The organism is Pannus brasiliensis CCIBt3594 (assembly GCF_036688125.1).
Taxonomy (GTDB): domain Bacteria; phylum Cyanobacteriota; class Cyanobacteriia; order Cyanobacteriales; family Microcystaceae; genus Pannus; species Pannus brasiliensis.
In genome coordinates this window covers 1-57,671 of sequence record NZ_JBAFSM010000029.1, presented here as the reverse complement: position 1 = coordinate 57,671, position 57,671 = coordinate 1, and the positions used below count along the sequence as shown (strand labels likewise).

Sequence of the window (57,671 nt, the reverse complement as noted above, 5' to 3'; positions counted from 1 at the left end):
CGGGGTTTCGGGAGCGGTGGTTTCTTCTGCCATATTACTCGATCGACAATATAGAGGTAAAAAACGATTTTGTCCCCTATCCTATCCTATTTCGATCCCCGCGGGCGAGCCTCCTGTCTTGACGGGACATCCCGATCGAACGAGGGGGAATTCTCTTTCCCTATCTTTCGCGCGCGATCGAATTCGGGCGATCGCGGGTAGAAAAGCGATCGCCTTCCTATAATAAAAGTGGATTCCCCGCGTGACGGGCAGAGGTGGGGGAAGTGGAAAATTCGATCTCTACTGAAGGATTTATCCTATGACAGCCGTTACCGAGAGCGATTTGAAACGCTTAGAAGACCTGATCGTCAACGGACAGAAAGCGATCGAGAACCGATTAACCAACCTAGAAACCGGACAGAAAGCGATCGAGAACCGATTAACCAACCTAGAAACCGGACAGAAGGCGATCGAAACCCGATTAACCAACCTAGAAACCGGACAGAAGACTTTAGAGCTAGGGCAATCGGATATCAAAGGGGATATGAAAGCCCTAGACGCGAAAATTAGCGGGCTGAACGAGAGAATCAAGCCGATCGATAAAATTCCCGACCTCGCGGAAAAAGTCGGAGAATTTAAAATTTGGCGACAGGTCGTTATTATCGCCTTTACCGCCCTGGTCAGTGGCGTGGTTACTTGGATCGTTCGGAATTCGCTGTTGAATCCGTAGACATCTGCCCGGAATTCAAAAATTGTCGTGTGGTTCGGGAGTCAGGGGGCAGGAGGCAGGAGGGTAGGGAGTAGCGTTTTCTCGCCCTTTTTTGTGGGAAACAAAGTTTCTAGGTTTTTCCGATCCAGATCGACAGGATAACGCTCTCCCCACTCCCCATCTCCCTCACCTCCCTCATCCCCCCATCTCCCATCCCCCTGTTTCCGATCGCCCCCATCATTTTCCGCGACGGGGTTAAGATCCTATACAGTGAGGTAAGGGATAAATTATTTTAGAGAAAGAGCCGATATGCATCTAAGTGAAATCACCCATCCCAACCAGTTACATGGTTTATCACTCCGTCAATTAGAAGAAATCGCCCGTCAGATTCGAGAAAAACATTTACAAACGATCGCCGCGAGCGGGGGACATCTCGGCCCCGGATTGGGAGTGGTCGAACTCACCGTCGCCCTCTATCAAACTCTCGACCTCGATCGGGATAAAGTGATCTGGGACGTGGGACACCAGGCATATCCGCACAAACTTCTCACCGGACGCTATCAAAATTTCCACACCCTGCGCCAGAAAGATGGGGTCGCCGGTTATCTCAAACGGTGCGAGAGTAAATTCGACCACTTCGGCGCGGGCCACGCTTCCACCAGCATTTCCGCCGCGTTAGGCATGGCCCTCGCGCGCGACGCGAAAGGCGAGGATTTTAAAGTCGTGGCGATTATCGGTGACGGCGCTCTGACGGGAGGGATGGCCCTAGAAGCGATCAACCACGCGGGACACCTACCGAACACTAACGTGATGGTCGTTCTCAACGATAACGAGATGTCCATCTCCCCCAACGTCGGCGCGATCTCCCGCTATCTCAATAAAGTCCGTCTCAGCGATCCCGTCCAATTTATCACCGACAACCTCGAAGAACAATTCAAACACCTACCTTTCTTCGGTGACTCCCTCACCCCGGAAATGGAACGACTCAAAGAGGGGATGAAACGTCTCGCGGTTCCCAAAGTCGGCGCGGTGATCGAGGAATTGGGTTTTAAATATTTCGGCCCGATCGACGGTCACAACCTGCAAGAATTAATTACCACCTTCAAACAAGCGCACAAAGTTCACGGTCCCGTCTTCGTCCACGTCGCCACCGTCAAAGGCAAAGGCTACGAACACGCGGAGAAAGATCAGGTCGGCTACCACGCGCAGAATCCTTTTAACCTCGCCACCGGGAAACCCATCCCGTCTAATAAGCCCAAACCCCCCGCCTATTCCACGGTTTTCGGTCAAACTCTCACGAAACTGGCGGAAAATGACCCCAGGATCATCGGCATCACCGCCGCGATGGCCACGGGAACCGGGTTAGATAAATTTCAAGCGAAACTACCGAAACAATATATCGATGTCGGTATCGCCGAACAACACGCGGTAACACTGGCCGCGGGTCTCGCTTGCGAGGGAATGCGTCCGGTGGTGACGATTTACTCCACCTTCCTACAACGCGCCTTCGATCAGGTGGTTCACGATGTCTGTATTCAAAATCTCCCCGTTTTCTTCTGCATGGATCGCGCGGGAATCGTCGGCGCGGACGGCCCCACCCATCAGGGGATGTACGATATCGCGTACCTACGCTGTATTCCCAACCTGACGATCATGGCTCCCAAGGACGAGGCAGAATTACAGCGGATGCTCGTCACCGGGGTCAATCATACCACCGGCCCGATCGCCATGCGTTATCCCCGCGGTAACGGGTTAGGGGTTCCCCTCATGGAAGAGGGATGGGAAGAGATCCCCATCGGCAAAGGCGAGATCCTTCGCAACGGTGACGATGTTCTCCTGCTCGGTTACGGCACGATGGTCAATACCGCCATGCAGGTCGCGGGAATTCTCAGCGAACACGGAATCGAGGCTACAGTGGTAAACGCCCGTTTTGTCAAGCCCCTCGATACAGAACTTATCTTCCCCCTCGCCCGACGGATCGGTAAGGTGGTGACGCTAGAGGAAGGCTGTCTGATGGGTGGTTTCGGTTCCGCGGTAGTAGAAGCGCTCGCCGACGAGAATATTCTCGTTCCCGTCAAGCGCTTCGGGGTTCCCGATAAACTGGTGGATCACGCGAAACCGGAAGAATCCTTCGCCGATCTCGGTTTAACGAGTCCGCAGATCGCCGAACAGGTTCTAGGCGCGTTTTTCAGCCAGAAACAACCTAGCGCGGTAATTTAATCCGGGATTTTAGAAACACCGAGTCGGGGGGACATCTCCCCGACTTTTTCAATGGGCGCGATAGATTTTTGTGAATCGTGAAACGTTGCCGGCAGTCCGCACTTCGGTATATTTGAAGTTATGTAAAGGCTTTCGCGAGGTCGATCGATCCAACCGATAGAATTTATAATCGGGTCTCTTTACAGGGAGAAAATCAAGACCACATTTTCCCGAGAGATCGTATCCCGATCGATTCCCGAAATTATAAGAAAATGGTACAAGAACAAAAGCCTACGGTCATCATTACCGGTACGACTTCCGGTGTCGGTTTATACGCGGCCAAGGCCCTGTGCGATCGGGGTTGGTACGTGGTTCTAGCCTGTCGCGATATTCCGAAAATGGAACAGGTCTCGCGGGAATTAAATCTTCCTCGGGACAGCACGATTATTGAATATCTCGATCTCGGTTCCCTAGAATTGGTGCGGCGTTTCGTGAAAAATTTCCGGGCGATGGGTAGACCCCTAAACGCGCTAGTGTGCAATGCCGCGATTTATATGCCCCTACTCAAAGAACCCTTGAGAAGTCCGGAAGGGTACGAGTTGAGCATGGCGACCAACCATCTCGGCCATTTTCTGCTGTCGAATCTCCTCCTAGAAGATCTGAAAAATTCCCCCGCGGAAGACCGTCGTCTGGTGATCCTGGGAACCGTCACCCATAACCCGGACGAGTTGGGTGGAAAAATTCCCCCGCGTCCGGATTTGGGAAATCTGGAAGGGTTCGAGCAAGGGTTTAAAGAGCCGATTTCTATGGCCGACGGCAAGAAATTCGAGTCGGTGAAAGCTTATAAGGATAGTAAAGTCTGCAACGTGCTGACGATGCGCGAACTGCACCGACGCTATCACGACTCGACTGGCATCACGTTCACCTCTCTCTATCCCGGTTGCGTGGCCGATACTCCCCTCTTCCGCAACCATTACCCCCTGTTCCAAAAACTCTTCCCCCTGTTCCAGAAAAATATCACTGGGGGCTATGTTTCTCAAGAGTTAGCCGGGGAACGGGTGGCGATGGTCGTGGCCGATCCGGAATACCGTCAATCGGGGGTTTACTGGAGTTGGGGCAACCGTCAGAAGAAAGACGGGAAATCTTTCGCGCAACGGGTTTCCCCCCAAGCGCGCGACGACGCGAGAGCCGAGAAAATGTGGGATCTCAGCGAGAAATTAGTCGGATTGGCGTAAGTTGAGATCGTTTGGAGAGGTCGGGGATTTTCAGACGAGATCCCCGACTTTTTCGGGGGGATATTCGGCGCGTAAATTCTTGTTCTCGTTCGATCGCTCAAGGTCGATCGAAATTTTCCGGATAACGTTGTAATTGTTAGTTCATCTTCGCTTTCGAGATCAACTTACAGCTAATAGTTCATCGAGCTTGCTTTTCAGGTTCGGGGATGTCATGAGGGGATTGTAGACTTCTCCCGCGTAGGGTTGCCAGACATAACTAGGGCTAAAGGGTCGAAATAATGGCAATATTCCTAACTCTCGTTCGAGTGATTTGGCTAAAACCAGTCCGGGAATAGACAGGTTGGAGGATTCTTCGATAAGCTCGCTGTAAGTCCTGAATTCATCGACTTCAACACCAACTAGCGCGTAACGGAATGGGGGAGCAAATCGTAGAGACTGATAAAGTAAGATACCTAACTCTGTCATTAAGTAAGCGCTTTCAGGGCTGTCTATACCCACTTCACTAAGATTATCGGGCGAAATCCGACACCACCAGTTTTCTTCTAGGTCTTGAAATCTGTCCGCGCGGCACCGGTACGGTTGACTATTTGACAGTACCCATGATACTCCCTCAAAATGTTCGGCAAATTGATGGGCGTTGCCCTCGTCAGAACCACATTCTGCCGACAAACTAAATATCCATACCATTTTCATCGCCTCCTATTTCGTGTGTATCCCACTAATCAACCCTTTCCCAATATTTTTGAGTTTTTGCCAATGCTGTCTCGTACTTTTCTAGAGCCATTGTAACTCTTGGCATGATGCTAACGTGGGTTGAACTCAGAAGTGTTGAATCACTTAACAAAACTTAATACTAGAGAATATAGCAACTCTATCTATCCCGAATTTAGTTTGAAAACGCTAGTTTGTCAAACCAATGCACGAAACTTTTTTCCGATTTCATAAAACTCAAAAGACACCGAAGTTTGTCGAGAATTTTCTGTCCGACAAAACTCGCTACTTCTAACAATTGGAGAAAAAGATAAGCGATTAAACTTGCGTAAACTTGAAGCGTGATACCGTTGGTATTTTTCGTGATAATTCGGTCTAGCTTTAAGTGCATTTTTAAAAACTTCCAAAGAAGTTCTATTTGCCACCTCTGTCGATAAAGTTCTTTAACTTCTTCGTCGGTAAAACCGCTTTCTCCCGAACTTGGCAAATTCGTAACCAAACGATATTCTTTTCCTTTTTCGTCTCGAAAAACAATCACTCTTGCGAGAAGTTCTCCTTGTTTACCGATTTGATAAATGCCATTCTCTCGACTTTCTAAGGTCGTATTTAAATTCAATCTCATGAGAAAGTATCGTTCTTCCTCCCCGAGTAATTGCTCGATTCTCTCTAGCTTACAAAATCCTCTATCCATCATCAGGACTCGGTTCACGGGAGTTGCGTCTAAAGTTTCTTCCCCGTATTTACTATCGTGACCGTTTCCGAAATGAAGATGGACTCCACCCACTTCCGAGGTCAGTGAATCTAGCCCGGCGAACAATTTTAATTGATGGATTCCTAGTGTCCATAAAAGCTTGCTGGTTAGAGTAACTATCGTTGAATCGACCGGGAAAAAGCCGAGATTTTTATTGGGATTATTTCGCTTTAATTCTCGATTTAATTCTTCAAAAATTCTCTCTAGAATTTTCGGGTCTCGATGATTACTGGCTTTACTAAACGTACTAATGTCGATCTCGATTCCCTGTAAGTTCAGTTGTTGAAATAGTCCTCTCATGCTCTCGATACCGGGGTCGAGAACGTAATTTAACCAAATTGATGCGAATAGTCTCGTGGTTAATTTCGGATAATCGTCATCGGGTAGACGACCGAGAACTTTCTTGACAAGCGAGGGTAGGTTCGATAGCATTAAATCAGTATTTAATTGAAATATAGCCTCTATTATATCATCTTAGAGGCTTTTTTTTATCGCTTTGTTTCTATCGTTCAACACTTCTGATTAAAAGAGTCGAGAATTATTTATGGCAAGGACAGATAGATGAGGGTCTAGGAGAAATTTCGCGATGGTCAGGTAAGGAGGCGCGCAATTTTCGAGCTTACGTGCCAAAACATCGTTCGAGGATTCCCGATTATAGCTTGTATCAAGAATTAGGAATTTGTATCGGTTCGGGAAGTGTCGAGTCGGCGATTAAACAAATCGGCAACCGGATGAAAATCGTCGGGGCTCAGTGGAAAGCGGATAACATACCCCGGTATTTAAATTTACGTTGCGCCTATCTCAACGGAGAGATCCGCTAAGTTTTTATACTTAGCGCAAAAATGGGATGCTCCCCGCGATGGGAAAAGGGGAAAGGTATCCGGATCGGGCTTTCCCCTCACCCGTCTCCCCGCTAGAACCAAAGAAATCGGTACACGAAAGAGGATTTAGATTATGGCCGATACTTTGTACGATCGAGATTTACAATTATGGATCGATCGAACGATCGAACAGTTACAGCAACGGGATTTCGAGTCGCTAGATATCGAGCATCTGATCGAGGAGTTGGTGGATTCGGGAAAGTCCGAAAAAAACGGATTGACGAGTAACTTGAGAATTTTATTGTGTCATCTACTCAAGGTAAGAGTTCAGCGGGACGCACCGGAAACGATGACGGGAAGCTGGTATAGTTCGATATTAGAACACCGACAAAGAGTTCTCGATAATGTAAACAATACTCCCTCGCTAAAAAGTTTTTTATCGGAAGCGATCGAGATAGCCTATCCGGACGTGCGGAAACTGGCGATTAAAGAGGGAAAACTGGCGAGATTCGGCGTTCGGGTTCCCGCGGAAAGCGAGTATCCGTCCATCTGTCCCTTCTCGATCGATCGAATTCTCGACGAGGATTTTTTCGGCGTGTAAAATCGTCGGGAGACGATCGAATCGCGAGATCCCCCGATCGCCAAACTCGTGACTTTTAACGGAACCGTAACCCGAATCGTGTGACAAAAAAATATTGACAAGAATAATAATTCATGATAGGTGAGAAAAGAGATCGATCGAACCCGCTCGATCGGGAGAAGGCGATCGGGTTTTCTCTATCTTTAGATAGATCTGGTTTCCCGTTAAGTTCACTCTTGGAGATGTTTTTAAAAAAAGGCGCTACAGGGAGATCTAGGATAAGGAAAGAAGAGTTAGAGAGACCAGTATGATCGAGCTAATCGAGGCGATACTCACCAGCCCCGAAAAAAGCGATTTACAGCAGTTTTTGCACCAGCTACGCCAACAAGAGCAGAGATATTTACTGCATAACGATATCCTGAATACCTTTATTCAATACTGTATCGATCGGGCCAAATCCGAACGCTTCTGTCAATCTTCCCTACTCCAAAAACTCACCTACTACACCCAGGAAATCATTCTCGATAGCGAGACCTATTGCTGGGTCGTGCGTCCGAAAATCGGGCAACAGCAAGCGATTCTCTTAACCGACGATCTCTCCTACGAGATGATGTCGGTGCAGGATTTACTCGATCTCCGCGATCGGTTCGTGAACCATTATCACCCCGAATCCGGCGATCTCCTAGAAATCGATTTCCATCCCTTCTACGATTACTCCCCCGTGATCCGCGACCCGAAAAATATCGGTTCGGGGGTACAATTTCTCAATCGCTATCTATCGAGTCAACTGTTTCGATCGGACGGCAGATTACTCGAACTCGCCTTCGATTTTTTGAGATTGCATCACTATAACGGGGTGCAACTTCTCATTAACGATCGCGTCAACAACCAGCGTCAACTTTTCGATCGGGTCAAAAACGCCATCACCCTCCTGGAAACCTACGATCCCGAAACGCCCTACCAGGAATTCCGCTTTAAATTTCAAGAGATGGGATTCGAGCCGGGGTGGGGAAATACCGCCGAAAGGGTCAAAGAAACGCTAGAATTACTCGATCGACTCATAGATTCACCCGATCATCTCGCTCTCGAAGAATTTCTCTCCCGTATCCCGATGATCTTCCGGATCGTCCTCGTCACCCCTCACGGGTGGTTCGGTCAGGAGGGGGTGTTAGGCCGGCCGGATACCGGGGGTCAGGTGGTGTACGTGCTAGATCAGGCGAGAAATCTGGAGAAACAACTCAAAGAAGACATTATCAACGCCGGATTAGCCGGATTAAACATCGAACCCCAAATTATCATCCTCACCCGGTTAATCCCCAACAGCGACGGGACACGCTGTAACGAACGTCTGGAAAAAGTTTACGGGACGGAAAATGTCCACATCCTACGCGTTCCTTTCCGGGACTTCAACCCCAACGTTACCCGGAATTGGATCTCGCGCTTCGAGATCTGGCCGTATCTGGAAACCTTCGCCATCGATGCCGAGAAAGAATTACTCGCGCGATTGCGGGGAAGACCGGATCTGATCGTCGGCAACTATTCCGACGGGAATTTAGTGGCTTTCCTTCTGGCGCGGAAATTGAAAGTAACCCAGTGTATTATCGCCCACGCGCTCGAAAAATCGAAATATCTTTTTAGTAATCTTTATTGGCAGGAGTTGGAGAGCCAATATCATTTTTCCCTGCAATTTACCGCCGATCTAATCGTGATGAACGCGGCGAATTTCGTCATCAGCAGTAGTTATCAGGAGATCGTCGGCACGACCGATAGCGTGGGACAGTACGAATCCTACCAGTGTTTTACCATGCCGGATCTCTATCACGTCGTCAACGGGATCGAGCTATTTAGCCCGAAATTTAACGTCGTTCCGCCGGGAGTGAATGAAAGTTACTATTTCCCGCACACGAACTCGGAAAATCGCTTGTTAGGGGAAAGGGAACGCTTGGAAGAGCTTTTGTTTACCCTGGAGGATAGCGATCGGGTGTTCGGTAAACTGGAAGACCCCGAGAAACGGCCGATTTTCTCGATGGCCCGGCTCGATCGCATTAAAAACCTGACGGGATTGGCGGAATGTTTCGGCAAGAACCCGTTATTGCAGGAACGCTGTAATTTAATCCTGATCGCGGGAAAATTGAGAGTGGAGGACAGTACCGATCGCGAAGAGGCCGCCGAGATCGAGAAACTGTACCGTATTATCGATCAATACGACCTGTATAATAAGGTGCGCTGGTTAGGAATCATGCTCCCGAAAGCCGATAGCGGCGAGATCTACCGGGTAATCGCCGATCGTAAGGGAATTTTCGTTCAACCCGCGTTATTCGAGGCTTTCGGGTTAACGATCCTCGAAGCGATGATCACCGGTTTACCCACTTTCGCCACCCGTTTCGGGGGGCCGCTAGAGATTATCCGGGATCGGAAAAACGGTTTTCTAATTAATCCCACCCAACCGGACGAGATGGCCGAGATTATCCTCGATTTTCTCAATCTCTGCGATCGAGATCCGGGATACTGGGAGAAAATATCGCGGGCCGCGATCGATCGGGTGTACAGTAACTATACTTGGAAAATTCACACCGGTCGCCTCCTTTCCCTCGCCCGAATTTACGGCTTTTGGAATCACGCTTCCAAGGAAAACCGCGAGGAATTATTGCGCTACGTGGAAATGATTTTCTATCTCCTTTTTAAACCCAGAGCGGGACAGTTATTAGAAGAACACGCGCGGCGATAGACTAAAAAAGAGTCGGGATCGACCGAAAAATCTTGTCTCGTAGGTTGGATTGAATGATGCGAAACCCAACAACTGGGAGGGTCTTAAGCGGTCGCTCGACATGAATTTCCTGGTTAAGATAGGCAATAGGGTTATCAAAATGTGCAATGGATTTTGTTGAGGCAATTAAAATTATATCCGCCAGAAATTGCTAGATTTCTATCAACAACTGAACGCTGAAAAAAGGTTACTTGAATGAGTCAATATTTAATCGTTACCGATCTCGATCACACTTTAGTCGGCGATGAAGCCGCCACGCGCGAGTTCAATCGATGTATCCTCGATCGAAGGGAGGATTTTTATTTAGTCTACGCCACCGGTCGATCCTACGGTTCCGCGCGGGGATTACAGACGAGGGAAAATTTATTAGAACCGGATTACTGGATCGTTTCCGTGGGCAGTGAAATTTACCGGCGAGAGCGACGGGACGAGGATTGGGCGGAAATTTTATCGCGGGATTGGAATCGGCGAAAAGTCGAGGATATCGCGGGCGAATTTTCCTTTCTCACTCCCCAGCCGGAGGAAGAACAGAATACTTGGAAAGTGAGTTATTTTTTCTCCCCGTCAGCGGAACCGGAATCGATCGAACGCTTACAGGACGCGTTAACGCGCTCGGAAATTCCCGCGCGGGTGATTTTCAGTAGCGGCCGGGACGTGGATATCCTGCCGGTTTCGAGCGGTAAAGGCAACGCGACCGAATATGTCCGGGAACGTTTACGGGTTCCGCTCGATCGATCCCTCGTGTGCGGGGATTCGGGTAACGATATCGGTTTATTTGAAATCGGTAGTAAGGGGGCGATCGTCGCGAACGCGAGGCCGGAATTATCGCGGTGGTACGACGAGAGGGGTAGTGACGGACATTATCTCGCCCGATCGAAATACGCGGCGGGAATTTTGGAAGCCCTGCGATATTTCCGGTGGATTTGAGAGGTCCCGATGGAGGAAGGGAGAATCGATCGAGGAAGGAAGAATCGATCGTTGTAGCGTTCGATCGAAGTTCATCGCGGTTCCACTCGGATCGTCTCCGGCGGACGGGATGGACAGAACGGGTACGAGATTCCGAGAGCGGGGCGCGAGGAGCGGTTCCGGGGTTTCGATCGCGCGGGGAACAACGATGGAGCGAGAACGACGCGCGACCGCTGAAAACTTTCTGGCTACCGTCTCGGATTTCCTATCTCGTTTCGTCCACGTCCACCCGGAATCGTTCTACAGAAGCGAGCAGGTCGCGAGAGATAGCCACCAGTTTCTGAAGCGATCCCGCCACGCGTTGGGACTCCTGGGAGGTTTCCTGCGCGGTTAACTCCACCGATTGCATGACCCCGGCCACGTTTTTCGAGTTTTCCCGTTGTTTCACGGTATCCGCGGTGATCGATCGCACCAGGGTATCGATCCGGTTGGAAACTTGAATGATATCCTCCAGGGATTTTTTCGCGTGTTCCGAGCGCTCGGTCACGTCGATCACCTGCTGGATACCCTCCTCCATCGCCGTCATCACCGATCCCGTCTCCGATTGGATCTGTAAAACGATCTGCTCGATCTCCTTGAGCGATTTCGCCGAGCGATCGGCCAACTGACGCACCTCGTCGGCGACGATAGCGAAACCCCGTCCCGCCTCTCCCGCTCTGGCCGCTTGAATCGAAGCGTTCAGCGCGAGCAAATTGGTTCGAGAGGCGATCTGCGAGATCAGGGCGACGATTTTCGAGATTTCCTGCGAGGCTTCCGCTAACCGTTTCACTTTTCTCGCCGTTTCCGACACCGTATCGCGGATCTGTAAAATCCCCGCCACCGTTCGTTCGACCGATTCCCCGCCCTTGAGCGCGGTAATCGACGAGGTACGGGCGACCTCCTCGGCCTCGCGGGCGTTTTCGGCTACCCGTTGGATCGATTCGGTCATCATCTGCACCGAGTTCAACGTGACCGCCAACTCTTCCGCCATTCTCAACGCGTCGCGGGATTGGTTCCGGGCGAAAGCCTCACTATCGGTCGAACTCTGATTGACCTGTTTGGCGGCTTTTTTCACCTGCCGCACGATCTCCCGGAGCTTGGTAATCGTCAGGTTAAACGCGTCGGCCACCGCGCCGAGAATGTCCGCGCTCACCTCGGCCTCGACCGTTAGATCGCCGCGGGAAGCTCCCTCCACGTCATCGAGAAGCCGGATCACCTGGCGCTGTAAATCCTCCTGGGCCCGTTCGGTATCGGCGGCCCGGCGTTGGGCCTCGCTGGTGGTCTTGGAGATCACCCGCGTCATCTGGTTAAAACGGCTGGCTAATTGGCCGAGTTCGTCTTCCGAGTAGATCGTCGCCTTCACGTTAAAGTTGCCGTCGGCGATACTGTCGAACTGCGTTTGTAAATCGGTCAGGGTTTTTTTCATCTGGCCGATCGCCAACTGTCCGGCCAACCAGGTCAGGGCGAAAGTTCCCCCGCCCGCGAGAAACATCATCATCAGGATCGGTTGGCTGAAAGGAGAGATGGTCGCCGGTGTCGGGGATTTGGCGGCCGGAGTTTTCGGGGCCGGTTTTTTGGGAGTTTTACCGGTCACTTTCGCGGGAGCGTTCTCGCGAGGGGGGTGAGGGGACGCGATCCAGGCGATCGAGCTAACGGTGAAAATCGTGACGACCGGCACGATCCCGGCGAGCGCGGCCAGGAGTAACGATTTTCGTTTTAAGGGAGCGTTGACCAGAAACGCGAGTTTTCCCGGATCTACCTCGACAGTAGGTTTGAGCAGGCGCTCGGACGCGCCGGCCAGAACGGGATCTTTCCTCTCGCGAATGTCCGACGGTAGGGAGGTCGGGGCGGACATCCCGGTGAAGGATACATCGAGATCGCCGGAAAGACCCTCGCCGAGCAGATCGCCGGAGCGGGCGAAGAGAGCGGAATCGCTGAGAGAGCTAACGACATCGGCAAAATCGGACAATCCTTCGAGATCCTCGTCGTTAAAGCCGAATCCCTCCTCGTCCTCTAGGTTCTCTCGCGACTGGCTTCCCCTCGTCTTCAACAGCGATTCCGACCCGTTCACGAACGTGCTATCCCCGCTCCGATCGCCCCGGGAGAACCCGCTCCGATCGCCCGGATCGCCGTTCCCGTAGCCGCCGAGAGGATTTCCCCGGAGATCGGAAGAGACGACGAAGGTAGATTCCCCGGTATCGGCGAACGATCCGGTAAATTCGTCCTCGTCCGGGAGATCTTCTTCGTCGAGAAACGGAAACGGCGATTCCTCGTCCGGTTCGTTGTCCGACCAGTGCAGTGCGGTTTCTTGGGCGCGCTCCCGATTGGCCGGCGAGGGTTTGAGGGGGGTACGGCCGGGAGCTACCTGACCGACCGTGGGTTCGTCTACATCGTCGCCGCTAAAGAGGACGCTATCCCATTCGAGGCCGTCGTTCGACCAGTCGGCCTCCTCGCCGTCTTCCTCGGCCCATCGATCGTCGAATTCCGGCTCGTCCGAGTACGCGCCGGGGGTGGAAGCGCCCTCGCTGTAGGCGATTCCCTCGGTGGCGGCGAGCGCGAACTCCCGATCTTCCTGCGCTTGCCGGATCTGATCGATCCCCCGCCTGGCGTAGTCGAGGAGGTCGGTGTTCTCGGGAGTGTTCGCCACGCGGAGAACGACCTCGTAGCAGTCGCGGGCGAGAGGGTATTGTTGGAGTCTCAGATGGATATGACCCTGTAAGAGAATCACGTTCGGATCGTCGGGATACTTGGCGATCATCTCTCGGAGAATCGTAGCGGCCTCTTCTAAATCACCCTGACAATAGGCCGCGTTGGCCTGTCCGTAAAGTTTCGCGTATTCTGTCCCTGACGGCATTTGCCTACCTCCTAGTAGAAGTTCACAGTTAAAAGTTCGGAACGGGCGAATCGAGCGTGACGAGTCAGAAAAGGCGCGCGGGACAGTTCCCGGATAGTTGACGGGCGATCTCTCGCTTTTCAGGCCGCCCATCGGGCGGAGCGTAAGATAGCGACGTGATCGAGCAGTCTCAGGTGAGTCCGCGATTCTTGTTCGAGAACCCACTCTCCCTGGACGTAAGGAGCGATATGGTCGGGAATCCGGCTCGCGGTCTCCAGTCGATCGAGATCGAGCCATTCCATATTGCCGAGCCGATCGATGGCCAGACCGAGAATGGTTTCCTGCTCCTCGATGGCGATCACGGGAATTTCCGCCCGCTCGGTGTTCAGGCGCCCGCTATCCCCGAGAAATTGACCGAGATCGGCGACCCAGATCACCTGCCCCCGTAAATTGATCGTGCCGAGCAGTAAAGGGGACGCGTTGGGAATCGGGGTGATCCGATCGGGGGGTTGTTGCATGACCTCGCGAATACTGAAGGCGGGTAGGGCGAACTCGTCCTGACTCGGCAGATAGAAGCGCAGGTGAAGTTCCCCGACGGGGGTTTGTAATTCCCCCGGATCGGTGGCGAGGTTCTGACCGTTTCCGGCCAATAGGTCGGGATTGTTCATCATTCCAGTCCTTCAACCAAAAAGGGTACCGGACGCGCCGGGGGTTATCTTCTCAGCAGTTGCTTGATCGTCCCGATCAGTTCCACCGCGTCGAAAGGCTTGACAATGTAGGCATCCGCCCCGATCTTCATGCCCCAATAGCGATCGAACACCTCTCCCTTGGAAGAACACATGATCACGGGAACGTTTTTCGTTTTCGGGTCGGATTTCAAGCGACGACAGACCTCGTAACCGTTCATGCGCGGCATGACGATATCGAGAACCACCAGGTCGGGATTCGAGCGTTGAATGTGTTCGAGAGCCTCGATCCCGTCGGTAGCGATCGTGACCTTGATCCCGTTATTTCTCAGCAGATCGCAAATAATTTCCCGTTGTACTTGGCTATCTTCTACCAGCAAAATTTCGCTCATAACTCCCTACCTACGTGATGGACGGGGACGATCGCCGATAATCCCCGATAGCTCGCGCCGATCCTACGAGCGGTCATCGATCGCATAGTTCCCTCCCGGACAGTCTGATTTCATAACGGGTGATTTCCCTCTCGACAACAATTCGGTTGACCCTCGCGGGGGTCATCACTAGAGTTCCCAAATCTCGCGATAAAAACCACTATCGGGGCGCGAATTTTTCCGTCTCCCCGCTCGATCGATCGAGCGGGAGATGGCGGGCGAGCGACGAGAGGAATTCTTCTTTCCCGAAAGGTTCGTTCAGGGAATCGGTCGCCCCGACCATCCTCGCCCGCCGTCGATCGATCTCTTCGCCGATGCCGGCCACCAGGAGAATCGGGGTCGAGCGGAACGGTCTCGAACCGCGCAGGAGGCGACAGAGTTCGTAGCCGTCGAGGGGCGCGGCCGCGATCTCGCAAACGATCGCGGCGGGTTCGATCGCCACCAGGGAATTCCAGGCTTCCGGGGAACCGTTTAACTCGGTATGCCGACACCGAACTCCCGCTAACAGGGAACCGATTTTTTCGCCCAGGGTTTTCCCCATCGTGACGATACGCGGCACTTCCCCTCTCCCCGTCCCGATCGTCCCCCCGTCGCCCCCGACTACCGTTCCGTCCGGGGAATCGCTCAGGGATAACCAGCCTCTCTGGGCGTAGGGATAGAGATTCCGGGCGATCGTCGCCATATCTCGCCGTAAATACCGGGATAATTGCCGCAGGGTCGTTTTCTGACGCGCCCACCCCGCGAGGTTCCGATAGGCTTTCTCGGGCAAGGCCGCTTTTAATTCGCTGTCTCGGGAGATGCTGATAGACTGTTCGGCCTGCCGGATCAGGGGGGAGAAAGCTCGCCACTGTCGCGTTTGACGGGCGATTTCCGGTAGGAGCGGCGAGAGGGGTAAGGAGAGCAACGCGGGAGCGATCGCCGGCCCGCCTCGGAAAACGAAAGCTCCCCGCCGCAACCCGAAGAGATCGAATAGGGTTTCCCGGATCATCGCTTCCAGAATCGCGCGCGCTTGGAACGGAGAAAGCTCTTTTTCCGTGATTAACCACCATAAACGCGTGTATTCTAGCTCCGGGGAATCGCTCGACCCCTCCGGCCCCCGGCCCCCGTCTCGAATTTCTATCCCGGCCGGGTACAGGTAGTCCCGTAAGCGATCGAGAGGCCCGTCCGATCGCTCGACGGCGTAAGCGATCCGTCCGTTGATGAAAAAGAGAAACCACGATCGCGAAAGAGTTTCCCTCCCCGCTCGGTTCGGGTCGGCCTCGATATACAGTTCTCCCGTTCTTTGACCCAGTTCGATCAGCTGTAAAAGTTCCCGGATATCGATATCTTGGAAAGTTCCCTGCATGGTTCGCGCGTTTTTCCTCGCTTAGTCGCTCTCTTTCAGTCTAATCGAACCTTCCCCCTGTTCCGTTCGGGCAGGGAAACGTCGGGCGATAAGGGAGGTGAGGGAGCCGGGAGCCGGGAGCCAAGAGAATAAGGTACGGCCTTTTTCAGGGAGATGAGGTACGGGTTTTCGGGTTTTACCAAGAGGCAAGAGGCAAAAGGGTAATGTACCGAGGATTTTTGAGAAACGCTGTAAAGGGATAAAAAATACTTTTTCTCCTTTCTCCTTTCCCCTTTTCCGAAAAACTTCCTCACCTCTCCCATCTTCCCTATCTCCCTCACCCCTCCCTCTCCCCATCCTCTCACTTCCCTATCTTTTATCTTTTCTATCTTGGCAAGATATCCCTTCTCCGGCTATGCTGGAAACAATTTTCATCGTCGCGATCGGGATGTCCGATCGGGTTCGGGCGAGATTTCCCGCGAACTCTCGAACGGTGAAAGCCATTTCTAGCGATAACCCTATCAATTTTTCCCGGCGATCCGGGTACACTAAAAGCACGATCGGGCCGATCGGGGCGACGATCGCCAAACCCTGAAAACTTCGGTTCCGGTACTGTTATTGAGGACGATCCATCGTGTTATATCTCGCGGAAGTAAAAAAACAGACTAGGGGTTTTATCGGTGGCTTCAAGACCGAACTAAAACTGCTGGCCTGTCAACATAACGATCAGACCTGGAGTGCCATCCCGAACGACGAAACCTTGAGCTGTGATGACACGACCGCGATAGGCGAGGGAACGCTTCTTCTCGTGAACGTGGGAAATAACCGTCAGATTCAAGGTTCTCCCGAACCCGCGGGGGCGGAAATCGTGCGGCAATTGCAGAAAATTTCCCGTCTCATGGAACGGGGCAAGGAAGATCAAGAAAAAATCGAGCAGTGGAAGCAGTCTCTCACCTACCAGAGCGAGATCCTCAACCGTCAGAAAATGGAGATGGAAGCCCGCCTGGAACAGATCGAACAGATGGAAGCGGAGTTCGAGTATCTCGAACGCCAGCGCAAAGAACTCGAAACCCTGAAAAAACAACTGGAAGAGCAACAGCGTCTGGCCCGGGAACAGGAATCCCGCTTCGGATTACCCCAAAATCTCTCTCCCGCTCAAGCCGTCCTCGTCGAGTCCCTGATCGATCGCCTCACCGACAGTCCCGTTAACCCGCAGGATTCGATCTCCCGTCTTCTCGAAGCCGCTCGCCGACAACAGAAGTTACTGGAAACCCACTGGCACTCTTTAGAAGAACGGAGACGGGAATTGGCGCGTAGTCAGGAAGAGAGCGATCGCCTCTCGAATCTGCTCGAACAACGCTCGATCGAGGTTCGCTCGACGCGCGAATCGATCGAGACGGCGAGAGAGCAGTTAAAAATTCAAGAAACGATTCTCGCGGCGAAACAGGAATTACTCGGACGGATCGATCTAACCCTACAAACGATCGAGGAAGCGCGGGAGATGGCTACCCGTCTCGCGAGGGGCGAGGAACCCGAAGGCGAGGCCAAAATCGATATCGAAGCCCTAGAAAACCTTCCGATTCACGAACTGGAAGAAATTGTCAAGAAACTCAAGGAAGATCTCGATCGCCTGATGGCTTTCGTCAACGATCAAGAAGAAGAATTAACCATACAATGTCAAGCGGTCGAGGAATTAGAGGCGAAACTCGCTCGGGTCGCCCCCGCCGAGCGTTCCGCCCTGGAAACGGAAATCGCCGAGGAACAGGAACGCAAGCGGATGCTCGATGAAACCCTCGTCGGTCAGAGACGCAATCTTCGCGAGCGTCAAGCCATTCTCGCGCAACACCTCAAGGTCTTACGGCGCGCTCGGGGAGAGTGGGACACCGAGGGCGACGGACGGGTGAAAATCGAACCCCTACTCGTTCTGCTCACCGAACGCCGTCAAAACACGATCGAGGAGCGTCAGCGTCTCGAACGAGAGATCGAACTGCTCCAAGAAAATCTTCAACCCCTACGGGAAATGATCGAGAGCGGGTGGTCGGAACAGGAACGGAAAACCCGCGAACTAGAAGAACAGGAACGGCAATCGCGCTCGATCGAGCGCGAGGTCACGCGCCTGACCACCCTGGTGCAATTTTACGAATCCCTACTACAACCGATTCAAGATCGTCTCGATGAAATCCTCCGCGACCTACCGGAAATTTCTCGTTGGTTCATGCCGGTCGAAGAGAACGGCCACAATCTCCATCCCTTCCTTCCCAATTAATCGCGGGACGATTCCGCGAACCGAGCGGTTTCCGGGACTTTCCCGACGAGAATTTTATTTTTGCCGGAGGTCTAGTAACTCGATCCGGCCCCCGGTGGCCCGGGCGACGAGCCGGCCCCGTAACGTGGAAGTCTGCCCGAGGTTCGGCGCGTCGATCAAGTTCGTAACCGCCTCGATATCGTCGAAATCCGGCGAGGAGGGCAGGTAATCTTGAAGGAATTTCCGGATCACGCGACGTTGGAGGGCGAGGGGAACCGAACGTAATCGCGAGCGATCGAGCGATCGATCCCCCCGATCGATACTCTCCTCGAAAAGTCCGGAAGCGATCGTGTCGAGATATTCATCTTCCCCTTCCAAAATTTCGGCGGTTCGGGCCAGATGTCTCTCGATCTGGCGGTTCAAATGGTTTCGTAAATAGGGGACTAATTCCCGGCGGACGCGGTTGCGGGCGTACCGGAGATTCTCGTTCGCCCGATCGGACCGGATCGGTAAGTCCCGCGCCCGACAGAATTCCCCGGTTTCGGCGCGCGAGACATTCAACAGGGGACGGACGAGAAGCCGATCGCCGCCCAGGGGACGTTGCCAGGTCAGCGAAGAAAGTCCCTCGGCTCCCGCCCCGCGCGCGAGATGGTAGAGGAAGGTTTCCGCCCGATCGCTGAGGGTATGCCCGGTAACGATCCGGTCGAATCCCCCCGCGACCGCCATCGCGGTTAACGCCCCGTATCGCCATTCCCGCGCCCTCGCCTCCGTTTCCGGCCCCGGCGGCGCGTTTTCCAGAAAGAAAGGGAGCCGCCAACTCTCCGCCAGTTGACGGACGTGATCGGCTAGGCCGACATCGTGAGACCAGCGATGATCGCAGTGGCCGATCGCGATCTCCCATCGCCATTTCGGTTGTAAATCGAGCAGTAATCGGCCTAAACAGAGAGAATCTTGCCCTCCCGATACCGCGAGCAGTAAACGCGCCCCGCGGGGTAACAACGCTCTTTTTCGTAACGTTTCCTGTAAGCGAGCGTGGAGGGGAGTCCAAATCGGCGATGGATGACTCGACACGTTCCGTCACACCTCGACCTTGATCTCTTCCTCCTCCTTGGTTTCCTCGGCCGGGGGGACGATTAACGGGGGAGGTTCGGGGGTCTCCCCGATCGGGGTCGGCGCGATATCGACGTAATTGATCACCGCCCCCAGAACACAGACTCCCGCCTCGGTTAACTGGTCGGTCGCTTCCGTCAGCAGACTCGATCGGGTCAGTCCCGGCCGGGTCACGAAGATGATCCCGTCCGCCTGTTCCTCGAGGAGAATCGCGTCGTTACAGCGAGATAGGGAGGGCGTATCGATCACTACCATGTCGAAACGTCCCCGCGAATCCCGGATCAGCAGTCGTAACTCGCTCGATTCGAGAATCGCGGCGGCCTGTTTTTGCGGGCCCGGACTGGGGAGGATGGAAAGATTCTCGATCCCCGGCGCGAGACGGATTGACTTGCTTTTCGCGCCGTAGTAGAGAAGGGGTTCGCGAAACGAGAGGGGATCGGGAGTCACCGAGATCTCCTCCGCTTTGGAGGGACTCCGTAGATCTCCCTCCACCAACAGCGTGCGCCGTCCCGCGAGAGCCGAGGCGATCGCCAGATTATACGCGGTCACGCTTTTTCCTTCCTCCGCCGTAATACTGGTGACGATGACCACTTTGACCTCTTTCGAGGTGTCCCCTTTCGAGGTGCCCGGTTTCAAGGTTTCCCGATCGAGACGACGTAGGGTACTGCGGAAACGTTCGTAGTAGGCCAGATACAGGGCGAGGATACGGTCATCGACGAGGATCGGATCGGTTTCGTCTCCCTCCTCGTCTCGAATAATCGGTAATTGAGCGAGAACGGGAATATCGCGACCGATCAGGGACTCGCGTAACTCTTGCGGGGTATGTAGCCGATCGTCGATCACTGCCATCAGGAAGATCGTCCCCAATCCGGCCAGGGTTCCCAATCCGGCACCCGCCAAGAGAATCAACAGCGGATTTTTGCGAGCGATCACCTGTTCGAGCGCCTGGGCGACCGGGGGTTGGGCCACGGCTAAACTACCCACCGTCTCCGCCTCGGCGGCCTGAGCGTCTACCAGGGCGTTCAAGATGTTCTGGTAAATACTGCGTTGAAACTCGACCGATTGAACCAGGCGGGCCTGTTGCAGTTGTTTATCGGGGAAGCGCTCGTACTGCGATCGCAGTTGTCGTTCCTGTTGCGTCAGGGACTCTAACTGCTTGATCAATCCCTGACGCTGGGTTTGTAGGGTGACTAACTGGGTGGCCAGGGTACGTCGGGTCGGATCGAGATTGCTATCCTGCCGAATACGGCTACTGGGAAGCGAGGTTAACAGTCCGTCGCGCCCGATCACTTCCCCCGCTCGTTTTTGGAGGAGACTCTCGTTGACCTGTTGTTCTTTGCGGAGACGAACGATGGTCGGGTGTTCGGGACGTAAATCTTTTTCGAGACGATCGAGCTGGAGATCGGTCTCCAGAATCCGGGCCCGGATGTTGGCGATAATCGGGTCGGCGCTCAGGGCCGACGAGGTATAGGCTTGTTCGGGCGTTAAGCCGAGTTGCTTGGTCAGGCTATCGATCTGCCCCTGAATTCCCTGGAGTTGCAGGCGGAGTTCTCTCTGTTGCTGTTGATTGGTGCTGATCGCGCTGATCAGGCTCCCGTCTTGAATCGCCAGTAACTCCGAACCCTCCCGGCTGACATAGCGATAGAATTTCTCTTCGGCGGCGGTTAAATCTTTTTGTACCCCGTTGAGTCGATTGCCGAGAGCCTCGATTCTCGCCCGTAATTGCGAGGTGTTCAGCCAACGACTGTAATCGACCATCTCTTTCATCAACTCTTCGAGAATCAATTCCGTTCTCTCTTTCGAGTCGCCCTGTAATTCGAGAATGATCTCTTGGGATTGGGATTCGCTCGCGTTTTTATCCGGCTTGGGTTTGGTGGCCTGGCCCCCCGGTGGCGGGTCGTCCGGAAGCTTGATGGTCAAGTCCCGATCGCGAATTTTCAGGATCTGCTCCTGGCTCAGTTGAAGACGTTGGGCCACGTTCAAGAGAACTCGCGGGGAGAGGAGGAGTTCGCGATCGATCGTCCGTCCCCGCTCCTGGATCTGGGTTCCCGTATTGGTAAACGACGGCGGGGGAATTCGATAGGCTAACTGGCCCACCGCCCGATACAGCGAGGGAGGTTTCTCGGGATCGGGGAGAAGGGCGAAAACGACCGAGCCGCCCAAACAGAGCAAGAATACAAACAATCCCAAGAATTTATTCTGGTCTAACGAGATGAGAAATCGTTTGACGATCGGTGGAGCCATAGCCTTTTACTGTATTCCCAGATTCGGATCTATTGTAGCGGTCACGAGGGATTGTCGGGCGACGATCGGGATTTTCGGAAGTTTTGTGAAGAAATTTATCCGGTAGTCCCCTCGAATGGAGCGATCAGCGGAATTGATCGCCGAAATTGACGATCGTGTTCGTGAAAGACTGAACATCGCGGATCGGTTGCGTGATCACGTTAATAAAGGCAAAAATCTCGCCCAATAATGTCCGGCTGACAATAATCGCGTCCTGATCTTCGAGGGGGACATTCTGCGAGATGTCGCCCTTGATGGCCGCTTCCGGATCTAGCTTTTGGGTGATCACCCCGCCTTTCGCGCTATCGAAACGGAGTAGGGCGACCTCGTTGACGTTGACCCGCAGGCGATCGCTCGCCGGTAAAGAGGCGATCACGTCGAGAAAGGTACTACCGCTAGGAACCGTAATATTGCGTAGGGCGGCTCCCGAGGGAAGTAACGGGGCGAGAAGCCGTACCGTGATCGTGGGCTGGGTTAACGTGGTGCGGGCCACGAGGGTTCGATTGTACCCGGTTTCCCGCCCGACTTCTAATTTAGAAACGATCACCGCGTCTCCCCCTTGCAAACGCAGGTCGGGTAGACGATCTCCCTTGATCAGGGGCGTGTACAGGTCTAAGTTCTGTTCTAATACCGTTCCATCGACCAGAACGCGGCGGATGACGACCGCTCGCAGATCGGCTCTCGGGGTCCCCCCCCCGGCGGTCAGAAGCACTTGGGTGATGGGAGTGTTGGGAGGGACGCTATAAAATCCGGGACGGAGAACCTCACCGAGAACGGTCAATCGAACTTCCCGCGGCGTGGTCAGCACCGCGATCACCTCGGGTTCGCTCCGGAGGAATTTCCGCCCTAACTCGAAGCGGATCTTGGTCTGTACCTCGTCGAGCGTCAACCCGGCCACGGGAACCCGTCCCAGGATCGGCACGAGAAAATTCCCGTCGGGATCGATCGTCCCGGAGGCGTTGAATTCGGGAAAGTCCGGCACCGTGATGGCGATCGCGTCGCCGGCATCCAACCGATAGATTTGCAGTTGTCGCGAGCGGGTACCCTCCGGATCGTAGGGGGGGACACTATACCCGGTCGGGGGGATATCGTTCTCGCGGAACGTGGGGGCGATCGGTTGGGGGGGCAGGAATTCTAGGGGAGGCGGGGGGGAGGTTTCGGGGAGCCGCAGGGAACCTTGCGCTCGGACGGCACCCGGAACGATCGCCGGAACGAACCCGAGAACGGCGAATCCGCCGACGGTCAGCCGGAGAATCGGGGGACGGAGACCGGCTCGAAACAGCGAGCGCTTCTTTCGTTCAAACATAATCGATTCGGGTAACGGTTTGGGGGATTTCGCGAACGCGCGCGAGCGAGAAGAGGGCTTTTTTATTTCCGGGTCGGGACGGTTGACAATTTACTCAAGACGGTGGTTTCTAATTGTTCTTGCACTTGGCGGGCGAGATCTCGGGCGGTCGGGCGCATCGTTTCCACGCTCCGGGTCGGATCGAGGGGAATGTGAAGGGAGACGGCGATCCAGGGAACCCGGCGATTCTGTAAGCGGGCCTGTTGATCTAACCAGAACCAGACGGCCGTATCGTGGTGTCCACCCCCGAGCCAGGCGTACCATTGCACGACGGCGAAAGTGTTGCTTTGCCAGGCCCGGAAGAATCGGGCGGTCACGGTTCCTCCCGAGGGGGTGGAGAAGGTCAGATCGTTGGCCGGTTCGGTTTTCCAACGGGCGATCGAGTTAATATCCGACCATTCTACCTCGGGTTGCTTCTTGTAGTAGTCCTGGGGCTTTAACAGAACGGTGACGCGTTTGGCATCCGGCCCCTCGACGAGTTGCGCCGACCAGGTTCCCTCGCCGATGTTCACCTGACGGCGATCGATCGTTGTCCGGCCGGCAATTTCGATGCCCGATTCCTTTAACACGTTCATCTTTTGAATATTGCCGATTCTCGGCGCGTCTATCCAGGCGAAATTCCCGCGGGCCAGATCGCGGGCGATCGCCCCGATCGCGACCGACAGCAGGAGAATCGCTACCAGTACATAGTTAGCCGGAACGCGTACTTTCCGATCCCCGATCGAGAGCGTCATCTCGCCCGATATTTTTCCTTTATTCATCACCGCTATTCACCTCTACGGGGGAGATGGATCGGCGGGTAGCCTCGCGATACTGCACGATCTGGAAGACCAGCACGATGGTCAACAACATCATTACCGAGTATAAATCTCCCCCCCAACTATCGTGGAGCAACTCGAAGTTTTTATCCTGCCCGGTGCCGTGAAACCAGGCGAGTAGGGCGTTCCGCACGACATTCGCCCCGATACTGATCGCGAAGGCGCTCGCCAGGAGAAGGCGAACCTTGCGTCCGTCGCCGAGGGTATTCGTCCAGTGGAGTAACATCAAGGTGACGTACAGGCTGGTAAAGAGCATTTTCAAGCCCGCGCAGTAAGGGGCGACCTCGACCATCCTGCCCTCGACCGCCAGGTAAATCCCATCGACCGAGACGTTAAATCCCGCCTGTTGCAGGAGAAAGCCGGAGCAACCCGCGATAAAAACCTGTAGGGGGAGCGTGTAGGGGGTGATCAGGTAGGGGATCGGGTTCGGGGTGGCGAGCGCCGTTAAGAGGAGGGGAAACCCTTGTAACTTCAATCCCTCGCGACCCTTGAGCCAGAGACAGAGTCCGGTCAGAACGATCGGGAAAGAAAGATTGACCCAGAGCGAGGTTCCCGCGAGATAGAACACCGCCCCGAGGGCTAACAGGAACGCCCCGGCCGGGTGCGATCGATCGGGGAGACTCTGCCATTCGCGCCGGTTCAGCCAGACGATATAGGCCGCGTAGGGTAGGCCGATCAAGCCGTGACTGAAATATTCATGCTCGATGCCGACACTTTTGTTCAACCAGCCATCGTACCAATGAAAGAGAACCGGGCCGTAGAGAAGAGCGAGTAACGCCACGATCGTCCCGGACAGGAGATTTTTTTCGGAAGCGAGGAAAGACAACTGACTCGCGCGCATGATACAGATCGCTTTTATAACTATAAGGAATGCTGAGTTCATCTTAGCCGATGATCGAAGTAACGCGCTCGCTGACAAAATGAACCTGTTCTTCGGTCAGGCCCGGGTACATGGGCAGGGAAAGAATTTGTTCGCTCAGTAGTTCGGCGTTGGGAAAATCTCCGGCCCGATAACCGAGATAGTGATAGCCCGGTTGTAGGTGGCAGGGAAGGGGATAATGAATTCCCGTTTGCACGCCGGAATTGGCTAGTTCTTCCTGTAGTTGCCGTCGATCGACACGACAATCGGCGAGTACCCGGATCACGTATAGATGGTAGACGTGGCCGGTTTCGGTCTCGTCGCGTACCGGGACGATCCCTTTATCCGCGAGCGGCGCGAGAAGGCGATCGTAGAGACGGGCGATCCGATGGCGTTCCCGATTCCAAGCCGGGAGGTAGGGGAGTTTCACCCGTAAAATCGCCGCCTGTAGCGTGTCGAGACGGCTATTGGTGCCGATATCGACGTGATAATACTTGCTCGGCGCGCCGTAATTTCGCAGGGACCGGGCCTTGCGGGCGATCTCGGGATCGTCGCTCACCAAGATGCCGCCATTGCCGAACGCGCCCAGGTTTTTACTCGGGTAGAAACTAAAGGCCGCGGCGGAACCGATCGAGCCGGCCCGAGCGTTTTCCCGAACGGCTCCGTGCGCTTGAGCGGCATCCTCGAAAATCAGGAGATCGCGCGATCGGGCGAGGTCTTGTAAGCGTCCGGGAGATACCATCTGCCCGTAGAGATGAACCGGGACGATCGCTTTGGTTCGTGGCGAGATCGCCCGCTCGGCCGCGTCGAGATCGATCAGCGCGGTATCGAGATGACAATCGACGAACACGGGGGTCGCCCCGGCCTGGATCACCCCGATGGCGGTGGCGACGAAGGTATTGGCGGGGACTAGCACCTCGTCCCCGGGCCCGATGCCGCGGGCCTGTAGTCCGATGGCGATGGCGGCGGTTCCGGAGGCGACCCCGACCGCGTACTCGACCCCGCAAGCGCGCGCGAATTCGGTCTCGAAATCCGCGAGATCCCGCCCGAGAATGAAGTCCCCCCGCTCGATCACGGACTCGATCGCCCGGGCGATTCCCGTTTGTAGAGGTTGGTTTTGCGCGGCGAGATCGACGAAGGGAACTTGGCTAAAGGAAGATGTCATTAATTTAAATTTACGGTCGGTTGGATAAAGGAAGTTCGGTTACGAGAAATATAACCGTATATCATACTCGGTTCACGAACGCGCCGATATTTTCACGTATAATTTTCTACAACTTTGGTTAGAGATCGCGACGATCCCGATAACTTATGCAGAAACCGAAAGTCATTTTGCTCGACGCGGTGGGAACCCTGTTCGGCGTTAAAGGCGGGGTCGGCGAGATCTACGGCTCGATCGCCGCCCGTCACGGGGTACACCCGGAAACAAAGCCTCTCGATCGGGCGTTTTTCGCGTCTTTCGCCGACGCTTCCCCCCTGGCCTTTCCCGGCGTCGGGCGCGAGCGGATCGCCGAATTAGAGTTTCAATGGTGGTACTCGATCGCCCGTTCCACGTTCGAGAGAGCGGGGTATCTGGAACGATTCAGCGATTTCGAGGCGTTTTTCGACGATCTCTACGAGTATTTCGCCACGGCAGAACCCTGGTTCGTGTACGACGATGTTCGCCCGGCCTTACAACGCTGGCAAGATCTGGGCATCGAATTGGGGATCGTCTCGAATTTCGATAGCCGCATCGAGCGGGTACTGGAAAGCCTGGAACTCGATCGATTCTTCCGAACGATCACGATCTCGTCAATAACGGGAGCGGCCAAACCCGATCCGAAAATTTTCCGCGTCGCGTTGGAAAAACACGATTGTCCGGTCGATCGGGCCTGGCATATCGGCGACAGTCGCCGGGAAGACTACGAGGGAGCCGGGGCGATCGGCTTACGGGCTTTCCAGATCGATCGCTAGAATTTCCCGTTTAACGGGCGCAAAACTCGATATTACTGTAGGGCGTACTCGATTCAATATAGATATAATAGTCGCCCGAGCGGGGGATCGGGTAATCGATCTGATTGGGGGAAACCGGCCGGCCGTCAATCGTGCCGGTCGGCCCGTTGACATAGATATTGTATTGAGTTCCCCTGCCGATATTGCGGGTGGAGAGGATCTGTCCCCCGCGCAGACGGAGAACGAACTCTCTCCCCCGCGAGAAATTTCCCGAATAGGAACCGCAATAACTACCGCGGGCGAATTGGATACGGGTCGCGGCCGGCGTTTCCGTCGCGGGGAGAATCGCGAACGTTGTTAGAGCGATCGCCAATAAAGTCGTATTTTTCACGGTCGAACACCATAGTCTTTTTATGTATTTTCCCCGAAAAAATTCCCCGGGCGATCGATTTAGAGCGAGGACAGGGATGGTCGGGAAGATAAATAGCTGAAACCCTTTTCAGATCGGATTTTTACAGTTTATAGTCTCCGAAATCATCCATTCCGGGCTATGCAATCCTTCCTAAAAAAACACGATCGATAACACCTTTGTTCTACAGCCTTTTTCACATCCGTCCAGTACATTCTCGCTCCTAGAAACCTTGCCCAATAAGGGTTTTACCCTCAGATACGTGTTTTCATATCGCTCGAAAGGCTATAAGCCGTTCGTAATTTAAATCGCGTGTTTCGGGTGTTGAACCCCTTGTCAGGCAAGGATTACCCCTGGAAATCTAGATACCGAACAGTCGATCGTCACCGAGAGGTTAGAAAGAAGAAAAATTGCCTTTCGGACATCGATGGAGAGCGTCGGAAAAATCGGGTCTCGAACCGCGTCCTTCTCGCGCGGCAACAAGCCTCCTATCGGTGGATTTGCCAGGCTAATTCCGCCAACGCGTTAACGATCGCCACCGCGACCGCCGCGCTTCCTTTTCCTCCCTCGATCGAGATATAGGAAACGCCCGAATCTTTTACTCTCTCTTTCGCCATTTTGGCCTCGATCCATCCGGCGGGGGTGACGATCGCCAGCGCGGGTTGACAGTCCCCGGACTCGATCGCCTCGATCAAGGTCGTCAGCGCGGGTAGAGACTCGCCGATCGCGAAAATTCCCTCCGGGTAACGCCGGATCAGCGATCGGATATCCTGATCCGGGATGTCATCCCAACAACAATAAACGGGATTGACGAAGGTTTCCTGAAGAAAAGGGAGAATTCCCACCTTTACCATCTCGACATCGACGACGATCGGACTTCTAGCCGCTAAAGCCGCCGCCCCGCTCACGATCGCGCGGGGGGAAAAACCGATCAGCGATCGATAGTCAAAATCTCCCGTCGCCAGGATCACTTTCCGGGCGATCTCGTATTCGGCGGGCGGGAGGGGGCTAAGGCCGATCTGTCGATCGATCAGGGCGAGGCCGCGGGCTGTCGTTAGATCCATCAGGTTTTCGAGGCGGTAAGAGAGTTAAATCGGGGCGAGAGGTAAGCGACGAGAATTCCCAGCCCGAAACCGATAAAATTCCGGAAGAGGGGCAACCAATCCGAGGTACGGGTGACGACCGGGCCGATGCCGAAAGCGACGAACAGGATAAACCAGAGAGGGGAAACGATTAAAACCCACTGCCACGCGAACACCTGACCCTCTTTTCGGGGAATCGCGGCGAAACCGAAGACTAAACCGCCGACGATCGAGGTAACGAGGGTCAAAACCCATTGTTCTCTCGGTAATCCGGGAACGACGGCACAACCCCCCTTCACGAGACAGCCTTTCACCGTGTCCAGCGCTTCCACGATCGCGTTATTCTCGCCATTCTCGCGCACGAAATACATATTACCGAATCGGGCTTGCAGTTCGATCCAGAAAGTGCGGGGAAGTAGTTCGTATACCGCGTCGCCAATACTGAAAGCGAGTAAATTACCGCCGCGACCGTCCGCTACCAGGAGAATACTTTTATCATCCAGCCCCCAAAAATCGATCACCGCGCGTCCCGGACTGCGATCGTACTGGGTGAGAACTCGCATTTTCCACCCCGTTTCCGTCTGAAAGCTCTCGATATCTTTAATTAACGACTCTTCCTGCTTGTTAGGAAGGTAATTCGCCAGATCGACGACCGGCGTTTCTCGATCGGGCAATAGTTCGGGATTGTTGACGGCGAGGGCGTTACCGGGAGAGATCACCCAAGTCAGGAAACCGATCAGGCTTACCGCTAGAACGATCGAGATTCGCTGGAAACAACGATTCAGCATGGTGTTTTCGGAAATAATGGCGAGATATTATCTACAAATGATGAAACCGTTTTCAGTTTCGTTACACTTGTTTACTTTAACTTAAGAAAATTATAAACAGGAATGCTCGATCGAGGGAAGATCGAGCGGGAGATGGGGTGTCGGGTGTCGGGAGAGGTGAGAGAGATGAGGGAGTTTTTTTTGGGAAAAAAGCCCTGGAAAAAGGGAAAAGACTACTTTTAAGCCCTTCACCTCTACCCTTTACCCTCTACCCTTTACCCTTTACCCTTTACCCTACACCCTACTCCCCGACCTCGCCCGATCGATTCCAGGTATTCCAGGCGGCTTTGAAACCGATCAGGGCGCGACGGGTTCCGCGATCGAGGCGATCGATCCCCTCGCGCGCGCTACCGAGACTTCGATCGACCTGTTGGATCGCGCCGGACGCGCTTTTTACCCCATCGTCGATCTCTTCGGTTAATTGGGTGATTTCCATCCCCGTCAGCCGGATCGCTTCCAGGGTGGGGGGAAATTCCCGATGGAGGGTATCGAATAACTTTTCCGCGCTACGGGCCGCTCTCGCTAACTCCTGTAGGGCCGGTAACGCGGCGACGAGAACCGCCGTCAAACTGATGGCGACGAGAAATAATGAGCATCCTAGCCAGAAAATCGGTTCGGTCACGGGTTTGGGGGTTTAAAGGTGATTATCGATCGAATTAGGTGCTTCGGTGCGGTCGCGATCGCTCTCGATCGAGGCGAGTTGACTGGCCTCGATGCCCGCGGCCACCGCCTCTTTCAGTCTACCCAGCGTGTCCTCCCAATTGCGTCGCGCCGAATCCGACAGTCGATCGGCCTGTAATTGAAAGCTAGTCGAGAGATCTTCCGCCAATTCCGGTAAAGCGCGCGCGGATTTCTGCAAAATACGGCGAGTTTCCTTACCCGATCGGGGCGCCGCTAACAATCCCGCCACCGTCCCGATCGCTCCCCCGACCAAAACTCCGACCACGAACAAACCACCCGAATTTTTTTCAGCCATGAGATCGCCTCGTTCATCTATCCCCAATTTACCGCGGAAATTTAAATTAATTGTGCGGTTTTTCCAGCGCGCGATCGTCTGTCCCTATACTGATAACGGTAGATTATCGATCGCCGAGTGGGTAGACAGAACGATATAGCGAGCGAGATCGGGAATATTTCTACAATTTTACCTCCTGAAGACCGACTCCTGATTCCCCCACTCCATTTTTCCTATAGTTACACCCAACGATTCAACCTTATGGGACGTTTAGCGCTATTGAGCGTGACCGATAAAACCGGACTGGTGGACTTCGCCCGTCAGCTAGTCGAACAATTCGAGTTTGAAATCATTAGTAGTGGAGGAACCGCGAAAACGCTACAGGCCGCGGGACTGCCGGTGATTAAAGTGAGCGAGTACACCGGCTCGCCGGAAATTCTCGGCGGCCGCGTGAAAACCCTGCATCCCCGCGTTCACGGGGGGATTCTCGGCCGTCGCGATGTCCCTACCGACGTGGAGGAAATGGCGGCCAATCAGATCCGTCCCCTCGATCTGGTGGTGGTGAATCTGTATCCTTTTGAAAAAACGATCGCCAATCCCGACGTTACCACGGCCGAGGCGATCGAGCAGATCGACATCGGCGGCCCGGCCATGTTACGCGCGGCCGCGAAAAATTTCGCCCATCTAACCGTTATCAGTAACCCGAAATATTACGACGCGTATCTAGAGGAATTACGCCAGAATAACGGGGAAACTTCCCTCAAATTCCGGCAGAAAATGGCGGGAGAGACGTTCGCGCTAACGAATGCCTACGACGGCGCGATCGCGGCGTATTTCGCCAGTCTCGACACCGATGCCCTACCGACGCGTTTCACCCTCGCGGGAACCGAGATCCAAACCCTCCGCTACGGCGAAAATCCCCACCAAAGCGCGGCGTGGTATCGGACGGGAACTGCGGCTACAGGATGGGCCGGGGCGAATCTACTTCAGGGAAAAGAACTCAGTTACAACAATCTCGTCGATCTCGAAGCGGCGCGGCGGTTAATCGCGGAATTCGGGACGGAAGAACCCGCGACGGCGATTTTAAAGCATACCAATCCCTGCGGGGTGGCGATCGGATCGAGTTTGGTGGAAGCGTACACGAAAGCCTTCCAAGCCGATTCTACCTCGGCTTTCGGCGGGATCGTCGCGCTGAATCAATCGATCGACGCGGACACGGCGAGAGAATTAACGAAAACCTTCCTCGAATGCGTGGTCGCGCCCGATTGTAGTCCGGAAGCGCGGGATATTCTCGGGAAAAAATCGAAAGTACGCGTGTTAACCCTCGCGGATTTGGGCGCGGGTGAAAAACAGACGGTGAAGGTGATCGCGGGCGGATTTCTCGTGCAAGCGAGCGATGACGTGGTAGAAACCCCGGAAAATTGGCGCGTGGTGACGCGAGAACAACCCACCGCGGAACAGTTAGCGGAATTACTCTTCGCGTGGAAAGTCGCCAAACACGTTAAATCCAACGCCATCGTCGTCACCAAGGATAAAACCACCCTCGGAGTCGGCGCGGGACAGATGAATCGCGTCGGATCGGTGAAAATTGCCTTAGAACAGGCAGGAGAGAAGGCGAAAGGGGGTTATCTGGCTAGTGATGGCTTTTTCCCCTTCGATGACTCGGTACGCACCGCGGCCGCGGCCGGTATCACGGCGATCGTTCAGCCCGGCGGTTCGTTAAAAGACGAGGATTCGATTAAAGCCGCCGACGAGCTAGGTTTAGTGATGGTTCTAACCGGAATCCGCCATTTCCTCCATTAGAAGGCAGGAGGCGGTCGGCAGGAGGCAATATACGGCACTTTACCGATATATATGCCTTCTGCCTTTTTGGTGTCGAAACGGCTCAAATCTTCCCCGACGATAAATACTTGAGCTAGGATCGAGGGTAAAACCAAAAATCTACCGCGAGGGGGACGACAGCCGATGCAGATCGAGATCGAGGGACGGGACGCGAGAGAATTTACCGAAGAGATTTTAGCGATCGAAGGAATCGAAGGCAGTTACGAGATTGTAGAAGAAATCGAGAGAGAGGGAACTCTAGCGACGATCGCCACGATTATCGGCATCGTCGGCGGAACGTTCACCATCGCCGAACAATTATACAAATTAAAGCGAAAAATACTCGATTCTCCCGAACCCGCGAAGATCGAACGGGTGTTGATCGTGGGCAAAAATGGCGATCGCATTCTACTGAAAGATGTTTCGATCGAACAACTCCAAAAATTGTTAGACGAGGAGAAAAAATGAAAATTCTTCACGTCGATTTACACGAGAACGGGATCGATCGGGTCGATTTCCGCTACTTTTGGGACAATCCCAACGAGATAAAAAGTTATACTCGTTCTCTCTCGCGAATTCAACAACGGACGAAAAAAGCGGACACCGATTATTACACCCGAATTCCCGTAGACTTCCGCGAGACGGGAAAATCGCTGTACGACTGGCTGGACGGTAGCGATCGAATTCTAGACGGCGAACTGAACAAACACCGACGCGAGGGAATTATTCTCGCCATTTCCACCAGTCAAGGATTAGCCCGTCTACCGTGGGAACTTCTCCACGATGGCCGGAATTTCCTGATCGCGGGAATGCCTCCGATTATCCCCGTTCGTTGGGTGAAAACGGAAGGCGAAAAACAGTTACATTTTATGAATAATCCCGTCAATCGAGCCTTGAATGTGCTATTTATGGCGAGTTCCGCGCGGGATGTGTTGCCGGAGTTGGATTTCGAGGCCGAGGAAGCCAAGATACTGGAAGCGACGCGGGGGAAACCGTTATCGCTAGTCGTGGAAGAGAGCGGTTGTCTGGCGGAATTGTGCGAGTGGGTGAAAGCGAAAGAACGCGACTATTTCGACGTGATTCACCTAACCGGACACGCGGAATTGAAAAACGGAAAACCCTATTTCATCACCGAGACGGAATACGGGGACAGACAGGACACTAGCGCGGAGGATATCGCGGAAGGATTAGCTTTTAATCTACCGAAATTGCTGTTTCTCTCCGGGTGTAAAACGGGGTATGCCGATGATGATGAAGTTCTCTCGCTGGCCGAGGAATTATTGAAGTTGGGCGCGACCGCGGTGTTAGGATGGGGAAAACCGGTCAGGGACTGGGAAGCGTCCGACGCGGCCGCGGTTTTCTATCAGGAGTTGGCGACGGGAAGCGCTGTAACGGAAGCTTTAAGTAAAACCTATCGGGCATTATTGCAAAATCAGGCGAGAGATTGGCACGGATTGCGGTTGTACGTGACGGGAAATGTTCCAGGGGAATTGGTGACGAGGGGACAGAGAAGACCGTTACCGGTTGTCTCTACAGTAGAGGAATTTATCGATCCGGATACCCGACATTTACGGGTAGCACCGCGGGAAATGTTTGTCGGTCGTCGTCGGGAACTACAGGAATGTTTACGGGTTTTAAAAACCGCAATAACTAGACAAACGGGTGTTTTCATTCAAGGAATGGGAGGCAATGGAAAAAGCACGATCGCCGCGCGTCTATGCGATCGACTTCCCGATCACGATAAAATCGTCTGGTGGCGACAGGTAGACGAAACGGCACTGGTCGATCGGTTAGGTGATCAGTTACGAAATCGGGAACAGAGAAGTGCGCTGAGAGATGCGAGTGAAGACCTGAAATTTCGCCTACGGGATCTGTTTGAAACTCTAGAAAAGCCTTTTCTCTTTGTCTTCGATGATTTCGAGTGGAATCTGGAATATCGGAAGAATCGCTATCTTCTCAAAACCGAAGTAGCGGAAGTGATGAACGCGTTGATTTGGGCGATCGAACAGACGAATTATTACCACGGTATCATCATTACCTGTCGCTATGATTTCGAGTGGAAGTATTTAGGCTCTTTCTATGGGTTGCGAGGATTGCGATCGCTCACCAAAGCGGACTTACAGAAAAAACTGCGCCGTTTAGAAAATTTCAATAACCCTAACCTCGATGAAAGTTATTTCCAGAGAGCGTTACAATTAGCCGATGGGAATCCCCGCTTATTGGAATGGCTAAACGATGATGTTCTCTCTCGCGAGGATATAGATAGTCAGTTAAGCCATTATGAAAATAGTCCCGATGGATGGCGGGATCGAGTGATCTGGCGATTGGAAAATCAACCGAAACTAGAAATCGATGAGACGCTAGAAAAAGTAATCGGTCATTGTCTAATTTATGAAATTCCCGTACCGTGGACGGCTCTAGAAGCGGTCTGTGAATCGATTCCGAATTACCGAGAAAAGTTACAACAGGCGAAACAACGGGGATTGATCGAGGAAAGTATCGATAATCGGGAAGAAAAACTATATCGCGCCTCCCATCTCCCCTGTATCGATCTCCCGCAAGAGGAACAAGAATTATTCGCGCTCTCTCGCATTGCGGCGGAAACATTAGATAGAATCTGGGGGAATCGAAAGAATCAAGACGAGGAAAAATGGTGCGAGATTTTCCGTTTGTCTTTCCTCGATACAGAGAATCCGCGGCGATTTCGGGAAGGGTTCTCGAAAATGCTCTCGTTTTATTATAATCCCCAGTCAGATAATGCTTTTGAAAAGGAACTCCGACGGACGAAAAATTGTCTATCAAAAAATCGTGTATTCGAGAATCTAGAAAGGTATTTACTGGAGAAAAACTGGAGAAAAGCTGACGAGGAAACCGCATGGATATGCTATCAAATAATGGTGATAGATGATTATAAAGATTTTCACAAGCTTTTTAGAGAAGTTTCTAAAGAATTTATTGAAAAAATTGATATTTTGTGGAGTGAAAGCAGTCAAGGAGAATTTGGCCTTAAAATTCAAGCAAAACTCTATCAAAAGATTGGAGGTACAGAGAAATATGATAATAAAATCTGGAACGATTTCGTCGATCTTGTCGGCTATGGCACTTTTAACACTACGATCAAGACGGGTAATTTACCGGAACTCATGTATCATTTTTATAGTGTTAGGTGGGGGGATAGCCCGTACAGGCTAGGAGGGGATTTCGCAATCAATGGTTTTCGGGCTTTATGGGTGTCTATCTTCTCTCGCGTCAAGACTTGAGGGATTGTAGCCTATAGGTTTACAGCATTTTGTGAGGGTTTATAACGGGCGTTTTTTTCACGAAGCCATGCGGGTTCTGGGTTTCCGATACCTGACACCGAGGCATCGTAGGGCGCGAACCGCGACAGCGTAACGCACCACAGCACCCCCGAATTGTTATCCTTTTTCTTTCGGTTTGTTCTCGCGATGGCGATCGATGGTGGGGGGATTACGCTTTTTGGAAATGATTATACTAACGTAGAGATCGAAACGCGCTAGTATCAAGAAGTACCTTCTTCGCTTACTCTTACGTGGATTTCAAGATCGTTGGCGATATTACAAATGAGGTGATTGCCACGGGTACAGGAATTCGCGATCGGGCGCGCTTACAGAAATCGATTTTACCCGATCGAGGGGCCGAAACCTGTAGAAGAGGTTTTGTTATACGGTGGCGGGAGTGAAGCGCTGTTGTCAGCAGATCGATCGATAAGTCCGTATAATATCCCTAGGGGCGTGTTATTCCGAAAGTGGCTATCTATCATCTCGATCGAGGTGTCATACGGAATTAATAATTACAAACATCTCTATAGAGTTATTATATGGATGAATTTTTTATAATACTCCACACGATCGATAATTAGAACACTTAGGCTATTTATCAGGACGTAGTTATCAAATTATCGGTAGAGCGTTCAGCATCTGTAAGAACACGTACCTGATATTTACTCGCCACATTATAGATATAATGAATTTGATATTTAATAAGCGGGGTCGGGATAGCGCGTGATAACTCTCCAAAAGCTGAAGCAACAAGCCAAGCGGTTAAAAACCGAGTTATACGCGCTCTATTTGGCGTATCGCGATCCTCGTGTACCTTGGTACGCGCGAGCTTTCGCGGCCTGTGTCGTTGCCTACGCTTTTAGCCCTATTGACCTAATCCCCGATCCCATACCAATTTTGGGCTATCTTGATGATTTAATCCTTGTTCCGCTCGGCATTAAGCTCGCGCTCAAGATGATTCCTCCCAAGGTAATGGCAGAATGTCGAGTACGGGCGCGGTCTACCACACCAAGCAACAAGCCAAAGAATTGGTTCGCGGCAGGAATAATCGTGATTCTTTGGGTTTCGCTCGCGGTGTTCGCACTTCGTTTCGCGCTCCACTTTCTCGACAAATAAGCGCGGGCGATGAGTTTGCCGGTCGCGTTGACGGATGTTACTCGACAAGTTCCTATAAAATTCACGAGATACGTGTTCTGTTTCGTGTCTCGATCCAACTTACAATTAATGGGCTAGAACGGGTCGATCGCTTTGACGAGAGAAAATTCAACCTTCCTTACCCGATGAAGCCTTACACCGCGATAGCATATACACGGAAAATCTTTGAAAATACCTACGGTAGAGTAAGATAGGAAAAACAGCCGTATAATCTAGATCGATTTCGATGAGCGTTGAAAATCTAGAAAAGATAAGCGATATTTTTTCCATTTTTCATGATGGAAAAATTGTTTTCTGTCACTTGGAAAATTCTTCCCTACTCATGGAAGTAGAAATCCGGTATCTAGCCGAGAGAATCGATCCCGCCTTCCGAAAGTTTATAATTCGCTTGTACGATGTGAAAGATCTATATTTTTTCCCTTGGCCGAGCGATCGATCGTCTGAACCGGACGTGTTGAGAGAGATCGACACTATTTTCAAACCGGAGCTTGAAATTCTGGACGCGAATTGTGAAGAAGATCAGATCAAAGTGATCTGTACCCAGCATTCCCTAGAACTTGACTACTTCGGTGGAGAACTATCTTTGTCCGCTACATCCGCCGAAGTTCTTGATGAGGCCGGGAAAAATTACTCGATCGAAGAGCTTGATACACTGTGTAAGAGCTATTGGGATGAATGGGCGAATCAACACAAGGCATGAGTGGTCGGGCAAAATAAATTCCCTAGTTGAGATAGGCAATAGGATTATCAAAATGTGTAATTAATCTTGTCGAGGTAATGAACGATCGCGCGCACCGGGACAGCAAAAAGCGGCGCGATCTTCGGTATTTTCGATCGATTCTCCCCTCTTGGAAAGGGGAGATCGAAACGAGCGATCGAGCCTTAAACCTTCTAACTCACAACTTAGTTTACAAACTATCGAGAAAAGCTTCGTCAAGGTCGTAACCGAAGAGTTGGGCGAAGGATTTCACGCGCGATCGGGGAGAGATGCCGTTTTTTTTCAGCCAATCGGCGAGAACGAACACTTTCTGCATGACGAAAATCTCTAACGCTTCGGGGTTGTACTGGATGCCCTCGGTGCGGTGGAACCGGTGGGGAACTAACATCGCGGCGTAACGGGCGATCTCTCCCGATTTCGGATCGAGAAGGAAGGGAATCCAGGGGTAAACGGAGTCTAAACGCACGAACCAGAGTCTTACCTCGGGAATTTCCGATAATTCGCGGGGATCGTCCTCGGAACGGGGATAGTCGATCGAGAATTTCAGCGCTCCCTCGATCGATAGTAATTCTCTAGGTTCCCTCTCGATCGACGCGCGTACCGGAGAAAGGTCGAGACGGGTTAATTGGTCGGGGTTCACATCGATCGAGATAGTCATACATTTATCGTCAACAACTGGCTCCCCCCATTGTCTCACCCGTTAGCGGGAGTGGAAAACCGCTCGATTCGCGCGAGAAACCCGCGCTATCCGCGACCGGGAAAACTCGCGAAGATAAGAGTACAGATTCGAGAGAGAACAACAGATGAGACTTATCACCGAAGCGTTCTACCGTTGGTTGAGAAACGGCATCCGTCATCCGAAATACCGCTGGGCGATCGTTCTCGCGAGCGCATTGTACCTGATCAGCCCGATCGACATCTCCACCGATCTGATCCCCGTTGTCGGTTGGCTCGATGACGGTATCATCGTGACGATCCTAGCCTCCGAACTGACGGGATGGGCGATCGAGTCTCGGAAACAGCGTCAGAATTTAGCGAAAACCGAAGTCCCCGACGGGAAGGTTGTCGAGGTTAGCGCCCGATAGTAAGAGAATTCAAGGGAAACTAGGGTAAGAGGAGAAGATTCACCGTCTTTTCCTCGTTTTTTTTGGGAGACAGAAGGCGGGAGGGAACCGGCGAGTTCTCGCGTTCGATAAGAAAAAGTTATATAACACATCCAAAATTTCCCGTCAACACATCTTTACAATTCGTAAAAATATTGTTACATTATTAAACATAGAGCAAGCAACACCGAACGGAGGCAAACAAGATGTATACCACCAGTGATGACCGCGGCATTCTCAACAACTACGCCAGCGAACCCGAACTCTACTACGCGACCTACCCCTCCCCCGAACAACAACGGCAGTACGCGCTACAGGGAGCGATCGCCACGTTAGTCGTCACCGCCTTCGTTCTCGTCTCCCTAGCGGTTAGCTAAAAGATTTTTCTCACAGATTTCGCCGATTAAACCTAGAGCAACAAATACCGAACGGAGGCCGACAAGATGTATACCACCAGTGATGACCGCGGGATTCTCAACAACTACGCCAGCGAACCCGAACTCTACTACGCTACCTATCCCGGACCCGAACAACAACGGCAGTACGCGCTACAGGGAGCGATCGCCACGTTAGTCGTCACCGCCTTCGTTCTCGTCTCCCTAGCGGTTAGCTAAAGCATTTTCTCTCCAGCATTTCGCCAAAAACATTGGATTTCTCCTAAAACATGACCTCGGTAGAGCGACCGAGGTTTTTTCACGGGCGATCGATCGGGAACAAGAATCTACGCGCCGAATATCCCCGCAAAAAAGTCGCGGATCTCGTCTGAAAATCCCCGACCTCTACGAACAATTTCACTCTAGGCTAATCCCACTAACTCGGTGCCGAGATCCCGCATTTTCTCGGCTCTCTTGTCGATCGCGTGGATGAATGTTATCCACCATTTCCCGTAACGAGGAGAGAAAATCGATTGGGAAGGATCGATCGAGGGATTGTAAAGTTTGAGTGCGCGGGTCGATTTTTTCGATCGGGACAGGGTTGGGATATTATTAAAGGGTTGGAACCTAGGCTCCGTAATGCCGTATTGGTGACAGGCATCAAATCATGAGTGAGACCTACTTGGCAGATTTTAATTCGTGGGTTACTCAAACAACTCGGTTGTTGCGGGAGAGTCGCTGGCACGAAATTGACGTAACGCACCTGATTGAAGAGGTTGAGAATTTTGGTAAGAGCGAACGGCGAGCGATCGCCAGTCAATTAACTCGTCTTCTACGGCATTTGCTCAAGTGGCAATATCAACCTCAGCGTCGCTCGGATAGTTGGCTAGATTCCATCACCGACGCGCGTACCCAAATTGAATTAGTTATTGAAGATAGTCCCAGTCTGAGAAGTTATCCCGCGGAGCAACTGGAAGAGAGTTATCAACGCGCGCGTCGCCAAGCGGCTAGTCAAACCGGGATGGAAATCTCGGTATTTCCAGATGTCTGTCCGTATTCTCCAGAGTTAGTATTGGCGGAAGATTGGTTGCTGGAGATCTAACTTGATTGTTATACCGAAAATACGAGTCTATTAAGGTTGTCTGTTTGTAGCCGAGATCCGGCGATCGAAAAGGGTCGCTTTCGTTGTTGAGTTCGGAAAGGTGAGCGGCGCTCGCGTGGACGAATATTATCCAAAATTGCCCGTAACGAGGAGAAAAGGTCGATCGCTCGGGATCGATCAAGGGGCTTCGCGGTTACGGTTGGCGTATCGGTGGATAAGTCCGTATAATATCCCTAGGGGCGTATTATGCGGAAAATTTCTAACTATTATCTCGATCGAGTGTGAGATCTGGAAAAAATCTTTAAAAATACCTCTGTAAGGTTATTATGCGGATAAAATCCATATAATATATAGCTATGCAACCTAGTTCCTGGGTTCCTGGTAGGGGGCGTAACTGAAAGTGAAACTTATATACAAAGCTAAAGGTTGAATATATTGCTTGAAGAAATTGTGAGCTTAGGGAAGTGGTGGCGGGAGCATCCCGAAATCGCGATAAGTATAAACACTCAAAAGGTAAACGAGGGAAAAAGGAGGATAATGGAATAGTTACACGACCGATTTACTCCGATGAACCCTGAAGACAAAGAAAGCTTAGAAAAGCATCTCCGAGAAATCGCCGCGATCCTACTGAAAAATACGCCCCCCTCAAGTCTCGAAGACTTTGAAAGTATCGAGGTAACGGTGAGAGACCATATATTAACCGAGGTCGGGCCGTTCATCGGGAGTTTTTTTGTGAGGCGGCAAGCGGAACCCGAGGGGGAAAAAAGCGAAAAAGCCAAAGTATTATCGGGCGAGTGAGCGTGAGCGAAGGACGGGCGGAAAAACTAGGATGTCCGAAAAATCGTCGTTTCAGTCCCTTCGTAGAAAAGTGTTGTCTCCGCCTAGTGGCGAACGAATCCTTCTCTAGAGCCGCCGAAGATATAGAGATGATGACCGGGGTAAAAGTATCGGCGAGTAGCCAGCATAGATTAGTAGCGAAAACTCGGTTCGAGTCGGTCGAAATAGAAGGAAAAATCGAGGCGTTGAGTCTCGATGGAGGTAAAGTCCGGGTGAGAACTCCTAACGGTCAGGCGAGCGAGTGGAAAGATTATAAAGCTATCAGTTTACACGGACAAGCTACGGCCGCGTTCTATCAAGAGCATGAAAAATTAATCGGATGGGTAAACGCTTTATCTAGAGAGCGAGTGATTACTTGTGTGGGGGACGGTCATGACGGTATCTGGAATCTGATCGAGCGAATCGGGGAAAGCTACGAGAGACGAGAGGTTTTAGATTGGTATCATTTAAGCGAGAATTTATATCGAATAGGAGGTTCTCTTAAAGTTCTTAAAAGAGTCGAGAATTATTTATGGCAAGGACAGATAGATGAGGGTCTAGGAGAAATTTCGCGATGGTCAGGTAAGGAGGCGCGCAATTTTCGAGCTTACGTGCCAAAACATCGTTCGAGGATTCCCGATTATAGCTTGTATCAAGAATTAGGAATTTGTATCGGTTCGGGAAGTGTCGAGTCGGCGATTAAACAAATCGGCAACCGGATGAAAATCGTCGGGGCTCAGTGGAAAGCGGATAACATACCCCGGTATTTAAATTTACGTTGCGCCTATCTCAACGGAGAGATCCGCTAAGTTTTTATACTTAGCGCAAAAATGGGATGCTCCCCCATCGCGGGCAATCCCGTCCCATTTATTTGACATCCCGGATTCCTACTCGTTCATATTGCGATAGGTGGCGACCGCGGAGGGAGAAATCCGGTTGAGATAGCGGAAAATCCAATATTTCAAAACCGTATCGAGAATCACCGGGAAGGTAGCGATGAAGAGAAAATTAAAATCCCGATTTTCCGGTAAACCGAAATGGCGCCCGAGGTTTTCTAGAATCACTTCCCAACCGTGGGGGGAGTGGAAACCGACGAACATATCGGTAAAAAGAATAATCAGAAAAGCTTTCGCCGAATCGCTGAGATTGTAGAGAATTCCATCGAGAAAGCCCTTAACGATCTCGATCTCGCGGCGACTGAAGGCGATCACGAACCCGAAGGCTATAAAGGAAAAAATATCGGAAAAAATATTGGAGATCCCGTCTAATCCCCGAAGCCGATATTCTTGGCTTAACTCCCCGGCTTTTTCCTTGACACGCTCCTCAATTTCTTCCGGATTTAATTTCTCCGATAAGCCGATCAATCCGCGGAAATGTAAGGCTTCCTCGTATCTTTTTAAATCCGCGAACGCTTCTTCTTCCAGATCCCGATTAATAAAAACAAACTCTTGGTTTTCGGCGAAATATTTATGAACCAGAGGAGTGATTAAAAAAGTTTTACTTAACTGATGGGTGAGGAGAGGGACGATAATGAGGAGAAGAATAAACTTGATAGAGATGGCCGTTTTATACCGAGAATTTCTAAATTTTCTCAGAACCGCCTCTTCCGATTCTTCCGATTGGGGATCGATTTCCTGTTTGATCCGGTTGAGCGTGTTGACGAACGATCGAGGTAAAACTCCCGGTCTCTCCGTCGCCTTTTGTAATTTACTCGATCGATCGAGTCTTTCCTCTGCCTCGAATCTCGGATCGAGAAAAGATCCCCGTGTCGATCGGTTTTTTGTCTTGTTTTCCCGCTCTCTCACCGGCACGATCGCCGAATCTTTTGCCAGGGCTATTTCCTCGTTCGTCTCGAATCGATCGCTCTCTTGATATTTGATGACAATACTATCGATAATATTTAATTTTTCCAACCAGATATCGTTAGGAATCGTGACCGTTCCCTCGCTCCCGGTCGAGAGGGGTTGACGGGGGCCGAACGTATCGACGATCGCGCGACTGGCGCGGAACTCGATCAGCCGAACCCTGACCTTTTGGAGATGTCGTTTCACTTCCGAGATAAAATAGGAATTGACCGTACCGCCGTAGTTCGAGAACTCGCCCGATACTTTCCGACCTTGAAAGTGCTTATCCTCGATATCCTTGATCTTTAACGCCGCGCGATACGCGGAATCGAGAGAGCGATCGGGGGTTTTCAATAGCCATTGATTCGCGGTTTGTAGAATCCGATTGAAGTTCATAACCTAAAGGGGAATATAGCGGGAGTCGAGGGGAAAAAATCGCCGCGCGATATAGCTTAATAGACTCAAGGACGTACCCGATCCAAGAAAGAACCGCTATCGATACGGCTAAAACGGACGGGAGAGCGACAAACCCTCCCAAAAATCGAGCTTCGATCTTACCAAATTCTATCGAGAGAAAACGATGTCAAACGTACCGATCTGGATCGAGGGAACGACGCGAGCGGGAAAAACGACCCGTCTGGTGGAGGAGTTTCGCCGTTGGGTGCCGCGCCGACGCGACCCTAACGACCCATTGTATCCCACCGATCTCCCGCCGGCGGTTCTCGTTCTCGCCGCTAACGATGATAACAAACGCGAACTGGCCGATCGATCGGCCCTCGCGGTACGCGGCGGTTATCCCGTCCTCTGTAAAACTCCCCTCGGCTTCATCACCGACGAGGTTTTGCTGTTCTGGCCGTTAATTTTCGAGGCGCTGAATCTAAAAGCCAGATTTCCCCTGCGACTCCGGCCGGAAACCGAACAGGAACTCGCCACCGATCTCTGGCGCGAGCGGATTCGCGAATCCTTCGATCTGACCGGGATCGGCGAGTATCGTTTCGTGCGCCAGACTCTCGACCTATTACAACTAGCCGGAGCGAGCGGAATAGAGGCCGAAGAGATACCGAAGCGATTAGAGACGGGATTCAGCCCGAGCGAGCGGAAACCGATTTTAGCGATCGACGAGGAAGAAAAGCCCGTCCTGCTCGGTGAATTAATCCTCCAATGGCGCGATTGGTGTCTGGAGAGGGGACTCCTCAGTTACGGCATCATATACGAACTCTACTGGCGTTATCTCCTCCCCGATTCCCGTTACCGAGAACAACTGTTACGCCGCTATCAAGCCGTCTTCGCCGACGACGTGGACGATTACCCGGCGATCGCCCGCGATTTACTGGAATTTTTCCTCGATAACGACCGTTTCGGCGTTTTTACTTACAATCCCCACGGACAGATCCGCCTCGGATTAACCGCCGACCCCGACTATCTGCAAGGTTTAGCCGGCCGTTGTTCCCGCGTCGATCTCGCGGAACCGTCGGGGCTGGCGGCGAAGGAGGGAGAAACCATCGTCGAGTTAATCCAAGAGGGAACCTATTTCGCGAATCTATCCGACGCGTTTATCTCCCTGCAAACCATGTCCCGCGCGGAATTACTACGGAAAGTGGGGCGAACCATTATCGGGGCGATCGAGCGGAAAGAGATAGATCCGGAGGATATCGTCGTGATCGCCCCCGGTTTGGACGAGATCGCCCGTTACAGCCTGATGGAAATTCTCACCGGCGCCGGGATTCCCGTCCAACCGATCAACGAACAGCGACCCCTGATCGGATATCCTCTGATTCGGGCGTTATTGACCCTTCTCGCCCTCGTTTACCCCGGAAACGGTCGTTTCGCCCAAGCGGACGCGGTGGCGGAAATGCTGGTGATTTTCAGCGCGCGCGGGGACGGGAAAACGGTGCCCGATATCGATCCGGCGCGGGCCGGATTACTGGCGGATCATTGCTATCAGGTCGATCCGGACTATCCGCGGTTACTGGCGATCGAGACTTTTCCCCGTTGGGATCGCCTCGGTCACAAAGCCACCCTCGCCTACGAAACTATCCGCGACTGGATCGAGAAAACGCGAAAAAGACGGGAGGAAGCGGAAATCCCGCCCGCGGTGGTCCTGGATGCGGCGATCGAACAATTGCTACACCGGGGCGAACATTTGCCCCACGATCGACTCGCGGCACTGCGGGAATTAATGGAAACGGTACAGCATTTCTGGGAGGTCGATCGTCGTCTCCGGCAGTGCGAACCGCGGTTACAATCTTCCCTCGACACGGTGACGCGATTTATCCAACTTTTGCGCCGGGGAACGATTACCGCGAATCCCTATCCCGTCCGTACTTTAACTCGTTCGATCGGCGCGGTTAGTTTAGGAAATATCTTTCAATACCGTTCCCTACGCGGTTGCCACCGTTGGCATTTTTGGTTAGATTGTTCCTCTCCGTTGTGGGAAAAAGGAGGGGCGGCCACGTTATTCGGCGCGCCATTTTTCTCGCGAGAATGGGATGGGGAAACCTGGACGGCGGAAACGGAATTAGAGAGCGATCGATCTCGTTTGGAACGGGTTTTACGGGATCTTTCCGGTCGGGCTACCGAGCGAATTTTTCTCTGTCACAGCGATCTCGGTGTGACCGGAACCGAACAAATCGGCCCCCTATTATCTCTCGTTCAAGGCGCGCGAGAATGGTCGTTGTAGCATCACAGGAGCGATCGGGGTGGCGATTGGGCCATTCCACGGAAACCTTCTGTATAACCTCCTCGGATGGGGTATTCTACGGAACGATCCTTAAAAAAGTCTGTATATGGGGTTTTATATGAAAAATTTTTGTATAATTTATAGTTAGCTTTCAATCTTATTTCGGTTTAATTTCAAATTCCATACAGGAAAAATAAAGTATGTGGCCTGTAGACTTTTTCGAGTTTGCTTTTATCCCCAATCTAGATACAAGTCTTCAAGATTTGGCTCAAGAAGCTGAAGCGGAGGATTGGAATTATCAGAATACACCTAGCGATCGCCCTCTGCCAATTCTTTACAACTACATTCGATACACCTACAGAAAGGTTGCTGAAGAAGGAAAAATAGCTCTCTCTGAAGATGGTCAATATAGTTGCTTTAATACAGGACTTGTCTCCACTAACCAAGAAGCTATTTATGCCTCATTCGAGGTTAACCGTAGAACGGATGTACAGCCTTGGTATTTTAAAAACTGGTTTCGTCGAGGACGTTGGGAGTTAAACAGCTTTCCTGAACTTCCTGATCTAGTTCACTATTTTGATGATCCTGCCTCACTTGTTTTTGATACTCGAAAAGATTTAAGAGTCAATGTAGATCACATAATCGCAGAGAACAAAGAGCGTTTTCCCGAGCCATATCAATCTATGGAAAATTATGCGCTTCAAACCTTTTTAAAAGGTGCAATAGATAACGCTAAGGAGAGAGTTCGCAGAAACTACAAGACGGCAATCCCTCAATACTATAGAGGGCAAATACAGTTGCTTCTTCCATTGTGTTTAGGAAATCCTCAACGTGCGGATCTTGCTTTAGTTGTCGAAAGACATACAACCTTTTACCGAGCTTCAACCTGTCTTACTCTTGACATGGCATATAATAATGCTCGTCAAATTACCAAGCCAGATCGAGATTGGTTACAGCCGTAAGAAATTGTACCGAAGATTGAGGGGTTCTTTAATGAGTTCTTAGTGCTAGTCCTTAACCAGAATAAAGGAAATACATTAATTATTAATGTAGTTTGAATGGAATCCTGAAAAAGCAAAGTTGAATTTCCAAAAACATGGCATTTCATTTAATGAATCGGCTACCGTTTTTAACGATCCTTTATCGGTTACATTTCCTGACCCCGATCACTCCTTTGGTGAAGAGCGTTACGTTATTATTGGATTATCTAGTGCTGATCGCATCTTGGTGGTATTCCATACCGATCGAGCCGATCAAGTCCGAATTATTAGTGCGAGAGAGGCAACCCGACAGGAGTGGAGATTTTATGAAGATGGAGAATAATCCCGAATTAGAAGACGATTTAAGACCCGAATATGACTTTAGCCGGATGAAAGGCGGAGTCAGAGGGAAATATGTCGATCGCTATCGTGCCGGAACTAACCTTGTACTGCTCGATCCTGACGTGGCGGAAGCGTTTCCAACCGGTGAATCGGTTAACGAGGCTCTTCGATCGCTCATGCGGGGCGAGAAGAAAGGCTAAAATCTAACAACAATGTACGACAATACCTGTAAATTCCTCGCCGCCAACTTCTCCAAAGACCTAACCGCGTGGTTATTAGGGAGATCGATCGAGTTAACCGTCCTCGAACCCACCGAACTCTTTGTCGAACCCATCCGCGCCGATAGCCTCATCTTCCTGCAATCCGATGATCTCATCGTTCACATCGAATTTCAAACCGACCCCGATCCGGATATCCCCTGACCCATGGCCGATTACTATCTGAGAATCGCCAAACGCTTTCCGGGGAAAGAGATCTATCAGGTGGTCATTTATCTGAGAAAAACCAACTCGGCACTAGCCCGACAGACCACCTTTGAACTTCCCCAAATGCGACACGGGTTCAACGTCATCCGTCTTTGGGAAGTACCCACCGAACAGTTATTAGAATCCACGGGATTACTACCCTTCGCCGTTTTATCCAGGACGGAAAATCCTACGGGAGTGCTAGAGAGAGTGGCGAGGAAAATCGAGGCGATCGAGGGGGAAAGCGAGCAAAACAACGTGGCCGCATCAACCGCCGTCATCGCGGGCTTACTTTTGGATAGAATGACAATTAAAAGGGTATTAAGGAGAGACATCATGAGAGAATCCGTAATTTATCAGGATATTCTGGCTGAAGGGGAAGCTAAGGGAGAGGTGAAGCTAATTCTACGTCAGCTTACTCGAAGATTTGGCGAGATCCCCCAAGATATGACGGAGAAAATCCGAGAACTTCAAGTAGAAGAGATAGAGAGCCTAGGTGATTCCCTACTCGATTTCCAGAGCTTATCCGATCTTGTCAATTGGTTAGAGCGTTAAATTCGGGAAAATCCGTGAATGTACGACAATACCTGTAAATTCCTCGCCGCCAACTTCTCCAGAGACCTAACCGCGTGGTTATTAGGGAGATCGATCGAGTTAACCGTCCTCGAACCCACCGAACTCTTTGTCGAACCCATCCGCGCCGATAGCCTCATCTTCCTGCAATCCGATGATCTCATCGTTCACATCGAATTTCAAACCGACCCCGATCCGGATATCCCCTGACCCATGGCCGATTACTATCTGAGAATCGCCAAACGCTTTCCGGGGAAAGAGATCTATCAGGTGGTCATTTATCTGAGAAAAACCAACTCGGCACTAGCCCGACAGACCACCTTTGAACTTCCCCAAATGCGACACGGGTTCAACGTCATCCGTCTTTGGGAAGTACCCACCGAACAGTTATTAGAATCCACGGGATTACTACCCTTCGCCGTTTTATCGCGGACGGAAAATCCTACGGGAGTGTTAGAAAGAGTGGCGAGGAAAATCGAGGAAATTGAGAATGAAAGCGAGCAAAACAACGTGGCCGCCTCCACCGCCGTCATCGCCGGCTTACTTTTGGATAGAATGACGATCGAGAGGTTATTGAGGAAGGAAATTATGAGAGAATCCGTGATCTATCAAGATATCCTAGCCGAGGGAGAAGCTAGAGGAGAAGCCAAGGGAGAAGTGAAGCTAGTTCTACGCCTACTTACCCGAAAATTTGGCGAGATCCCCCCGGATCTGACCGACAAAATTCGAGAACTTCCGGTAGAAGAGATCGAGAGTCTAGGTGATGCCCTGCTCGATTTCCGGAACTTATCGGATCTAATCGACTGGCTAGAGCGCTAAATCCCCGAAAATGCGTTAGTTATGCCTCCTACTACCTAGGAGCTCCCGTAGCTACTAACGGCGGGTGAGTTCGATCGCTCTAACGATCGACGATCGCCCCCGAATGACCAAGAGCGAGTCGAATCTTGTGACGATGAGATAGCCCGAAGATATCAGCTATCAGGTTGGAATTTTCGGGAATCGATGAGCGATGAGCTATGATTTTCCGAAAGCTGACGGCTGATAGCTGAAAGCTTAATTTAACGCACCTGTTTGAGCGTGTCCACCTGCTTGTTAAACAGATCGGTAAACAGACTCAAAACCGTGCGATTCTCGTTAACCTTAATATTCACGCTAACCGACATCCCCGACTGGAGATCGAGCGCCGATTTGTCCCGCAGGACGAGATCCTGACTCTTTAAACTCACCTTGACGGGGAAACGATAGAAACGGTGGGTTTCGTCCGGGGGGAGCGCGTCGGAACCGATCGAAAGCACCTCTCCTTTAATGTCCCCGTACTCGCTATAGGGGAAAGAATCGACCCGGATATCCGCCTTCTGTCCCACTCGGACGAAACCGATATCCTCGTTAGTAACATCCACTTCCGCGACCAGACATCCCTTGTCGGCATCTTTCACCGTGTCCGGGCAACCGTCGGGAACGATTTTTAACAGCGCTTCCGCTTGCGAGGGTTGGGGGACGAAACCGGGACGCGCCTTGAGATCGAACACGATCCCGTCGCTCGGGGCGGTGATTTTTTGATATTTTAAAGTTTGTTGTGCCTGACTGATCTGACCGTCTAATTCGGCGATCCGTTTCTCGTTATCGACGATTATTCGTCCGAGTTGACTATCGATATCGGCGATTTTTTTCTGGTTATCCGCCATTTTATCGCGGACATCTTTCTCGGTGATCACGTTAGTATTGATCAGCTTCTCCCGCGCTTGCTCGATCAAAACGGTATACCGTTTCTCCTCCTGTTCCAGACGGGCGATATCGGCCAGACGGGTTTGCACTTCTTTCGCCTGTTTCTCGTGGTCGATCTTACCGTCGGCCTGTTGTTTGAGTAGCTCGTTATAGCGATCGGTCACGGCCTGTTTCTGTTTGTTGATCTGGTAGCGGGCGATCGCTCCCTGCTCTCCCAACGGCTCGATATCGCCGAGGATCTGACGCTCGATTTTCAAACTTTCCTCGCCTTCCTTGAGGGTTTTCTCGTTGCGCGCTTTGATCTCCGCGAGGACGAGGCGATCGGCGACTAATTGTTTCCTCGCGTCGGCTAACTGTACCCGCGTCTGGGCCAGTTGTTTTTCTAACTGCTCGACCTCCAGACGCGCGGCGGCCGATCGAGAGTCCGATTCCCGACGCGCCGCTCCTAAACGGGCGATTTCATCGATTCCCAAATTCGTTTTCGAGTTACCATCCCCCACTTGAACCCGATAGAGTTGATTCTCTCCCACTAACGCCGCTCTACTTCTCGCGAGGGCGGCGATCTCTTTCGGCAGTTTCAAGCGGGCGATCGATGCCTCCACCTCGGCCACGCTTAAACTCTCATCCATCAGCAGGCGATAGAATTGGTTTTCCTGTTTGGCGCTCTCCCGGATTTTCTCGTAGGATTCTAACTGCGCTTTCGAGGCGGTAGAGTCCATAAAAATGAGGGTTTGACCTTTTTTCACCCGATCGCCGTCTTTGACCCGCACTTCTTTCACCACCCCGTTGGTGGGCGATTGCACCTCCTGCACTTTCCCCTGGGGCTTTAACTGTCCCTTCGCGCCCACCACCTGCTCGAGCTTGGCGATCGCGGCCCACAACAGGCCCGCGCTCGTCACCCCCATCAAAGTCCAGATGATCGCCCGCGACCAGGTAGGCGATTGTTTGAGGACGACCGACTGTTCGGGAAGGGTGAAAATCGCCGGGGCCGGGGCGCTCGATCGGGTGGTCGTGGACACTTTCTGACCCGCGACGGTAATATCGGCATTTTTGCCGTTGCCGTTGCCGTTGCCATTGCCGCTCTGTCCGTTCCCGTTGTTTCCGTTCTTAGAATGTCCGTTCATCGTTACTTCTCCCGCTCTTGATCTTTAACGTTATTGAAAGGATGACAGCCTTTTTCTTAAAAAATGAGGCACCGGTTTCCGGGGGGGGTAAGAGGCAAGGGTCAAGAGGCAAAAGGGCAAGAGGCAAAAGGATTATGTTTCGCGGATTTTTGAGAAACGCTGTAAAAAGGGAATTTTAGAGGTAACAGAGGAGAAATTTATTTTTTTCTCCTGCCTCCTGCCTCCTGACTCCTGCCTCCTGCCTCCTGACTCCTGCCTCCTGCCTCCTGACTCCTGCCTCCTGCCTCCCACCTCCGATCGCCATTCCCCTACAATCGCGAATCCTGCTGTTGGTACAGGTGATAGTAACGACCGCGGAGCGCCATTAACTCCTCGTGCGTTCCCGTCTCCACGACCGTCCCCTTATCCATCATGACGATGATATCCGCCGATTTAATCGAGGCCAGACGGTGGGTGATGAAAAAGACGGTATTATTTTGAAACGTCTCGCCGAGATTGAGACAGACCTGTTGTTCGGTGGTGTAATCGAGCGCGCTGGTGGCTTCATCGAGGATCAGAATCCGCGGTCTCTGTAAAACCGATCGGGCGATGGCGATCCTCTGCCGTTGTCCCCCGGAGAGCGCGGAACCCCGTTCTCCCACACGCGTATTGTACCCATTCGGCAGGGTCATGATAAACTCGTGCGCCGCCGCGACTTTCGCGGCCTCGATAATCTCTTCCGTACTCGCGTCCGGATTGGTTAGGGCGATGTTTTCCTGTACCGTCCCGTCGAATAACAGCGTATCCTGCGGCACGAACCCGATCTGACGGCGGAGGGAATACAGTTCCACCTTATTAATGTCGTAACCGTCGATCAGGATACGTCCCGATTCCGGTTCGTACAGCCGCGCTAACAGTTTCGTCAGCGTACTTTTGCCCGCGCCACTCTCGCCGACGATCGCCACGAAGGTTCCCGCGGGAAAGTGCAGGTTCACGTTATACACCTGTAACGGCCCGTGCGGGTTGAAGCGGAAGGCGAGGTTTTCATAGGTCACCGAGCCTTTCATGAGCGGCATGGGAATATTCTGACGATCCTGTTCCGATTCTTGGGGATTATCGACGATATCGGCCAATCGTTCTAAAGATAATCCCGTTTCTTGGAAATTCTGCCAGAGTTGGGTCAGACGCAGGATCGGCGAGGTCACGTAACTGGCGATAATCCGGAAGGCGATCAACTGCCCCAGCGATAAATCTCCCTTCAACACGAGCGACGCGCCCACCCAGAGGACTAATAGCCCCGACAGTTGGTTAAAGAAGTGACTGAAGGAACCCGCGAGTGTCGAGGTCATCACCGTGTTAAAGCCCTCGGACACGTATTTAGCGTACCGTTCCTGCCACTGCCAACGGGAGCGCAGTTCGATGTTCTGGGCTTTGACCGTTTGAATCCCCGTCATGACCTCCACCAGATAGGACTGGGTTTCGGCGTTGCGTTCCGCTTTCGATCGCAGTTGACGGCGGACGATCGGCGCGAAAATGGCGGTCGAGAGGACGAGTACCGGCACCACCCCCAACGCCCAGAAGGTCAGTACGGGGCTGTAGATCAACATCACCACGATGTAAATCACCGAGAAAATCGCGTCTAACACCACCGTTAACGCGGTTCCCGTCAAAAATTGGCGGATATTCTCTAATTCATTAATTCGAGTCGAGATTTCCCCCACCGGGCGACGCTCGAAATATTTCAGGGGTAAACGCAGGAGGTGATCGATAATTTCCGAACCGAGCGCCATATCGATGCGGTTGGTGGTATCGACGAAGAGAGAGGTTCGCACGAAGGTTAAAATTCCCTCGAAAATGGCGATCACCAACAGGAAAACGCCTAATGTGTTCAACGTGTCCGGACTATTCTGCACGATCACCTTATCGATGATCACCTGGATCATCAGGGGATTGGCGAGGGCGAATAACTGTACGAAGAAAGACGCGACAAAAACTTCTACTAAAATTCGGCGATACTTCTTGACGGATGGCAAGAACCATGATATACCGAAGCGCTGTTGCGGGGTGGTTTTCGTGGCTTTAACCAGGATCACCTCGCCCTCGGCCCCCCAGGATTCGAGAAAATCGACGGTTCGACGTTTGACGATGCCGCGTTCGGGAACGGCGATCGTCACTTCCTTGGAATTAATCTCGTAGAGGAGCGCCAGACCGTCCTGCCAGCGGATCAGGGCGGGAGGGTTAATATTGACGAGGGAGGAAGAGGATAGCTTGACCGCTTGGCTGTTGAGTCCGATCAGTTCGGCGATCGCCCCGCACAGGGGAAGGGAGAGACTCCCGGTTCTCCGCAGTTGCTCGTCGAGAACCCGACGGATCACGTCCTTGCGGAAAGGCATCCCGAAATACTTACAGAGCATCTGGAAACAGGCGGTCGCGACATCGATCTCGCCCCGGCCGCCGAAGAAAGGATACGATCGCCCGGAGGATTTCGAGGCCCGTTCGATCGGGGGAGCGATTTTGTCGATATGTCCCTCCGGAATATCTTCAATAACCGCCACCGGGCGTTCTTCCGGCGGTAATACTCTCGTTTCCACGAATTCGATCGTCTCGTCCTCTTCGACGACCGGTACCCCTTCTAATCCCTCGCGCGGAATGCCGATCGCCCGCGGGTTTCTGCCGTCCCCGGCAATGATCGCGGTTCCCGGCGCGAAGGAATCATCGGCACCGCTCACCAACCACAACCGATCGGGCGAGCGGTGCGAAGAGGGTAAAGCGACGATCGCTCGATCGAGTAGGGAGAGGGCGATTTCTTTGAGATCCCCGTCGCCGCGGGCCTGTCGCTCGAAATACGAACCGAGAACGGCGTACAGTTCGGCGATCGACACCCGTTCGAGAAAAAATTGCCGGAATTCCGGGTACTGTTCGACCAGATCCCAGAAATCCTCCGGTTTCAGGGTCAGACACACCACGTCACTGGAGGCGATCACGGTTTCGCAGGCCACCCCCCGCGCCAGATTCGCCCAACCGAAGGTATCCCCGGCCTGCAATTTTTCTAACGTTACCGGGAGGGGGTTGGCGACGCGGGGATCGTATCCCAGCGAGCGCGCCTGTCCCTCGTAGAGAATCACCAGGTGAGAGGATAACCGTTCGCGGGTGAGGATGACGTTACCCATCCGGTAGCGCCAGGGCTGTAATTTCTGACCGATCGCGCGCCTCGCGTCCGGCGGCAGTCGATCGAACGGGGGTAGGGTTTCTAAGAAGCTAGAAAAGTCGATTGTTGTATAGCTCATGAGATAGGGATAGCTAACGGGAGAGAGCGAAACGTCGGTTTAGGAACAATCGGGCTAAAAAGCGTCACGATACGGGAACATTCGCGGGAATTTCCCCGGGAAAGCTAACGGTTTGGAGTTGCCCCGCCAGCCACTGCTGGAAAAGATCGTCGCGGAGGCGCTGACGGGTGGGGGGATCGAGTTCGCAGGAAAGATACTTTTCCAGCCGGAGAATGACGATCCAATCGCCGATCCGCGCGGGCGGCCACAACTGTCCGGGCTTACTGGAAGCCAACATTCGCCCGATCTGCGGGTGGGGGACGTGCAGTTCGACCGGGCCGATCAGGCCGCCGGTCTGCGCCTCCGCTCCCTGGGAATATTCTTTGGCGAGTTCGGCGAAAGTATTTTCCCCTTCCTGAATCCGGAAAAAGAGTTCTTGGGCGATGCCCGCGTCCTTGGTGCGTATAAGCGAGTACACCACTTTGTCGAGTTGTTCTTTTACTTGCAGGAAGTAAGATTCTAGTTTCGATTCCCAGGCCTGTTGTTTGAATTTTTCGAGTTTAATCTCTCGCGAGACGAGACGATCTAGTTGTTCGGCGGTCATCCCATTTTGTCGTAGCCAGTCTTGAACCCGCTCTTCCGAGGCGATCTGGTTCTGCTGGTAGAAACGAGAGCGGGCGAAGTTTTCCTCTTCGGGGGTGCAGTCGATATCGGCGATCGCTCGATCGATAATTATTTCCCGCGCTAATTGGGTTAACATCCCGTATTTAGCCAATAGGGGAAATAACTCTTTGTCTTCGATTTTTTGGTCTCCGATTGCGATAACCGCGGTCATGAAAATTCTCCTGCACGGTATATTCTGGATACGAGGGGTTTGCCGGCTCGATGGACAACAGACAATTATAAGAAATTATAAGGGATGTAACGGGTAGCGATCGTGGTTTTGTCATCTATATTTAAGCTTATATTTTTCAGACCGGCGGGGGAAATCCCGGTATAGGGGCGATTCTCCCGCCACGCGCCCGGAACTGTCTACCGCGACCCCTCGCGCGGCGGACGGCTTGCTAGGATCGGGATCGATCGTTCGATTACCGTGTGATTCGAGGTCAGGATCTAATGATGAAGTTTTCTAAATCGGCGCGACGGGTGGCCGGTTACGCCCTCGCCACTTGTCTGGGAATTCTCCTCGGTTTTAGCGGGTTGAACGGCGCACGCGCCCAGGCGATCCCCGCTCCGGACCCGAATGTCGCGACAATTCCCGCCGGGGCGAGCGCGGATAGTTTCGTGGCCGCGGCGGTCGCCCGTACCGGGCCGGCGGTCGTCCGCATCGACACCGAGGCCGTCGTCTCCCGACGTTACAATCCCTTTTTCGACGATCCCTTCTTCCGGGACTTTTTCGGCGAACAGTTCCGCGTCCCGAACCAACAACGGATCGCGGGACAGGGTTCCGGTTTTATCGTGGACGGACGCGGCATGATTCTCACGAACGCTCACGTCGTTAACAATGCCGATAAAGTGACCGTGACGCTAAAAGACGGCCGCGTGTTTAACGGAACCGTCCGGGGAACCGATGAAGTAACCGATCTCGCGGTGGTGAAAATCGATCCGAAAGGGGAAACGTTACCGGTCGCCGCCCTGGGCGATTCCGCGAGGATTCAGGTCGGGGATTGGGCGATCGCCGTGGGCAATCCCGTGGGGTTAGATAATACCGTTACCCTGGGAATTATCAGCACGATCGGTCGCTCGGCCGCCAAGGTGGGCATTCCCGACAAACGCATCGATTTTATCCAGACCGACGCGGCGATTAACCCCGGCAACTCCGGCGGGCCGCTGTTAAACGCTAGAGGGGAAGTGATCGGCATCAATACCGCCATTCGCGCCGACGCGATGGGGATCGGTTTCGCCATTCCCATCGATCGGGCCAAAGCGCTACAAACCACGCTAGAAGCGGGCAAGAGAGTCGCCCACCCCTATATCGGCGTTCAGATGGTCAATCTCACCCCGGAACTAGCCCGCGCCAATAACCAAGATCCCGATTCTCCTTTCGCGATCCCGGAAGTGAACGGGATTCTGGTGGTGAGTGTGCTACCGGATACCCCGGCCCAAAAAGCCGGCCTGCGTCGCGGTGACGTGATCGTGAAGGTCGACGGAAAACCGGTACGCGAGGGAGACGAGTTACAGGCCCGAGTCGAGAACGCGGGCATCGACAAACCGTTAACTCTCACCGTCCAGCGCGACAACCGGGCGATCGATCTCACCGTCATCACCGCGCAGATGCGGGCGAATTCGTGAATGGGGAGATAGGGAGTGGGGAGTGGGGAGATGAGGGAGGTGAGGGAGATGGGGGAGATGGGGGAGTTAAAGGGGAAGGGGAAAAGGGAAAAGACTACTTTTAAGCCCTTCACCTTTACCCTTTACCCTACACCCTTCCCTCCTGCCTCCTGCCTCCTTAATCACTCGCCCCCGATCGATTCGCCCCGGCCAGTAATTCCCGCACTTCCCCGTCACTCGTTTGCGAGAAATCGTCATACCACGCGGAGATCGCCATAAGAGCCTCCGGTTCGAGAACGCACACCACCCGATCGACCAGTTCCTCTAACTGATAACGGGTCTCGGCGGGAGCGACGGGAACCGCGACGACGATCGAGCGGGGATCTCGCGCTTGTAAGGTCAGGATCGCCGCTTTTAACGTCGCTCCCGTGGCGATGCCGTCATCTACCAAAAGGATGGTTTTTCCCTCGATCGCCGGTAGGGGTCGATCGCCCCGGTAGAGCCGATCGCGTCTTTCCAGTTCGATCGCTTCCTCCCGCGCCACCCGCTCGATCGCTCTCTCGCTCAACCCCAGATCTTCGACAATACTTTCATTGATCACCCGAATTCCCCCCTGGCCGATCGCTCCCATCGCCAGTTCCTTCCGTCCCGGAACCCCCAACTTCCGCGTCAGGCAAATATCGAGGGGCAGATGCAAGGCGCGGGCGATCTCGTAGGCTACCGGAACCCCTCCCCGCGGCAGGGCTAACACGAGAGTATCCGGCGCGTTCGTGTATTCCGTCAATCGCTCGGCCAGTAATCGCCCCGCTTCCGTCCGATCCCGAAATCGATCGATCATGATCACCTCTCCTCGGGGCTTACTCCCGGTAGCGATCGAGATGCTTCCCCCGCCTTCATTCTATCGATCGACAAGACCGACCCCGCGCTTCTATTACGAAAGTTATAAAAGACTTGACATTTTCCTCTCGCCCTAGAACTCGGCGGGAGAGGAATACAGTACAATCGAGAATCGAAGGCTTTTGTAAAATTAGGTAACGATCATGGGTCAAGGTTTGAGTGAAGCGCTAGAACCGATCGCGGCGTGGTTCCGTAGCTTGGGAACTCCCGAACCGATCGTCCACTGGGGACATCCGGTAATGATGGGGATCGTGGTTCTCGTCATGGGGAGTTATACCGCTTACGCGGGCTGGCAGGGCCGATTAAGCAAAGATGGCGAGGTAGCGGCGAAAAACCGCGCCGATCACCGAAAACTCGCCCCGTGGCTGTTTTTATTCATCTCGATGGGCTATACCGGGGGCGTACTATCGCTCGTCATGCAAAGACACCCGATCCTGGAAAGCCCCCATTTCTGGACGGGGACGGCGGCGATCGCCATTCTCGCCTTTAACGGGTTACTCTCTTTCACCGCTTTCGGTGGTGAAAAAAAAGAGCTTTTCCGGACGATTCACGCCTATGTAGGCACGATCGCCATGATTTTACTCCTCGTTCACGGGATTTTCGGCTTACAGTTGGGATTATCGCTGTAGGTTTTGGGGGCAGAAGGATAGGGTAAAGGGTATGAAAAGTCGTCTTTTCCCTTTTCCCTGCCCCTTTTCCCGAAAAATTCTCCCATCCCCCCACCTTTACCATAATTTTTATTCACTCCCGATAACGATATGACAACTTTTCAAACTTCCGACGTGACGGGAACGATCGAACTCGCTCCCGATTATAAAATTCCTTTGATTCTGGTCATTTCCTCGCTTCCGGTGCTGTTTTTCCTACCTTGGGCCGGCGCGGGTTTGTCCCTGTTCGGGTTGTTCCTCATGCTACAGACGGCGACGATCCGGTTACAGTTTACCCCGATCGCTCTCGACGTGTATCGCTCCGGCAAGCAGATCCGCTCTTTCCCCTATAGCGAGTGGCAGAACTGGCGGATTTTCTGGAATAAAGTACCGATCCTGTTTTATTTCAAAGAAGTGAACAGCATTCATTTCCTGCCGATCATCTTCGACCCGCGCGCGTTGCGATCCTGTTTAGAGAAATACTTCCCCCTAGAGGGATAGAAGATTCCGTCAAAAGACTGGGGAGATGGGGAGATGGGGAAAAGAGAGTTATCTAGAAGATCTATCCTCCTGACTCCTGACTCCTGACTCCTGACTCCCGACTCCTGACTCCCGACTCCCGACTCCTGACTCCCGACTCCCGACTCCTGACTCC

General features: G+C 52.7%; 51 protein-coding genes and 4 pseudogenes (1 of these 55 running past the window's edge). 29 read left to right on the top strand and 26 right to left on the bottom strand.

The window, feature by feature from the left end:
- A protein-coding gene (locus V0288_RS15250; protein WP_332865982.1) for a DUF2996 domain-containing protein crosses the window boundary here: on the bottom strand, positions 1-33 show its 5' portion. It extends 429 nt beyond the left edge of the window; only the first 33 of its 462 coding nucleotides appear in the window; it begins with the start codon at positions 31-33; its stop codon lies beyond the left edge, outside the window.
- A gap of 265 nt (positions 34-298) precedes the next feature.
- Here V0288_RS15250 and V0288_RS15245 point away from each other — a divergent pair, with 265 nt between their 5' ends.
- The 3 genes from V0288_RS15245 (at position 299) to V0288_RS15235 (ending at position 4,122) form a co-directional block, all read left to right on the top strand.
- Positions 299-709: a hypothetical protein gene (locus tag V0288_RS15245; protein ID WP_332865981.1), complete on the top strand. Its 411-nt coding sequence runs from the start codon at positions 299-301 to the stop codon at positions 707-709.
- A 288-nt stretch (positions 710-997) separates the two neighbouring features.
- Positions 998-2,908, top strand: a complete 1,911-nt coding sequence (gene dxs, locus V0288_RS15240; protein WP_332865980.1) for a 1-deoxy-D-xylulose-5-phosphate synthase — start codon at positions 998-1,000, stop codon at positions 2,906-2,908.
- A gap of 251 nt (positions 2,909-3,159) precedes the next feature.
- Positions 3,160-4,122, top strand: a complete 963-nt coding sequence (locus tag V0288_RS15235) for a protochlorophyllide reductase (protein ID WP_332865979.1) — start codon at positions 3,160-3,162, stop codon at positions 4,120-4,122.
- A 159-nt stretch (positions 4,123-4,281) separates the two neighbouring features.
- Here the strand turns inward: V0288_RS15235 and V0288_RS15230 are convergent, their stop codons facing one another.
- The 3 genes and pseudogenes from V0288_RS15230 to V0288_RS15225 all read right to left on the bottom strand — a co-directional run bounded on the left by V0288_RS15230 (position 4,282) and on the right by V0288_RS15225 (position 6,016).
- Positions 4,282-4,815, bottom strand: a complete 534-nt coding sequence (locus V0288_RS15230; RefSeq protein ID WP_332865978.1) for a hypothetical protein — start codon at positions 4,813-4,815, stop codon at positions 4,282-4,284.
- A gap of 25 nt (positions 4,816-4,840) precedes the next feature.
- Positions 4,841-4,942: pseudogene (locus tag V0288_RS25275) on the bottom strand (Tse2 family ADP-ribosyltransferase toxin); the annotation flags it as partial.
- Between the two features lie 66 nt (positions 4,943-5,008).
- Positions 5,009-6,016, bottom strand: coding sequence for an IS4 family transposase (locus tag V0288_RS15225; protein WP_332865977.1), 1,008 nt, complete (start codon positions 6,014-6,016; stop codon positions 5,009-5,011).
- A gap of 164 nt (positions 6,017-6,180) precedes the next feature.
- Between V0288_RS15225 and V0288_RS15220 the strand changes: the two are divergent.
- From V0288_RS15220 to V0288_RS15205, 4 genes and pseudogenes are all read left to right on the top strand, one after another.
- Positions 6,181-6,405 (top strand): annotated as a pseudogene (locus tag V0288_RS15220) (ISKra4-like element ISMae18 family transposase); the annotation flags it as partial.
- 133 nt (positions 6,406-6,538) lie between these two features.
- Positions 6,539-7,006 carry a DUF29 domain-containing protein gene (locus V0288_RS15215; RefSeq protein ID WP_332865976.1) on the top strand — a complete coding sequence of 156 codons (468 nt, stop codon included), beginning with the start codon at positions 6,539-6,541 and terminating at the stop codon, positions 7,004-7,006.
- Between the two features lie 286 nt (positions 7,007-7,292).
- Entirely contained in the window at positions 7,293-9,713 is a 2,421-nt protein-coding gene (locus V0288_RS15210; RefSeq protein WP_332865975.1) for a sucrose synthase, read from the top strand.
- Between the two features lie 234 nt (positions 9,714-9,947).
- Positions 9,948-10,679 carry a sucrose-phosphate phosphatase gene (locus V0288_RS15205; protein ID WP_332865974.1) on the top strand — a complete coding sequence of 244 codons (732 nt, stop codon included), beginning with the start codon at positions 9,948-9,950 and terminating at the stop codon, positions 10,677-10,679.
- A gap of 244 nt (positions 10,680-10,923) precedes the next feature.
- Here V0288_RS15205 and V0288_RS15200 read toward each other — a convergent pair whose 3' ends face one another.
- From V0288_RS15200 to V0288_RS15185, 4 genes are all read right to left on the bottom strand, one after another.
- Positions 10,924-13,551, bottom strand: coding sequence for a methyl-accepting chemotaxis protein (locus V0288_RS15200; protein ID WP_332865973.1), 2,628 nt, complete (start codon positions 13,549-13,551; stop codon positions 10,924-10,926).
- 119 nt (positions 13,552-13,670) lie between these two features.
- Positions 13,671-14,201: a chemotaxis protein CheW gene (locus V0288_RS15195; protein WP_332865972.1), complete on the bottom strand. Its 531-nt coding sequence runs from the start codon at positions 14,199-14,201 to the stop codon at positions 13,671-13,673.
- Positions 14,202-14,242: 41 nt separating this feature from the next.
- The gene (locus V0288_RS15190; protein ID WP_332865971.1) at positions 14,243-14,608 is read right to left on the bottom strand and encodes a response regulator transcription factor; all 366 of its coding nucleotides are present in this window, start codon (positions 14,606-14,608) and stop codon (positions 14,243-14,245) included.
- Positions 14,609-14,807: 199 nt separating this feature from the next.
- Positions 14,808-15,992 (bottom strand): response regulator, encoded by a 1,185-nt coding sequence (locus tag V0288_RS15185; RefSeq protein WP_332865970.1) that lies wholly within the window; start codon positions 15,990-15,992, stop codon positions 14,808-14,810.
- Positions 15,993-16,386: 394 nt separating this feature from the next.
- Here V0288_RS15185 and V0288_RS15180 point away from each other — a divergent pair, with 394 nt between their 5' ends.
- Together V0288_RS15180 and hmpF are read left to right on the top strand one after the other, a co-directional pair.
- The gene (locus V0288_RS15180) at positions 16,387-16,566 is read left to right on the top strand and encodes a hypothetical protein (RefSeq protein ID WP_332865969.1); all 180 of its coding nucleotides are present in this window, start codon (positions 16,387-16,389) and stop codon (positions 16,564-16,566) included.
- Positions 16,567-16,605: 39 nt separating this feature from the next.
- Entirely contained in the window at positions 16,606-18,237 is a 1,632-nt protein-coding gene (hmpF, locus tag V0288_RS15175; protein ID WP_332865968.1) for a pilus motility taxis protein HmpF, read from the top strand.
- A 54-nt stretch (positions 18,238-18,291) separates the two neighbouring features.
- Here the strand turns inward: hmpF and tilS are convergent, their stop codons facing one another.
- The 6 genes from tilS to V0288_RS15145 form a co-directional block, all read right to left on the bottom strand.
- A complete protein-coding gene (gene tilS, locus V0288_RS15170; protein WP_332865967.1) occupies positions 18,292-19,287 on the bottom strand; it encodes a tRNA lysidine(34) synthetase TilS in 996 nt (331 codons plus the stop codon).
- 6 nt (positions 19,288-19,293) lie between these two features.
- On the bottom strand, positions 19,294-21,570 hold the full coding sequence (locus tag V0288_RS15165; RefSeq protein ID WP_332865966.1) for a GumC family protein: 2,277 nt from the start codon (positions 21,568-21,570) through the stop codon (positions 19,294-19,296).
- A 124-nt stretch (positions 21,571-21,694) separates the two neighbouring features.
- On the bottom strand, positions 21,695-22,915 hold the full coding sequence (locus tag V0288_RS15160; protein ID WP_332865965.1) for a polysaccharide biosynthesis/export family protein: 1,221 nt from the start codon (positions 22,913-22,915) through the stop codon (positions 21,695-21,697).
- Positions 22,916-22,977: 62 nt separating this feature from the next.
- Positions 22,978-23,715 (bottom strand): cyanoexosortase B system-associated protein, encoded by a 738-nt coding sequence (locus V0288_RS15155; protein WP_332865964.1) that lies wholly within the window; start codon positions 23,713-23,715, stop codon positions 22,978-22,980.
- On the bottom strand, positions 23,708-24,613 hold the full coding sequence (gene crtB / locus V0288_RS15150) for a cyanoexosortase B (protein WP_422661987.1): 906 nt from the start codon (positions 24,611-24,613) through the stop codon (positions 23,708-23,710). Before crtB ends, V0288_RS15155 begins: the two co-directional genes overlap by 8 nt.
- A 43-nt stretch (positions 24,614-24,656) precedes the next feature.
- Positions 24,657-25,796 (bottom strand): DegT/DnrJ/EryC1/StrS family aminotransferase, encoded by a 1,140-nt coding sequence (locus V0288_RS15145; protein WP_332865962.1) that lies wholly within the window; start codon positions 25,794-25,796, stop codon positions 24,657-24,659.
- 146 nt (positions 25,797-25,942) lie between these two features.
- Here V0288_RS15145 and V0288_RS15140 point away from each other — a divergent pair, with 146 nt between their 5' ends.
- Complete coding sequence (locus V0288_RS15140; protein WP_332865961.1) at positions 25,943-26,584, top strand: HAD-IA family hydrolase; 642 nt, start codon at positions 25,943-25,945, stop codon at positions 26,582-26,584.
- A gap of 10 nt (positions 26,585-26,594) precedes the next feature.
- Here the strand turns inward: V0288_RS15140 and V0288_RS15135 are convergent, their stop codons facing one another.
- The 5 genes from V0288_RS15135 to V0288_RS15115 all read right to left on the bottom strand — a co-directional run bounded on the left by V0288_RS15135 (position 26,595) and on the right by V0288_RS15115 (position 29,857).
- Positions 26,595-26,954: a hypothetical protein gene (locus V0288_RS15135; RefSeq protein WP_332865960.1), complete on the bottom strand. Its 360-nt coding sequence runs from the start codon at positions 26,952-26,954 to the stop codon at positions 26,595-26,597.
- A 506-nt stretch (positions 26,955-27,460) separates the two neighbouring features.
- The gene (locus tag V0288_RS15130) at positions 27,461-28,036 is read right to left on the bottom strand and encodes a precorrin-8X methylmutase (RefSeq protein ID WP_332865959.1); all 576 of its coding nucleotides are present in this window, start codon (positions 28,034-28,036) and stop codon (positions 27,461-27,463) included.
- Positions 28,036-28,842, bottom strand: a complete 807-nt coding sequence (locus V0288_RS15125; RefSeq protein WP_332865958.1) for a TPM domain-containing protein — start codon at positions 28,840-28,842, stop codon at positions 28,036-28,038. Before V0288_RS15125 ends, V0288_RS15130 begins: the two co-directional genes overlap by 1 nt.
- Before the next feature lie 280 nt (positions 28,843-29,122).
- Entirely contained in the window at positions 29,123-29,503 is a 381-nt protein-coding gene (locus V0288_RS15120; protein ID WP_332865957.1) for a DUF948 domain-containing protein, read from the bottom strand.
- 12 nt (positions 29,504-29,515) lie between these two features.
- On the bottom strand, positions 29,516-29,857 hold the full coding sequence (locus V0288_RS15115) for a YtxH domain-containing protein (protein WP_332865956.1): 342 nt from the start codon (positions 29,855-29,857) through the stop codon (positions 29,516-29,518).
- Between the two features lie 240 nt (positions 29,858-30,097).
- Between V0288_RS15115 and purH the strand changes: the two genes are divergently transcribed.
- The 5 genes from purH to V0288_RS15090 all read left to right on the top strand — a co-directional run bounded on the left by purH (position 30,098) and on the right by V0288_RS15090 (position 36,811).
- Positions 30,098-31,639: a bifunctional phosphoribosylaminoimidazolecarboxamide formyltransferase/IMP cyclohydrolase gene (purH, locus tag V0288_RS15110; protein ID WP_332865986.1), complete on the top strand. Its 1,542-nt coding sequence runs from the start codon at positions 30,098-30,100 to the stop codon at positions 31,637-31,639.
- A gap of 162 nt (positions 31,640-31,801) precedes the next feature.
- The gene (locus V0288_RS15105; RefSeq protein ID WP_332865955.1) at positions 31,802-32,125 is read left to right on the top strand and encodes a hypothetical protein; all 324 of its coding nucleotides are present in this window, start codon (positions 31,802-31,804) and stop codon (positions 32,123-32,125) included.
- Positions 32,122-34,917, top strand: a complete 2,796-nt coding sequence (locus V0288_RS15100) for a CHAT domain-containing protein (RefSeq protein ID WP_332865954.1) — start codon at positions 32,122-32,124, stop codon at positions 34,915-34,917. Before V0288_RS15105 ends, V0288_RS15100 begins: the two co-directional genes overlap by 4 nt.
- 762 nt (positions 34,918-35,679) lie before the next feature.
- Entirely contained in the window at positions 35,680-36,072 is a 393-nt protein-coding gene (locus V0288_RS15095) for a YkvA family protein (RefSeq protein ID WP_332865953.1), read from the top strand.
- Positions 36,073-36,337: 265 nt separating this feature from the next.
- Positions 36,338-36,811, top strand: coding sequence for a hypothetical protein (locus tag V0288_RS15090; protein ID WP_332865952.1), 474 nt, complete (start codon positions 36,338-36,340; stop codon positions 36,809-36,811).
- Positions 36,812-37,019: 208 nt separating this feature from the next.
- Here V0288_RS15090 and V0288_RS15085 read toward each other — a convergent pair whose 3' ends face one another.
- Complete coding sequence (locus V0288_RS15085; RefSeq protein ID WP_332865951.1) at positions 37,020-37,487, bottom strand: CRR6 family NdhI maturation factor; 468 nt, start codon at positions 37,485-37,487, stop codon at positions 37,020-37,022.
- Between the two features lie 145 nt (positions 37,488-37,632).
- On the opposite strand from V0288_RS15085, the gene V0288_RS15080 reads away from it, so the two are divergent.
- The 5 genes from V0288_RS15080 (at position 37,633) to V0288_RS15060 (ending at position 41,033) form a co-directional block, all read left to right on the top strand.
- Complete coding sequence (locus V0288_RS15080; RefSeq protein WP_332865950.1) at positions 37,633-37,914, top strand: YkvA family protein; 282 nt, start codon at positions 37,633-37,635, stop codon at positions 37,912-37,914.
- Positions 37,915-38,138: 224 nt separating this feature from the next.
- Positions 38,139-38,309, top strand: coding sequence for a photosystem II assembly protein Psb34 (gene psb34, locus V0288_RS15075; RefSeq protein WP_332865949.1), 171 nt, complete (start codon positions 38,139-38,141; stop codon positions 38,307-38,309).
- Between the two features lie 66 nt (positions 38,310-38,375).
- Positions 38,376-38,546: a photosystem II assembly protein Psb34 gene (gene psb34, locus V0288_RS15070; RefSeq protein ID WP_332865948.1), complete on the top strand. Its 171-nt coding sequence runs from the start codon at positions 38,376-38,378 to the stop codon at positions 38,544-38,546.
- A 427-nt stretch (positions 38,547-38,973) separates the two neighbouring features.
- Complete coding sequence (locus V0288_RS15065) at positions 38,974-39,408, top strand: DUF29 domain-containing protein (RefSeq protein ID WP_332865947.1); 435 nt, start codon at positions 38,974-38,976, stop codon at positions 39,406-39,408.
- A gap of 567 nt (positions 39,409-39,975) precedes the next feature.
- Positions 39,976-41,033, top strand: a protein-coding gene (locus V0288_RS15060) for an ISKra4 family transposase (protein WP_332865946.1) whose coding sequence is annotated in 2 segments (ribosomal slippage) — positions 39,976-40,141 and positions 40,141-41,033 — 1,059 coding nt in all. Because the reading frame shifts where the segments join, the coding sequence is not laid out codon by codon here.
- Between the two features lie 78 nt (positions 41,034-41,111).
- Here the strand turns inward: V0288_RS15060 and V0288_RS15055 are convergent.
- Positions 41,112-42,464 carry a proton extrusion protein PcxA gene (locus V0288_RS15055; RefSeq protein WP_332865945.1) on the bottom strand — a complete coding sequence of 451 codons (1,353 nt, stop codon included), beginning with the start codon at positions 42,462-42,464 and terminating at the stop codon, positions 41,112-41,114.
- A 184-nt stretch (positions 42,465-42,648) separates the two neighbouring features.
- Here V0288_RS15055 and V0288_RS15050 point away from each other — a divergent pair, with 184 nt between their 5' ends.
- The 6 genes and pseudogenes from V0288_RS15050 to V0288_RS15015 all read left to right on the top strand — a co-directional run bounded on the left by V0288_RS15050 (position 42,649) and on the right by V0288_RS15015 (position 47,926).
- Positions 42,649-44,748, top strand: coding sequence for a PD-(D/E)XK nuclease family protein (locus tag V0288_RS15050; protein WP_332865944.1), 2,100 nt, complete (start codon positions 42,649-42,651; stop codon positions 44,746-44,748).
- Between the two features lie 200 nt (positions 44,749-44,948).
- Positions 44,949-45,710, top strand: a complete 762-nt coding sequence (locus V0288_RS15045) for a DUF3825 domain-containing protein (protein ID WP_332865943.1) — start codon at positions 44,949-44,951, stop codon at positions 45,708-45,710.
- 118 nt (positions 45,711-45,828) lie between these two features.
- Positions 45,829-46,071, top strand: coding sequence for a BrnT family toxin (locus V0288_RS15040; protein WP_332865942.1), 243 nt, complete (start codon positions 45,829-45,831; stop codon positions 46,069-46,071).
- Complete coding sequence (locus V0288_RS15035; protein ID WP_332865941.1) at positions 46,061-46,270, top strand: hypothetical protein; 210 nt, start codon at positions 46,061-46,063, stop codon at positions 46,268-46,270. Before V0288_RS15040 ends, V0288_RS15035 begins: the two co-directional genes overlap by 11 nt.
- Positions 46,271-46,282: 12 nt before the next feature.
- Positions 46,283-47,089, top strand: a pseudogene (locus V0288_RS15025) (Rpn family recombination-promoting nuclease/putative transposase).
- An 18-nt stretch (positions 47,090-47,107) separates the two neighbouring features.
- A pseudogene (locus tag V0288_RS15015) lies at positions 47,108-47,926 on the top strand (Rpn family recombination-promoting nuclease/putative transposase).
- Positions 47,927-48,165: 239 nt separating this feature from the next.
- Here the strand turns inward: V0288_RS15015 and V0288_RS15010 are convergent.
- The 4 genes from V0288_RS15010 to V0288_RS14995 form a co-directional block, all read right to left on the bottom strand.
- Positions 48,166-49,956: a beta-barrel domain-containing protein gene (locus V0288_RS15010; protein ID WP_332865936.1), complete on the bottom strand. Its 1,791-nt coding sequence runs from the start codon at positions 49,954-49,956 to the stop codon at positions 48,166-48,168.
- 175 nt (positions 49,957-50,131) lie between these two features.
- On the bottom strand, positions 50,132-50,260 hold the full coding sequence (locus tag V0288_RS15005) for a hypothetical protein (protein ID WP_332865935.1): 129 nt from the start codon (positions 50,258-50,260) through the stop codon (positions 50,132-50,134).
- A 4-nt stretch (positions 50,261-50,264) separates the two neighbouring features.
- Entirely contained in the window at positions 50,265-53,222 is a 2,958-nt protein-coding gene (locus V0288_RS15000; RefSeq protein ID WP_332865934.1) for a peptidase domain-containing ABC transporter, read from the bottom strand.
- Positions 53,223-53,286: 64 nt separating this feature from the next.
- The gene (locus tag V0288_RS14995; RefSeq protein ID WP_332865933.1) at positions 53,287-54,036 is read right to left on the bottom strand and encodes a peptidylprolyl isomerase; all 750 of its coding nucleotides are present in this window, start codon (positions 54,034-54,036) and stop codon (positions 53,287-53,289) included.
- 284 nt (positions 54,037-54,320) lie between these two features.
- Between V0288_RS14995 and V0288_RS14990 the strand changes: the two genes are divergently transcribed.
- Positions 54,321-55,493 carry an HhoA/HhoB/HtrA family serine endopeptidase gene (locus tag V0288_RS14990; protein ID WP_332865985.1) on the top strand — a complete coding sequence of 391 codons (1,173 nt, stop codon included), beginning with the start codon at positions 54,321-54,323 and terminating at the stop codon, positions 55,491-55,493.
- Positions 55,494-55,650: 157 nt separating this feature from the next.
- Here the strand turns inward: V0288_RS14990 and V0288_RS14985 are convergent, their stop codons facing one another.
- Positions 55,651-56,310 (bottom strand): phosphoribosyltransferase, encoded by a 660-nt coding sequence (locus V0288_RS14985; protein WP_332865932.1) that lies wholly within the window; start codon positions 56,308-56,310, stop codon positions 55,651-55,653.
- Between the two features lie 202 nt (positions 56,311-56,512).
- On the opposite strand from V0288_RS14985, the gene V0288_RS14980 reads away from it, so the two are divergent.
- Positions 56,513-56,998, top strand: a complete 486-nt coding sequence (locus tag V0288_RS14980; RefSeq protein ID WP_332865931.1) for a DUF4079 domain-containing protein — start codon at positions 56,513-56,515, stop codon at positions 56,996-56,998.
- A gap of 129 nt (positions 56,999-57,127) precedes the next feature.
- Positions 57,128-57,517, top strand: a complete 390-nt coding sequence (locus V0288_RS14975; RefSeq protein ID WP_332865930.1) for a DUF3119 family protein — start codon at positions 57,128-57,130, stop codon at positions 57,515-57,517.
- Positions 57,518-57,671: the final 154 nt, after the last annotated feature.

Excerpts from the sequence above, each read along its gene's own strand:
- V0288_RS15065 (WP_332865947.1), top strand. The coding sequence starts at position 38,974 with ATGAGTGAGACCTACTTGGCAGATTTTAATTCGTGGGTTACTCAAACA.
- V0288_RS15105 (WP_332865955.1), top strand. The coding sequence starts at position 31,802 with ATGCAGATCGAGATCGAGGGACGGGACGCGAGAGAATTTACCGAAGAG.
- V0288_RS15010 (WP_332865936.1), bottom strand. The coding sequence starts at position 49,956 with ATGAACGGACATTCTAAGAACGGAAACAACGGGAACGGACAGAGCGGC.
- V0288_RS15090 (WP_332865952.1), top strand. The coding sequence starts at position 36,338 with ATGAGCGTTGAAAATCTAGAAAAGATAAGCGATATTTTTTCCATTTTT.
- V0288_RS15080 (WP_332865950.1), top strand. The coding sequence starts at position 37,633 with ATGAGACTTATCACCGAAGCGTTCTACCGTTGGTTGAGAAACGGCATC.
- psb34 (WP_332865948.1), top strand. The coding sequence starts at position 38,376 with ATGTATACCACCAGTGATGACCGCGGGATTCTCAACAACTACGCCAGC.
- V0288_RS15050 (WP_332865944.1), top strand. The coding sequence starts at position 42,649 with ATGTCAAACGTACCGATCTGGATCGAGGGAACGACGCGAGCGGGAAAA.
- V0288_RS15230 (WP_332865978.1), bottom strand. The coding sequence starts at position 4,815 with ATGAAAATGGTATGGATATTTAGTTTGTCGGCAGAATGTGGTTCTGAC.
- V0288_RS14995 (WP_332865933.1), bottom strand. The coding sequence starts at position 54,036 with ATGACCGCGGTTATCGCAATCGGAGACCAAAAAATCGAAGACAAAGAG.
- V0288_RS15165 (WP_332865966.1), bottom strand. The coding sequence starts at position 21,570 with ATGGCTCCACCGATCGTCAAACGATTTCTCATCTCGTTAGACCAGAAT.
- V0288_RS15005 (WP_332865935.1), bottom strand. The coding sequence starts at position 50,260 with ATGGCGATCGGAGGTGGGAGGCAGGAGGCAGGAGTCAGGAGGCAGGAG.
- purH (WP_332865986.1), top strand. The coding sequence starts at position 30,098 with ATGGGACGTTTAGCGCTATTGAGCGTGACCGATAAAACCGGACTGGTG.
- V0288_RS14975 (WP_332865930.1), top strand. The coding sequence starts at position 57,128 with ATGACAACTTTTCAAACTTCCGACGTGACGGGAACGATCGAACTCGCT.
- crtB (WP_422661987.1), bottom strand. The coding sequence starts at position 24,613 with ATGCGCGCGAGTCAGTTGTCTTTCCTCGCTTCCGAAAAAAATCTCCTG.
- V0288_RS15215 (WP_332865976.1), top strand. The coding sequence starts at position 6,539 with ATGGCCGATACTTTGTACGATCGAGATTTACAATTATGGATCGATCGA.
- V0288_RS15180 (WP_332865969.1), top strand. The coding sequence starts at position 16,387 with ATGCTGGAAACAATTTTCATCGTCGCGATCGGGATGTCCGATCGGGTT.
- V0288_RS15195 (WP_332865972.1), bottom strand. The coding sequence starts at position 14,201 with ATGATGAACAATCCCGACCTATTGGCCGGAAACGGTCAGAACCTCGCC.
- V0288_RS15235 (WP_332865979.1), top strand. The coding sequence starts at position 3,160 with ATGGTACAAGAACAAAAGCCTACGGTCATCATTACCGGTACGACTTCC.
- V0288_RS15225 (WP_332865977.1), bottom strand. The coding sequence starts at position 6,016 with ATGCTATCGAACCTACCCTCGCTTGTCAAGAAAGTTCTCGGTCGTCTA.
- V0288_RS15200 (WP_332865973.1), bottom strand. The coding sequence starts at position 13,551 with ATGCCGTCAGGGACAGAATACGCGAAACTTTACGGACAGGCCAACGCG.
- V0288_RS15100 (WP_332865954.1), top strand. The coding sequence starts at position 32,122 with ATGAAAATTCTTCACGTCGATTTACACGAGAACGGGATCGATCGGGTC.
- V0288_RS15145 (WP_332865962.1), bottom strand. The coding sequence starts at position 25,796 with ATGACATCTTCCTTTAGCCAAGTTCCCTTCGTCGATCTCGCCGCGCAA.
- V0288_RS15245 (WP_332865981.1), top strand. The coding sequence starts at position 299 with ATGACAGCCGTTACCGAGAGCGATTTGAAACGCTTAGAAGACCTGATC.
- V0288_RS15140 (WP_332865961.1), top strand. The coding sequence starts at position 25,943 with ATGCAGAAACCGAAAGTCATTTTGCTCGACGCGGTGGGAACCCTGTTC.
- V0288_RS15160 (WP_332865965.1), bottom strand. The coding sequence starts at position 22,915 with ATGTTTGAACGAAAGAAGCGCTCGCTGTTTCGAGCCGGTCTCCGTCCC.
- V0288_RS15125 (WP_332865958.1), bottom strand. The coding sequence starts at position 28,842 with ATGCTGAATCGTTGTTTCCAGCGAATCTCGATCGTTCTAGCGGTAAGC.
- V0288_RS15085 (WP_332865951.1), bottom strand. The coding sequence starts at position 37,487 with ATGACTATCTCGATCGATGTGAACCCCGACCAATTAACCCGTCTCGAC.
- V0288_RS15035 (WP_332865941.1), top strand. The coding sequence starts at position 46,061 with ATGGAGAATAATCCCGAATTAGAAGACGATTTAAGACCCGAATATGAC.
- V0288_RS15000 (WP_332865934.1), bottom strand. The coding sequence starts at position 53,222 with ATGAGCTATACAACAATCGACTTTTCTAGCTTCTTAGAAACCCTACCC.
- V0288_RS15205 (WP_332865974.1), top strand. The coding sequence starts at position 9,948 with ATGAGTCAATATTTAATCGTTACCGATCTCGATCACACTTTAGTCGGC.
- V0288_RS14990 (WP_332865985.1), top strand. The coding sequence starts at position 54,321 with ATGAAGTTTTCTAAATCGGCGCGACGGGTGGCCGGTTACGCCCTCGCC.
- V0288_RS15190 (WP_332865971.1), bottom strand. The coding sequence starts at position 14,608 with ATGAGCGAAATTTTGCTGGTAGAAGATAGCCAAGTACAACGGGAAATT.
- V0288_RS15045 (WP_332865943.1), top strand. The coding sequence starts at position 44,949 with ATGTGGCCTGTAGACTTTTTCGAGTTTGCTTTTATCCCCAATCTAGAT.
- dxs (WP_332865980.1), top strand. The coding sequence starts at position 998 with ATGCATCTAAGTGAAATCACCCATCCCAACCAGTTACATGGTTTATCA.
- psb34 (WP_332865949.1), top strand. The coding sequence starts at position 38,139 with ATGTATACCACCAGTGATGACCGCGGCATTCTCAACAACTACGCCAGC.
- V0288_RS14980 (WP_332865931.1), top strand. The coding sequence starts at position 56,513 with ATGGGTCAAGGTTTGAGTGAAGCGCTAGAACCGATCGCGGCGTGGTTC.
- V0288_RS15115 (WP_332865956.1), bottom strand. The coding sequence starts at position 29,857 with ATGGCTGAAAAAAATTCGGGTGGTTTGTTCGTGGTCGGAGTTTTGGTC.
- V0288_RS15185 (WP_332865970.1), bottom strand. The coding sequence starts at position 15,992 with ATGCAGGGAACTTTCCAAGATATCGATATCCGGGAACTTTTACAGCTG.
- V0288_RS15210 (WP_332865975.1), top strand. The coding sequence starts at position 7,293 with ATGATCGAGCTAATCGAGGCGATACTCACCAGCCCCGAAAAAAGCGAT.
- V0288_RS15055 (WP_332865945.1), bottom strand. The coding sequence starts at position 42,464 with ATGAACTTCAATCGGATTCTACAAACCGCGAATCAATGGCTATTGAAA.
- V0288_RS15130 (WP_332865959.1), bottom strand. The coding sequence starts at position 28,036 with ATGGATCTAACGACAGCCCGCGGCCTCGCCCTGATCGATCGACAGATC.
- V0288_RS15155 (WP_332865964.1), bottom strand. The coding sequence starts at position 23,715 with ATGAATAAAGGAAAAATATCGGGCGAGATGACGCTCTCGATCGGGGAT.
- V0288_RS14985 (WP_332865932.1), bottom strand. The coding sequence starts at position 56,310 with ATGATCGATCGATTTCGGGATCGGACGGAAGCGGGGCGATTACTGGCC.